Origin of the sequence: Aeromicrobium camelliae (genome assembly GCF_003850045.1) — a bacterium.
GTDB classification, from domain to species: domain Bacteria; phylum Actinomycetota; class Actinomycetes; order Propionibacteriales; family Nocardioidaceae; genus Aeromicrobium; species Aeromicrobium camelliae.
Genome location: NZ_RQJX01000007.1, coordinates 1 through 57,671 on the forward strand (window position 1 = coordinate 1; position 57,671 = coordinate 57,671).

50 protein-coding genes and 1 pseudogene (1 of these 51 running past the window's edge) are annotated in these 57,671 nt (G+C 69.6%); 32 read left to right on the forward strand and 19 right to left on the reverse strand.

Translation table 11 applies throughout. The features are described 5' to 3' along the window. The first annotated feature begins 328 nt into the window (after positions 1-328). The 3 genes and pseudogenes from guaA (at position 329) to EHW97_RS15955 (ending at position 3,360) form a co-directional block, all read left to right on the forward strand. A complete protein-coding gene (guaA, locus tag EHW97_RS06705) occupies positions 329-1,894 on the forward strand; it encodes a glutamine-hydrolyzing GMP synthase (protein WP_124236398.1) in 1,566 nt (521 codons plus the stop codon). A 53-nt stretch (positions 1,895-1,947) separates the two neighbouring features. Then, positions 1,948-2,709 (forward strand): annotated as a pseudogene (locus EHW97_RS15950) (gamma-glutamyltransferase); the annotation flags it as partial. Beyond that, positions 2,704-3,360: a gamma-glutamyltransferase gene (locus tag EHW97_RS15955; RefSeq protein WP_243696337.1), complete on the forward strand. Its 657-nt coding sequence runs from the start codon at positions 2,704-2,706 to the stop codon at positions 3,358-3,360. The pseudogene EHW97_RS15950 and the gene EHW97_RS15955, both read left to right, overlap by 6 nt. 4 nt (positions 3,361-3,364) lie before the next feature. Here the strand turns inward: EHW97_RS15955 and EHW97_RS06715 are convergent, their stop codons facing one another. Together EHW97_RS06715 and EHW97_RS06720 are read right to left on the reverse strand one after the other, a co-directional pair. After that, positions 3,365-3,568 (reverse strand): PspC domain-containing protein, encoded by a 204-nt coding sequence (locus EHW97_RS06715; protein WP_124236399.1) that lies wholly within the window; start codon positions 3,566-3,568, stop codon positions 3,365-3,367. A gap of 178 nt (positions 3,569-3,746) precedes the next feature. Further along, positions 3,747-5,009, reverse strand: a complete 1,263-nt coding sequence (locus tag EHW97_RS06720; RefSeq protein ID WP_166367419.1) for a PspC domain-containing protein — start codon at positions 5,007-5,009, stop codon at positions 3,747-3,749. Positions 5,010-5,141: 132 nt separating this feature from the next. Between EHW97_RS06720 and EHW97_RS06725 the strand changes: the two genes are divergently transcribed. Beyond that, positions 5,142-6,389, forward strand: a complete 1,248-nt coding sequence (locus EHW97_RS06725) for an ATP-binding protein (RefSeq protein WP_124236401.1) — start codon at positions 5,142-5,144, stop codon at positions 6,387-6,389. Then, positions 6,386-7,027, forward strand: a complete 642-nt coding sequence (locus EHW97_RS06730; protein ID WP_124236402.1) for a response regulator — start codon at positions 6,386-6,388, stop codon at positions 7,025-7,027. The genes EHW97_RS06725 and EHW97_RS06730 overlap by 4 nt, the downstream gene beginning before the upstream one ends. 12 nt (positions 7,028-7,039) lie before the next feature. Here EHW97_RS06730 and EHW97_RS06735 read toward each other — a convergent pair whose 3' ends face one another. Beyond that, positions 7,040-7,390 (reverse strand): GntR family transcriptional regulator, encoded by a 351-nt coding sequence (locus EHW97_RS06735; protein WP_124236403.1) that lies wholly within the window; start codon positions 7,388-7,390, stop codon positions 7,040-7,042. 63 nt (positions 7,391-7,453) lie between these two features. On the opposite strand from EHW97_RS06735, the gene pcrA reads away from it, so the two are divergent. Next, positions 7,454-9,784: a DNA helicase PcrA gene (pcrA, locus tag EHW97_RS06740; RefSeq protein WP_124236404.1), complete on the forward strand. Its 2,331-nt coding sequence runs from the start codon at positions 7,454-7,456 to the stop codon at positions 9,782-9,784. A 76-nt stretch (positions 9,785-9,860) separates the two neighbouring features. After that, the gene (locus EHW97_RS06745) at positions 9,861-11,078 is read left to right on the forward strand and encodes an MFS transporter (protein ID WP_243696328.1); all 1,218 of its coding nucleotides are present in this window, start codon (positions 9,861-9,863) and stop codon (positions 11,076-11,078) included. Here the strand turns inward: EHW97_RS06745 and EHW97_RS06750 are convergent. The 5 genes from EHW97_RS06750 to EHW97_RS06770 all read right to left on the reverse strand — a co-directional run bounded on the left by EHW97_RS06750 (position 11,068) and on the right by EHW97_RS06770 (position 15,839). Next, positions 11,068-11,916 carry an esterase/lipase family protein gene (locus EHW97_RS06750; RefSeq protein ID WP_124236405.1) on the reverse strand — a complete coding sequence of 283 codons (849 nt, stop codon included), beginning with the start codon at positions 11,914-11,916 and terminating at the stop codon, positions 11,068-11,070. The two genes, EHW97_RS06745 and EHW97_RS06750, sit on opposite strands and share 11 nt — an antisense overlap. Positions 11,917-12,156: 240 nt before the next feature. Further along, the gene (locus tag EHW97_RS06755; protein ID WP_124236406.1) at positions 12,157-13,125 is read right to left on the reverse strand and encodes a sulfate/molybdate ABC transporter ATP-binding protein; all 969 of its coding nucleotides are present in this window, start codon (positions 13,123-13,125) and stop codon (positions 12,157-12,159) included. Then, positions 13,125-13,955: a sulfate ABC transporter permease gene (locus EHW97_RS06760; RefSeq protein WP_124236407.1), complete on the reverse strand. Its 831-nt coding sequence runs from the start codon at positions 13,953-13,955 to the stop codon at positions 13,125-13,127. Before EHW97_RS06760 ends, EHW97_RS06755 begins: the two co-directional genes overlap by 1 nt. Further along, on the reverse strand, positions 13,948-14,796 hold the full coding sequence (gene cysT / locus EHW97_RS06765) for a sulfate ABC transporter permease subunit CysT (protein WP_124236408.1): 849 nt from the start codon (positions 14,794-14,796) through the stop codon (positions 13,948-13,950). Before cysT ends, EHW97_RS06760 begins: the two co-directional genes overlap by 8 nt. After that, entirely contained in the window at positions 14,793-15,839 is a 1,047-nt protein-coding gene (locus EHW97_RS06770; protein WP_124236409.1) for a sulfate ABC transporter substrate-binding protein, read from the reverse strand. The genes cysT and EHW97_RS06770 overlap by 4 nt, the downstream gene beginning before the upstream one ends. A 162-nt stretch (positions 15,840-16,001) precedes the next feature. On the opposite strand from EHW97_RS06770, the gene EHW97_RS06775 reads away from it, so the two are divergent. Further along, complete coding sequence (locus EHW97_RS06775; protein WP_124236410.1) at positions 16,002-18,218, forward strand: NADP-dependent isocitrate dehydrogenase; 2,217 nt, start codon at positions 16,002-16,004, stop codon at positions 18,216-18,218. Positions 18,219-18,565: 347 nt separating this feature from the next. Beyond that, entirely contained in the window at positions 18,566-19,393 is an 828-nt protein-coding gene (locus EHW97_RS06780) for a hypothetical protein (protein ID WP_124236411.1), read from the forward strand. Here the strand turns inward: EHW97_RS06780 and EHW97_RS06785 are convergent. Genes EHW97_RS06785 through galK form a run of 4 tightly spaced genes read right to left on the reverse strand, consistent with a single transcriptional unit; the run spans position 19,390 to position 23,956 of the window. Continuing rightward, positions 19,390-20,868, reverse strand: coding sequence for a DHA2 family efflux MFS transporter permease subunit (locus EHW97_RS06785; protein ID WP_341770283.1), 1,479 nt, complete (start codon positions 20,866-20,868; stop codon positions 19,390-19,392). The two genes, EHW97_RS06780 and EHW97_RS06785, sit on opposite strands and share 4 nt — an antisense overlap. Positions 20,869-20,911: 43 nt before the next feature. Then, positions 20,912-22,018: a GNAT family N-acetyltransferase gene (locus EHW97_RS06790; RefSeq protein WP_124236412.1), complete on the reverse strand. Its 1,107-nt coding sequence runs from the start codon at positions 22,016-22,018 to the stop codon at positions 20,912-20,914. After that, positions 22,015-22,860, reverse strand: coding sequence for a prephenate dehydratase (locus tag EHW97_RS06795; RefSeq protein ID WP_124236413.1), 846 nt, complete (start codon positions 22,858-22,860; stop codon positions 22,015-22,017). The genes EHW97_RS06790 and EHW97_RS06795 overlap by 4 nt, the downstream gene beginning before the upstream one ends. A 4-nt stretch (positions 22,861-22,864) precedes the next feature. Beyond that, positions 22,865-23,956 carry a galactokinase gene (gene galK, locus EHW97_RS06800; RefSeq protein WP_124236414.1) on the reverse strand — a complete coding sequence of 364 codons (1,092 nt, stop codon included), beginning with the start codon at positions 23,954-23,956 and terminating at the stop codon, positions 22,865-22,867. Between the two features lie 49 nt (positions 23,957-24,005). Between galK and trpS the strand changes: the two genes are divergently transcribed. Next, the gene (trpS, locus tag EHW97_RS06805) at positions 24,006-25,019 is read left to right on the forward strand and encodes a tryptophan--tRNA ligase (RefSeq protein ID WP_124236415.1); all 1,014 of its coding nucleotides are present in this window, start codon (positions 24,006-24,008) and stop codon (positions 25,017-25,019) included. Continuing rightward, positions 25,019-25,528, forward strand: coding sequence for a 2'-5' RNA ligase family protein (locus tag EHW97_RS06810; RefSeq protein WP_124236416.1), 510 nt, complete (start codon positions 25,019-25,021; stop codon positions 25,526-25,528). The genes trpS and EHW97_RS06810 overlap by 1 nt, the downstream gene beginning before the upstream one ends. 4 nt (positions 25,529-25,532) lie before the next feature. Here EHW97_RS06810 and EHW97_RS06815 read toward each other — a convergent pair whose 3' ends face one another. Beyond that, positions 25,533-26,417 (reverse strand): LysR family transcriptional regulator, encoded by an 885-nt coding sequence (locus tag EHW97_RS06815; protein WP_124236417.1) that lies wholly within the window; start codon positions 26,415-26,417, stop codon positions 25,533-25,535. An 86-nt stretch (positions 26,418-26,503) separates the two neighbouring features. On the opposite strand from EHW97_RS06815, the gene EHW97_RS06820 reads away from it, so the two are divergent. The 4 genes from EHW97_RS06820 (at position 26,504) to EHW97_RS06835 (ending at position 31,003) form a co-directional block, all read left to right on the forward strand. After that, positions 26,504-27,226, forward strand: a complete 723-nt coding sequence (locus tag EHW97_RS06820; RefSeq protein WP_124236418.1) for a succinate dehydrogenase cytochrome b subunit — start codon at positions 26,504-26,506, stop codon at positions 27,224-27,226. An 11-nt stretch (positions 27,227-27,237) separates the two neighbouring features. Next, a complete protein-coding gene (locus EHW97_RS06825; RefSeq protein WP_124236419.1) occupies positions 27,238-29,187 on the forward strand; it encodes a fumarate reductase/succinate dehydrogenase flavoprotein subunit in 1,950 nt (649 codons plus the stop codon). Beyond that, positions 29,184-29,924, forward strand: a complete 741-nt coding sequence (locus EHW97_RS06830; protein ID WP_124236420.1) for a succinate dehydrogenase/fumarate reductase iron-sulfur subunit — start codon at positions 29,184-29,186, stop codon at positions 29,922-29,924. Before EHW97_RS06825 ends, EHW97_RS06830 begins: the two co-directional genes overlap by 4 nt. 101 nt (positions 29,925-30,025) lie before the next feature. After that, the gene (locus EHW97_RS06835) at positions 30,026-31,003 is read left to right on the forward strand and encodes a hypothetical protein (RefSeq protein WP_124236421.1); all 978 of its coding nucleotides are present in this window, start codon (positions 30,026-30,028) and stop codon (positions 31,001-31,003) included. Between the two features lie 13 nt (positions 31,004-31,016). On the opposite strand, the gene mqo is transcribed toward EHW97_RS06835, so the two are convergent. After that, positions 31,017-32,558, reverse strand: coding sequence for a malate dehydrogenase (quinone) (mqo, locus tag EHW97_RS06840; RefSeq protein WP_124236422.1), 1,542 nt, complete (start codon positions 32,556-32,558; stop codon positions 31,017-31,019). A gap of 160 nt (positions 32,559-32,718) precedes the next feature. Between mqo and EHW97_RS06845 the strand changes: the two genes are divergently transcribed. Next, complete coding sequence (locus tag EHW97_RS06845) at positions 32,719-33,882, forward strand: acyl-CoA dehydrogenase family protein (protein WP_124236423.1); 1,164 nt, start codon at positions 32,719-32,721, stop codon at positions 33,880-33,882. A 22-nt stretch (positions 33,883-33,904) separates the two neighbouring features. On the opposite strand, the gene EHW97_RS06850 is transcribed toward EHW97_RS06845, so the two are convergent. Continuing rightward, the gene (locus tag EHW97_RS06850; protein ID WP_124236424.1) at positions 33,905-34,972 is read right to left on the reverse strand and encodes an LCP family protein; all 1,068 of its coding nucleotides are present in this window, start codon (positions 34,970-34,972) and stop codon (positions 33,905-33,907) included. A gap of 132 nt (positions 34,973-35,104) precedes the next feature. On the opposite strand from EHW97_RS06850, the gene EHW97_RS06855 reads away from it, so the two are divergent. Then, entirely contained in the window at positions 35,105-36,538 is a 1,434-nt protein-coding gene (locus EHW97_RS06855) for an LCP family protein (protein ID WP_124236425.1), read from the forward strand. A gap of 148 nt (positions 36,539-36,686) precedes the next feature. Beyond that, complete coding sequence (locus EHW97_RS06860; protein ID WP_124236426.1) at positions 36,687-38,054, forward strand: LCP family protein; 1,368 nt, start codon at positions 36,687-36,689, stop codon at positions 38,052-38,054. Positions 38,055-38,122: 68 nt separating this feature from the next. On the opposite strand, the gene EHW97_RS06865 is transcribed toward EHW97_RS06860, so the two are convergent. Beyond that, positions 38,123-38,779, reverse strand: coding sequence for a TIGR03089 family protein (locus EHW97_RS06865; protein ID WP_243696338.1), 657 nt, complete (start codon positions 38,777-38,779; stop codon positions 38,123-38,125). A 106-nt stretch (positions 38,780-38,885) separates the two neighbouring features. On the opposite strand from EHW97_RS06865, the gene EHW97_RS06870 reads away from it, so the two are divergent. Genes EHW97_RS06870 through EHW97_RS06880 form a run of 3 tightly spaced genes read left to right on the forward strand, consistent with a single transcriptional unit; the run spans position 38,886 to position 43,273 of the window. Next, positions 38,886-39,137 carry a WhiB family transcriptional regulator gene (locus EHW97_RS06870; RefSeq protein WP_124236428.1) on the forward strand — a complete coding sequence of 84 codons (252 nt, stop codon included), beginning with the start codon at positions 38,886-38,888 and terminating at the stop codon, positions 39,135-39,137. 42 nt (positions 39,138-39,179) lie between these two features. Next, positions 39,180-41,939 (forward strand): glycosyltransferase, encoded by a 2,760-nt coding sequence (locus tag EHW97_RS06875; protein ID WP_124236429.1) that lies wholly within the window; start codon positions 39,180-39,182, stop codon positions 41,937-41,939. Further along, positions 41,939-43,273 (forward strand): DUF5719 family protein, encoded by a 1,335-nt coding sequence (locus EHW97_RS06880; RefSeq protein WP_124236430.1) that lies wholly within the window; start codon positions 41,939-41,941, stop codon positions 43,271-43,273. The genes EHW97_RS06875 and EHW97_RS06880 overlap by 1 nt, the downstream gene beginning before the upstream one ends. Before the next feature lie 661 nt (positions 43,274-43,934). Here the strand turns inward: EHW97_RS06880 and EHW97_RS15720 are convergent. Then, the gene (locus tag EHW97_RS15720; protein ID WP_243696329.1) at positions 43,935-44,384 is read right to left on the reverse strand and encodes a metallopeptidase family protein; all 450 of its coding nucleotides are present in this window, start codon (positions 44,382-44,384) and stop codon (positions 43,935-43,937) included. A gap of 48 nt (positions 44,385-44,432) precedes the next feature. Between EHW97_RS15720 and EHW97_RS15725 the strand changes: the two genes are divergently transcribed. From EHW97_RS15725 to ettA, 6 genes are read left to right on the forward strand one after another with little or no spacing between them, the layout of a single operon-like run. After that, positions 44,433-44,777, forward strand: coding sequence for a DUF3499 domain-containing protein (locus tag EHW97_RS15725; RefSeq protein WP_243696330.1), 345 nt, complete (start codon positions 44,433-44,435; stop codon positions 44,775-44,777). After that, positions 44,774-46,129 (forward strand): phosphomannomutase/phosphoglucomutase, encoded by a 1,356-nt coding sequence (locus tag EHW97_RS06890; RefSeq protein WP_243696331.1) that lies wholly within the window; start codon positions 44,774-44,776, stop codon positions 46,127-46,129. Before EHW97_RS15725 ends, EHW97_RS06890 begins: the two co-directional genes overlap by 4 nt. Positions 46,130-46,182: 53 nt before the next feature. Next, on the forward strand, positions 46,183-46,377 hold the full coding sequence (locus EHW97_RS06895; RefSeq protein ID WP_124236432.1) for a Trm112 family protein: 195 nt from the start codon (positions 46,183-46,185) through the stop codon (positions 46,375-46,377). A 54-nt stretch (positions 46,378-46,431) separates the two neighbouring features. Then, a complete protein-coding gene (locus tag EHW97_RS06900) occupies positions 46,432-48,174 on the forward strand; it encodes a dynamin family protein (RefSeq protein ID WP_124236433.1) in 1,743 nt (580 codons plus the stop codon). Beyond that, the gene (locus EHW97_RS06905; RefSeq protein ID WP_124236434.1) at positions 48,171-49,730 is read left to right on the forward strand and encodes a GTPase; all 1,560 of its coding nucleotides are present in this window, start codon (positions 48,171-48,173) and stop codon (positions 49,728-49,730) included. Before EHW97_RS06900 ends, EHW97_RS06905 begins: the two co-directional genes overlap by 4 nt. Before the next feature lie 32 nt (positions 49,731-49,762). Next, entirely contained in the window at positions 49,763-51,445 is a 1,683-nt protein-coding gene (ettA, locus tag EHW97_RS06910; protein WP_124236435.1) for an energy-dependent translational throttle protein EttA, read from the forward strand. A 114-nt stretch (positions 51,446-51,559) separates the two neighbouring features. Here ettA and EHW97_RS06915 read toward each other — a convergent pair whose 3' ends face one another. Beyond that, a complete protein-coding gene (locus tag EHW97_RS06915) occupies positions 51,560-52,057 on the reverse strand; it encodes a MarR family winged helix-turn-helix transcriptional regulator (RefSeq protein WP_124236436.1) in 498 nt (165 codons plus the stop codon). A 101-nt stretch (positions 52,058-52,158) separates the two neighbouring features. On the opposite strand from EHW97_RS06915, the gene EHW97_RS06920 reads away from it, so the two are divergent. Continuing rightward, a complete protein-coding gene (locus EHW97_RS06920; RefSeq protein ID WP_124236437.1) occupies positions 52,159-52,716 on the forward strand; it encodes a YceI family protein in 558 nt (185 codons plus the stop codon). A gap of 67 nt (positions 52,717-52,783) precedes the next feature. Here EHW97_RS06920 and EHW97_RS06925 read toward each other — a convergent pair whose 3' ends face one another. After that, positions 52,784-53,386, reverse strand: a complete 603-nt coding sequence (locus EHW97_RS06925) for a TetR/AcrR family transcriptional regulator (protein ID WP_124236438.1) — start codon at positions 53,384-53,386, stop codon at positions 52,784-52,786. A gap of 70 nt (positions 53,387-53,456) precedes the next feature. On the opposite strand from EHW97_RS06925, the gene EHW97_RS06930 reads away from it, so the two are divergent. From EHW97_RS06930 to EHW97_RS06945, 4 genes are all read left to right on the forward strand, one after another. Beyond that, positions 53,457-54,602 carry an acyl-CoA dehydrogenase family protein gene (locus EHW97_RS06930; RefSeq protein WP_124236439.1) on the forward strand — a complete coding sequence of 382 codons (1,146 nt, stop codon included), beginning with the start codon at positions 53,457-53,459 and terminating at the stop codon, positions 54,600-54,602. A 30-nt stretch (positions 54,603-54,632) separates the two neighbouring features. Then, a complete protein-coding gene (locus EHW97_RS06935; RefSeq protein ID WP_124236440.1) occupies positions 54,633-55,859 on the forward strand; it encodes an acetyl-CoA C-acetyltransferase in 1,227 nt (408 codons plus the stop codon). A gap of 16 nt (positions 55,860-55,875) precedes the next feature. Further along, positions 55,876-56,625 carry an SDR family oxidoreductase gene (locus EHW97_RS06940; protein WP_124236441.1) on the forward strand — a complete coding sequence of 250 codons (750 nt, stop codon included), beginning with the start codon at positions 55,876-55,878 and terminating at the stop codon, positions 56,623-56,625. Between the two features lie 77 nt (positions 56,626-56,702). Next, positions 56,703-57,671: the 5' portion of a PhoX family protein gene (locus tag EHW97_RS06945; RefSeq protein WP_124236442.1), read on the forward strand. Its footprint extends 1,062 nt past the window's final position; the window shows 969 of its 2,031 coding nt (coding positions 1-969); the start codon lies at positions 56,703-56,705; its stop codon lies off the right edge, out of view.

The following is a 57,671-nucleotide window of genomic DNA, read 5'->3' on the forward strand; positions in this document are numbered from 1 at the left end:
GCAGTCCGGCCATGAAGGCCACCTGCGCGTCCGGGGTGCTCTCGATCATGTTCCTAATCTAGAGAAGGCCACCGACACTTTCGCGACCGTGTGCACAGCGCCCACGTGGTCTCGCTCCGTGGCGGCTACGCCCTCACTGCCACGGCCCCATTGCTGCTCGCAGAGCTCGCCGCTACTCGACCACCTCAACCGGTCATAGGTGGTCGAGTGGGCCGGAGCTCTGCGGAGGGTAGCGGAGCGAGACCTCGTCGGGTCGATTGCCGTGGGACTGCCCACATCTCTGTGGTCCGGGGGTGGGGGAGGAAGGGGTCGACTCTAGAATCGAACAGTGAGCCTCGACCATGACCTCGTCCTCGTCGTCGACTTCGGTGCCCAGTACGCCCAGCTGATTGCGCGGCGCGTGCGTGAGGCGAAGGTGTACTCCGAGATCGTGCCGCACACGATGCCGCTGGGGGAGATGCTCGCCAAGGAACCGAAGGCGATCATCCTGTCCGGAGGCCCGTCATCGGTCTACGAACCCGGCGCACCGCAGCTCGACCCCCAGATCGTCGACGCGGACGTTCCCGTGTTCGGCATCTGCTACGGCTTCATGGCCATGGCGCAGGCCCTCGGCGGGCAGGTCGCCCGCACGGGACAGCGCGAATACGGCCGCACGCGCGTCAACGTGCTCGACCGCGGCACCCTGCTGCAGGGACTGCCCGAGGAGCTCGTCTCCTGGATGTCGCACGGCGACGAGGTCGTCGCCGCGCCGGAGGGATTCCGGGTCAACGCCAAGTCGCCGCGTGCCACGGTCGCGGCCTTCGAGGACACCGGCCGCCGGCTCGCCGGCGTGCAGTGGCACCCCGAGGTGCTGCACTCCGAACACGGACAACAGATCCTCGAGCGGTTCCTCGTCGACATCGCGGGCTGCCGCCAGACGTGGACGAGCGTCAACATCGTCGACGAGCAGGTCGAGAAGATCCGCGCCGAGGTGGGCGACGCGCGCGTCATCTGCGGCCTGTCCGGCGGCGTCGACTCCGCCGTCGCCGCGGCGCTCGTGCAGCGGGCGATCGGCGACCAGCTGACCTGTGTGTTCGTCGATCACGGACTCCTGCGCGAAGGTGAGGCGGAGCAGGTCGAACAGGACTTCGTCGCCGCGACCGGCGTCGACCTCAAGGTCGTGGACGCGGCCGACCGCTTCCTCGGCCACCTCGCCGGCGTCTCGGACCCCGAGGAGAAGCGCAAGATCATCGGACGCGAGTTCATCCGCGTGTTCGAGCAGGCCGAGCGGGAGGTCGTCGAGGCCGCACCCGAAGGCCAGCCCGTGCGCTTCCTCGTCCAGGGCACGCTGTACCCCGACGTCGTCGAGTCCGGCGGCGGTGAAGGTGCGGCCAACATCAAGAGTCACCACAACGTCGGCGGCCTTCCCGAAGATCTCGAGTTCGGTCTCATCGAGCCGCTGCGAACCCTGTTCAAGGACGAGGTCCGCGAGGTCGGCCGCCAACTCGGCCTGCCGCCGGGCATCGTCAACCGCCATCCCTTCCCCGGCCCCGGCCTCGCGATCCGCATCGTGGGCGCGGTCGACGCGGACCGCCTGCGCATCCTGCGCGCGGCCGACGCGATCGTGCGTGAGGAGACGACCGCTGCCGGCCTCGACGCCGAGATCTGGCAGTTCCCAGTCGTGCTGCTCGCCGACGTGCGGTCGGTGGGCGTGCAGGGTGACGGCCGCACGTACGGCCACCCGATCGTGCTGCGCCCGGTCACGAGCGAGGACGCCATGACCGCGGACTGGGGTCGCCTGCCGTACGACGTCCTCGAGCAGATCTCCACCCGCATCACCAACGAGGTGGATGAGGTGAACCGGGTCGTGCTCGACGTCACGAGCAAGCCGCCGGGAACCATCGAGTGGGAGTGACCCGCCGGGTTGCCGTCGCCGCTCCCAACGCCGCCGCGGCCGATGCCGCCGCAGTGACGGCCGAATCGGGCGGCAACGCCGTCGACGCCGCGATCGCCGCCAGCCTCGTGACGATGGTCAACGAGGTCGGCCTCGTGTCGCTCAGCTCCGGCGGCTTCGTCACGGTGCAACCGGCCGACGGCTCCGACCCGGTGACCGTCGACGGCTGGATGGACATGCCCGGTCGCAGGTCGACGGAACAGTCCCCGATGGAGCCGGGGCAGGGCACCTGGGACGTGGAGACCGAGTACGGCGGCGGCGTCACCATCACCATCGGTCCCGGTGCGGTGGCGACGCACGGGGCAGTCGCGGCGTTCGAAGAGACACACTGACGCTGGGGCACCCTGCCGTGGCGCGAACTCGTCGCCCCCTCGATCGAGGTGGCCCGTGACGGCTTCCGGCTGGGTTCGGCGTCTCGCTACTACCTGCAGTACGTCCGCGACAGCATCTTCGGCTGGGACGACGCGAGTCGAGCGGCGCTGTACGACCCGGTGACCGGGCTGCGCGACGGCTCGCTCGTCGTCCCCGATCTCGCCGACACCCTGACCCACCTCGCGGACGCCGGTCCGCGCACGATGTATGACGGGGATCTGGCCCGGGCCATCAGCGACGACGTGCTCGATCGCGGCGGTCTGCTGAGCCGCGCCGACCTCGCCGCGTACGAGGCGGTGGTCCGCCCCTCGCTGCGGGCCGAGGTAGGGCCGTGGGCGCTCGGGACCAACCCGCCGCCCGCGGTCGGGGGAGCGGTGGTGGCCGCGATGCTGCGGCTCATGGGCGGGCGGGGGCTCGACGACCGCGAGCACCTCGTCGCGGTGCAGCGGCGCGTGCTCGGTGAACGGCTGCGGGTGTTCGACCGCAGCGAGGACCTCGCGCGGGACGCCGCCGCCTTCCTCGACCTCGTGGACCGCGAGGGCCTGGCCGTGCTGGAGTCCGGTTCCACGGCTCACATCTCCGCCACCGACACGGACGGCAACGCCTGCGCGATCACGGTCTCCTCGGGCTACGGCTCCGGGATGATCGCCCGCGGCACGGGCATCTGGCTGAACAACTGTCTGGGCGAGCAGGAGCTGAACCCGCGCGGCCTCCACGGTCTGGAGCCGGGAACCCGTCTGCTGTCCAACATGGCCCCGACGGTCGGTCACGATCGGCAGGGGGCCTCACTCGCGATCGGCTCCCCTGGTGCGGACCGGATCACGACCGCGATCGCGCAGGTCGTGACCGGTTTCCTCTCGGGGCTCGACCTCCAGGCCGCGATCGATCATCCGCGGGTCCACCTGCACCGTGCGGGGTGTCCCGACGAGGAGCTCAAGGTCGAGCAGGAGCCCTCGATGTACTTCGGGGGAGTGGGAGCCACCCTGCGCGATCACGAGGGCCGGCTCCACGCAGCCGCCGATCCGCGTCGCGAAGGCGCGACGCGGATCGTGTGACGGCTCAGTAGGTGATGGTCTCCTCCGGCAGGAGGACCCAGGCGGCGATGTAGGCGATGAGGCCGGTGCCGGTGCTGACCAGCGTCAGCAGGACGACGAGGAGCCGGACGATGTTGACGTCCCACCCCGTGTACGCCGCGAGTCCTCCGCAGACGCCGCCGAGCCACTTGTCGCTGCGGCTGCGCTGGAGCTTCTTCTTGTCGTTCATTTCCTACTCCTGAAGGTTGCCGCCACACCGAGGAGTCCGAGCACGATGAGCGTGATCGGGCCGGCGAGGCGTAGTTCATCTCGGGTCAACAGGCCACTGTCCGCTGCGAACCATCCTGCCGCGATCAGCAGGAACAGCACTCCGGAGAGGAACGGCAGTAGGCGGAAAGGGTGCGTTGTCATGCTCGGACCACCTCGATAACTCCGACGGTGCTGGTGATGTCGATCGTGAAGGCGTCGTCGCTGTCGGATGGCACCTCGACGCGTGCGTCCCACCCTTCGTCATGCCGGGCGAAGACGCTGACCTGGCCGCCCCAGCGGATGCGTGCGTCCACGTTGACGTCCAGTTCCTCCGGCACGACGACCCGGACGACGCCAGCGCCGTGGGTGATCTGCACCGATTTGCCGGCGAGATCGTCCAGGTCGCGGACCTCGGTGAGGTCGTAGCGCAGTTGTCCTGCGCCGACCTCGAGCGTGCGGGTCGCCTGCTCGGCGTTCACGGGGACGAACCGATGGTCTCCGGCTCGAGCGGAGGGGAGTGCCGAGGTCACGGCGAGCGCGAGGGCGAGGATGAGGCCGAAGGGGATCAACAGGCCCGCGTCACCGACCACGCTGCCGACGAGGAGGCCGAGAGCCGTGATCACCAGGGCGACCAGGACGTACACCGGGGCGGCGACCGGCTCGGTCTGCAGCGACCAGATCCACAGCGCGCCCCAGGCGATGAACGTCAGGGAGAGCGTGCCGAGGAACAGCGCGGGGGACCACGTGCGGCGAGGGGTCTGCGGGGGCGGCGGGGAAGCGCCCGCCGACGGCTCGCCCGGTCCCTGGCCCGGCGGCGGTCCGGCGGGCGGGTCATACCGGACGGGGAGCGTCTGGTCGATGGTCACGGTGTCGTCCTCTCTGAACGGAGCGGGATCGGGGCCCGCGGCGGGCGGGCCGGGCGTCGGGGGCGGAGGCGGCGGAACCTGCGCCCGAGCGTCACGGCGGCCTTTGACCAGCCAGTACAGGAACGCGATCGGAACGCCGATCCAGATGGCGATCCAGACGGCCGCCCAACTCCAGTCGCTGAAGCCCCAGGCGCTGTCGCCCAGGACGGCCGCCGCCGCGAGCGCAGCGGCGGCGATGAGACCGATGGTGCGCACCTGCTCGTCGTTCTCGCCGAGGCCGAACGCCTCGCCGACGATGCTGCGGTCCTTGCCCTCGTCGGGAAGGAGGAGCCAGGCCGCGGCATAGAGGATGAAGCCGGCGAGACCGATGAACGCCAGGACGACGAAGCCGACGCGCACGATGACCGGGTCGATGTTCCACCATCGGCCGACGGCGGTCGAGACGCCCGCGATCATCCGGTCGTCGTGAGGCCGACGGACGGACGCGAAGTCCTGGAGCCGCCGTGACGAGGCGGGATCGCCTCCCGGCTGGCCGGTGGTCTGCTGATCGTTCATAGCTCCATCCTCATCGGCGAGCGGTCTGCAGACCATCGGGTGTTCCCCTGAGCTTCCCCGGGGTCCGCTCGGGGTGTCCTGGGGGCTGGTCCTGCTGGCGTGCGTCACCGCGCACGTGTGACGATCGTTCTCGTGACCACGACCGTCCCCGCCTACCGCCGCGCGTCCCGGCCGGCGGATCGCCGCGTGGTGGGCGGCGTCGCGGCCGGGCTCGCGGACCATCTCGCCGTCCCCGTGGTCTGGGTGCGGATCGGGTTCATCGTCGCGACGTGGTTCAACGGCGCCGGCATCCTGGCGTACCTGCTGCTCTGGCGTTTCCTGCCGTTGGCCACCCCCGACGATGCGCCGGGCGTCGAGTCGGCGACTCGCGCCGGGTTGCGGGGCAGCGACCGGCTCGGTCGCCGCGAGATCGCCCAGACGGTGGCCATCGGCGCGGTCGGCCTCGGTGTCTTCACGCTGCTGTCGGTGGTGGGCCGCGGCCCTTCATCCCATGTGCTGGTGCCCGTCCTCGTGGGCGTGGTCGGCATCGCGCTCGTGTGGCGGCAACTCGATGACGCGGCCTGGAACTCGTGGCTGCGGCAGACCTCGGGCCCCGGTCACGTCGGCCGGATCGCCGCCGGTGTGGCGCTCGTGGGTCTCGCTGCGATCTTCGTGATGTCGGAGGGCCGCGGCTGGAGCGCGACGCTCGACCTCGTCGCTGCGGTCGCCGTCGCGATGATCGGCCTCGTGCTGATCCTCGGCCCGTGGATCTCGAGCCTGTGGCACGACCTCGGCGAGGAGCGGCGTCAGCGCATCCGCTCCCAAGAACGAGCCGACATGGCCGCGCATCTGCACGACTCGGTCCTCCAGACCCTCGCGCTGCTGCAGAAGAACGCTCACGATCCGGCAGCCGTGGCGACGCTCGCCCGCCGTCAGGAGCGCGAACTGCGCGACTGGCTCTACGGCGACGAGGCGCCGGCCGGGTCGACGCTCGTCGCGGGCCTTCGCGCCGAGGCCGGCGACGTCGAGACGGCGCACCAGGTCCCCGTCGAGCTGGTGGCCGTCGGGGACGCCCCCATGTCCTCCGATGTCGCCGCCCTCGTGCGTGCCGCGCGTGAAGCGATGGTGAACGCAGCGAAGCACGCTGGAGTCGGTCGGATCGACGTGTACTCCGAAGTCGCCGGGGCGAGTGCGGAGGTCTTCGTGCGCGACCGCGGCGTGGGCTTCGACCCCGACCAGATCCCCGACGACCGGCAAGGGATCCGCGGCTCGATGGTCGAGCGGATGCGCCGCCACGGCGGTGACACCCGGATCAAGTCCACGCCCGGCGAGGGCACGGAGGTCGTGCTGACGATGCCGCTGCGCGAAACGACCACTCAGGAAGAGAGCCGAGAAGCATGAGCGAGTTGAGGGTCGTGGTCGTCGACGACCACGCGATGTTCCGCAGCGGCGTGCGCGCCGAACTCGAGCGGCTCGGCACGGGCCGCGTCCAGATCGTGGGGGAAGCCGACGACGTGCCGTCCGCCGTGCAGGTCATCGGAGAGCAGCGGCCCGACGTCGTCCTGCTCGACGTTCACATGCCGGGTGGGGGAGGGCCGGAGGTCGTCCGGCAGCTGCCGGCCACCACGTACCTCGCGCTCTCGGTCAGCGACGCCGCCGAGGACGTCATCGGAGTGATCCGAGCCGGAGCTCGCGGCTACGTCACCAAGAACATCTCGGCGGCCGAGCTCATCGACGCGATCGAGCGGGTCGCCGGCGGTGACGCCGTGTTCTCGCCGCGGCTCGCGGGCTTCGTCCTCGACGCGTTCGCCGGGACGATCGACGTGGCGCAGGTCGACGAGGACCTCGATCGACTCACGGAGCGCGAGCGGGAGGTCATGCGGCTCATCGCGCGTGGCTACGCCTACAAGGAAGTGGCCAAGGAGCTGTTCATCTCGATCAAGACCGTCGAGACGCATGTGTCCAACGTGCTGCGCAAGCTGCAGTTGTCGAGCCGCCATGAGCTCACCCGGTGGGCCAACGACCGACGGCTCATCTGATCGGCGCCGGGCCTACCAGTGCCGCTCGACGAGGTGGACGGCCTCGCTGCGGCGCAGGCCGAGACGCTGGGCGGTCTTGACGAAGTCGGCGGCCGCGGCGGCCGCGTCGGCGTGGTCGTCGTCCTGCGGGGTGGAGACGAACGAGCCTCGACGCCCCTCGGTGCGGATCACGCCCATGGACTCCAGCTCCCGGTAGGCGCGAGCGACCGTGTTGACGGCGAGGCCCATGTCAGTGGCCAGCGCGCGCACCGTCGGCAGCCGCTCGCCGGGTGACAACTCGCCGGCGGCGACGGCCGCGGCGATCTGCTGACGCAACTGCTCGAACGGTGGAGCGGAAGCATCGGCGTTGATCGTCCATTCCATGGCTCCATTGTGTCGCTTCGGTGGTAACACTGCCTGTCGTCGGAGGCGACTAGGCTGGACGGGATGTCTCTTCCGTTTCCCGTGCCCTCGTCCCCGTCGTCGCCGCGAGCGGGCGGCGAGCGGTCCGCACCGCTCTCGGACCGCCTGCTCGAAGGTCTCAACGACGCCCAGCGCGAGGCAGTCAGCCACGTCGGCGGACCGCTTCTCGTGGTCGCCGGTGCCGGATCGGGCAAGACGCGGGTGCTGACGCGCCGCATCGCCTGGCTCATCGCCGCGCGGGGAGCACATCCCGGCTCCATCCTCGCCATCACCTTCACCAACAAGGCCGCCGCCGAGATGCGCGAGCGCGTGGCCGACCTCGTGGGCGGTCGCGCCCGCATGATGTGGGTGTCCACGTTCCACTCGGCATGCGTGCGCATCCTGCGGCGCGAGGCCAACCGATTCGGCTACACGTCGTCGTTCACCATCTACGACGCCGCTGACGCTCGTCGACTCATGACGCTCGTGTGCCGCGATCTGGACCTCGACCCCAAGAAGGTCAACCCGCGCGGCGTGCTGCACCACGTCTCCAACCTCAAGAACGAGCTCGTCGACCATGAGGAGGCCGCCCGCCGCGCGGCCACGCCCACGGAGCAGACGTACGCCGAGTGCTACGCGCTGTACCAGCAGCGGCTCAAGGCGGCCAACGCCATGGACTTCGACGACCTCATCATGAACACCGTCCACCTGCTCCAGGCCTGGCCGGACGTGCGCGAGGCCTACCGGCGCCGCTTCCGCCACGTGCTCGTCGACGAGTACCAGGACACCAACCACGCGCAGTACGCCCTCATCCGCGAGCTGTGCGACGCCGAGTCCGACCTCATGGTCGTCGGCGACTCCGACCAGTCCATCTACGCCTTCCGCGGCGCCAGCATCCGCAACATCCTCGAGTTCGAGAGCGACTTCCCGCAGGCCCGTACGGTGCTGCTGGAGCAGAACTACCGCTCCACGCAGACGATCCTGTCGGCGGCCAACGCCCTCATCAGCCGCAACGAGGGACGCAAGGACAAGAAGCTGTGGTCCGCCGAGGGCGACGGTGAACTCGTGGTCGGCTACGTCGCCGACGACGAGCGCGACGAGGCCCAGTTCGTGGCCGACGAGATCGACCGGCTCGGCGACGACGGCGCGGCCCAGCCCAAGGACGTCGCGGTCTTCTACCGCACCAACGCGCAGTCACGGGTGTTCGAGGAAGTGTTCATCCGGGTCGGCTTGCCGTATCGCGTCGTCGGCGGAGTGCGCTTCTACGAGCGCAAGGAGATCCGCGACGCGCTCGCCTACATCCGGGTGCTCGTCAACCCGCGGGACGACGTCTCTCTGCGCCGCATTCTCAATGAGCCCAAGCGCGGCATCGGCGACCGCGCCGAGACGGCGCTCGAGCAGTTCGCGTCGCGCAACGGTCTCAGCTTCTGGGAAGCGATGACCCGCTGTGCGGAGATCGGCGAACTCGCCACGCGCTCCCGCTCGGCGATCAGCGGATTCACCGAGGTCATGGCCGGACTCATGGAGCTCGCAGCGTCCGGAGCCCCGGCCGACGCCGTGCTCGAGGCGGCGCTCACCCGCTCGGGCTACCTCACGGTGCTGGAGGAGAGCCGGGACCCGCAGGACGAGACCCGCGTCGAGAACCTCGCCGAACTCGTGGCGGTGGCGCGCGAGTTCGTCGCCGGTGCCGCCACGCTGACCGAGGACGACGAGGTCGGCGGCACCGAGGAGGGCGACCTGACTCCCGGCTCGCTCGCGGCCTTCCTCGAGCAGGTGGCGCTGGTCGCCGACGCCGACGCGATCCCCGATGAGGGCGAAGGCGTCGTCACGTTGATGACGCTGCATACGGCCAAGGGGCTGGAGTTCCCGGTCGTGTTCCTCACCGGCATGGAGGACGGCGTCTTCCCTCACATGCGCTCGATGGGCGACGCCAAAGAACTCGAAGAGGAACGTCGGCTCGCCTACGTCGGCATCACCCGCGCCCGCGAGCGGCTGTACCTCACGCGGGCCACGGTGCGTTCGGCATGGGGAGCGCCGTCGTACAACCCGGCGTCGCGGTTCCTCGACGAGATCCCCGACCACCTCGTCGACTGGCGGCGCATGGGCACCGCACCGACCCAGTGGACGCCGAGCACGCCGTCGGCCACCGCGCGTCGTGAGTCCTTCCGCTCCTCGACGGTGGCGGCCAAATCCCGCCGCGCCACCCGCGACATCGTCGCGCTGCAGCCAGGCGACCGGGTCACCCACGACAGCTTCGGTATGGGCACCGTCGTGGCGCTCGAAGGGTCCGGCCAGAACTCCGTGGCGAGCGTCGACTTCGGGTCCGCCGGCGTCAAGCGGCTCCTGCTGCGGTACGCGCCCCTCGAGAAGATCTGAGTCGTCGCCCCAGGGGTGACAGGGTTCACGCACGGTCACCGGAACAGAAGCGGGACGGGCCTCGTTGTCGACTTCCGTGACCACTTCGACCGTGACGCCGTCTGCTCCTGTCCGCACGCAGCCGCAGCGGCCCACCCATGTCTGGTGGGCGATCGTCGCGCTCGCCCTCGGCGGGTTCGCCATCGGCACGACCGAGTTCGTCACCATGGGACTGCTGCCCGACATCGCTGCGAGCATCGACCGCTCGATCCCCACCACCGGCCACGTCATCACGGCCTACGCCTTCGGTGTCGTGGTGGGTGCGCCGCTCATCGTGTCGCTCGGCGCCAAGCTCCCCAAGCGGGAACTCGCCATCGTCCTCGTCCTCGGGCTCGCGGTCGGCAACGGCCTGACCGCGCTCGCCTCGGGTTACGTGCCGGTCATGGTGTCGCGCTTCATCGCCGGCCTGCCGCACGGAGCCTACTTCGGCGTCGCGTCGCTGCTCGCCGCCGCGATGGTGCCGCCGTCGATGAAGGGCCGCGCGGTCAGCCGGGTCATGATGGGCCTCTCCGTCGGGACCGTGGCCGGCGTGCCCCTGAGCGCGTGGCTCGGGCAAGAACTCGGCTGGCGCGCCGCGTACGCGCTCGTCGTCGTGCTCGCGATCGCCACGGCCGTGATGATCCGGGCCTTCGTCGCCCGGGTCCCGGGCACCCCGGACGCGACGATCGGCCGCGAACTCGCTGCCCTGCGTCGGCCGCAAGTGTTGCTGGCCGTCGCCGCCGGCATGATCGGCTTCGGCGGGGTGTTCGCGATGTACAGCTACGTCGCTCCCATCGTCACCGACGTCTCCGAGCTCTCTCGTGCGACGATCCCGTGGGTGTTGTTCGCCTTCGGCATCGGCTCGGTCGCGGGCACCTGGCTGGGTGGCGTCCTCGCCGACTGGAACAACGTGCGGCAACTCGTCGCCGGGTTCCTCGTGAGTGTCGCCGCCCTCATCGCCTTCTACTTCGTGGCGACCTCGGGCCCGGCCATGATCGCGCTCGTGTTCCTCGTCGGGGCGCTGGGCAGCGTGCTGGCGATCGGACTGCAGCTGCGGCTCATGCACGCGGCAGGCGACGCGCAGATGCTCGGAGCGGCGCTCAACCACTCCTCGCTCAACGTCGCCAACGGCCTGGGCGCGTGGCTCGGCGGACTCGTGATCGCCGCCGGGTACGGCTACGCCGCGCCGAGCCTCGTCGGCGCCGGTCTCGCCGCGGCGGGACTGGCCATCGTGCTGGTCGCGGTCGCCGCCGAGCGGCGTCAGCTCACCCGATGAGCTGGGTGTTGCCGGTGATCGGAGCCTGCGGGTAGCAGCGGACCCGGCGCTCGTCGTCGGGGTCCAGCTTGTTCAGCACGATCTGCGCGACGTTCTTCGAGAACGGAAGGCTCACGTGCTCGGACTGGTCGATGGCGCAGACGTCTTGGATGACGATGTTGTCGACGTCGGCGCCGGGCCCGGCCGTGATCTGTCCGCGTTGCCATGGCGTCACGACCTGGTCCCGCCGGGTCACGATCGTCGTGTAGGACATGCCGGGGATCGTCTCGCCCCCGCCGTTCACCTGCTGATAGAAGGGCGCCTGGGGAGCGGGACTCTGATCGGCCTGCTGAGCGGCCGCCGGCAGCTCGACCAGGTACAGCACGCCCATGGCAGCGCCGAACAGCCGCACCAGTTTGCCCAACTCGGTGATGCCCGAGAGGGTCGTCGGGTGGCTGGAGGGCGCCAGGCCGATCACCTGGTTGACCTTCTCCGGGGCGATGAGGTTGGCGTAGTAGCGGGAGATCGCCCCGCCCTGCGAGTGTCCGACGAGATCGACCTGAGTGGCGCCGGTGCTCGCGAGCACTCGGTCGACGAACGGCCCGATCTCCTCGGCGTTCTCGATCAGGTCGCCGGTGCCGTTGAGGAACGCGATACCCGTGGAGTTGCCGTAATTGAGTGCGTACACGCAGTAGCCCCGTTCGGCGAGGATCGGTGCGAGCCCGTTCCAGTTCGCGTACGCGTTCTCGAACGTGCCATGCACGAGGACGACCGCGCCGGGGGTGCGCGGCGCTGGGACGACACCCCCAATCGTTCGCCCCGAGGGGATCGCGTTCCGGGTGGGAGATCGATCGCGCATACGCGGCGGGGAACGAGGAGTCCTCGCCCCACGGGGCGAAGCGGATCGGGTGCGGCACCGGGTTCGGGGCCGCCGCAGTGGCCGGCGTGGCGACGAGCGTGAGCAGGACGGACACGGTCGCGATGACCGCGGCAGACAGACGTGTCGACATGATTCTCCCCGATGTGACGTAGCTCACGAAGCGAGCCAGGGCCACTGTAACCGGGAGTTGCGCCCGATGTCGAGAGTCGATCGTCCGGTTCAGGCGCTGACGACCGACTGGGCGCCGACCGCCGGACGCAGCCACACGTGATCACCGGGATGCAGGCCCAGGGCGTGCGCCTCCGTGCGCGTCACGCTCACCTGCACGGGGGCGTAGCGCGCGTCGGTCGGCGTCACCTCGAGCCGGATCTCGAAACCGACGCGGGTCCAGCGGGTGATCGGCCCGTCGACCACCGCCGCCTGCTCCACCCGGGAGATCTCGATGTCGTGGGGGCGGATGAGGCGGTCTCCGAGCGTCGTCACGGGGCCGAGGAAGCTCAGCACGAAGTCGCTCGCGGGCTTGTCGTAGAGGTCGTCGGGGGTGCCCACCTGCTCGATCCGGCCGTCGTTGATCACCACGATGGTGTCCGCGACCTCCAGCGCCTCCTCCTGGTCGTGCGTGACGAACACCGTGGTCACGTGGACCTCGTCATGGAGCCGCCTTAGCCAGTCGCGCAGCTCCTTGCGGACCTTGGCGTCGAGGGCGCCGAACGGCTCGTCGAGGAGCAGGACGCTCGGCTCGATCGCCAAGGCGCGGGCTAGCGCCATCCGCTGCCGTTGGCCGCCGGACAGCTGCGCCGGGAGCCGGTGGGCGAACTGCTCGAGGTGGACGAGTTCGAGCAGTTCCTCGACCCGGCGGGCGATCTCGGCCTTGGGCCGTTTGCGGATCTCCAGGCCGAAGGCGACGTTCTTGGCGACGCTCATGTGCTTGAACGCCGCGTAGTGCTGGAAGACGAACCCCACGTTGCGGCGCTGAGCCGGCACGTTCGTGGTGTCCTGGCCCTCGATCTCGATGGTGCCGCTGTCAGCAGTCTCCAATCCCGCGATGATGCGCAGCAGCGTGGACTTGCCTCCGCCGCTGGGCCCGAGCAGAGCCGTCAGGCCGCCGCTCGGGATGCTGAGGTCGATGTCGCTGAGCGCGACGAAGTCACCGAACGACTTGTTGACGCCGACGATCTCGATACCCATCAGGCCTTCTCCTCCTTGGGGCGCAGCACGGTGACGACGACCAGTGCGGCAACAGCGATGAGAGTCAGCAGGAAGCTCGTGGCGTACGCCGCTCCCCGCTCGAACTCGAGGTACTTCTCCTCCACGAGGAGCGTCGCGGTCTGGGTCTGCTGGCTGATGTTGCCCGAGACGATCTTCACCGCGCCGAACTCGCCGAGCGAGCGTGCGAGACTCAGCACGACGCCGTACACGAGTGCCCAGCGGATCGAGGGCAGCGTGATGCGGCGGAACGTCTGCCAGCCGCCGGCCCCGAGCGAACGCGCCGCCTGCTCCTGCTCGGTGCCGATCTCCTGCAGAACGGGGACCACCTCGCGGATCACGAGGGGGAGACTGACGAAGGCCGTCGCCATGATGATGCCGGGTACCGAGAAGACGACTTGGAGATTGATCGCGTCGAGGACGGGCGCGAAGTAGCCATCGCGCGGTCCGTACGCCAACAGCAGGGCGAGACCGATCACGACCGGCGACACGGACAACGGCAGGTCGAGCAGCGTGTTGAGCAGCCCCTTGCCGGCGAAGTCGTACCGCACGATCAGCAGGGACATTCCGACGCCGAACACCGTGTTGATGACGACCGCCCAGAAGGCGACGACCACGGTCATCTGCAGCGCAAAGACCACGGCCGGGTCCTGCAGCGTCGACGCGAGGTGGTTGCCGTCCCCGAACGTCCGCGTGACGACCAGCGAGACCGGCCACGCCACGAGGAAGAACAGGTAGACGAGCACGAGCCCGCGGCGCACGTAGGTGGCGGCAGTGCGGCGCGGCCCGCGCCCGGTCGCGTGACTAGCCATGCCGCGCCACCCTCCGCGAGATCAGGTTGAGCGTGACGATCGCGGCGAGGGCCACGGCCAGCAGGATGACGGCCACCGCGGATGCCGCCGCCGGGTTGTCGTTCTCGACGTACGTGAAGATGCGCACGGAGGCCACCTCGGACTCGAACGGCAAGTTGCCCGAGAGCAGGACGAGCGAGCCGTACTCGCTGATGCCGCGCGCGAACGAGAGCGTCGCGCCCGAAGCGATCGAGGGGGCGAGGCTGGGCAGGATGATGCGCCGCCACGTGGTGAACGTGCTCGCGCCGAGCGACGCCGCCGCCTCCTCCACCTCGGGCTCGAGTTCCATGAGGACCGGCTGCACCGCGCGCACGACGAACGGCAACGTGACGAACAGCAGGGCGAGGAACACCGAGTGCGAGGTGTTGGAGACGTCGACTCCCAGCGGACTCTCCGGCCCGTACAGGCTCAGCAGTACCAGGCCGGCCACGATCGTCGGCAGCGCGAAGGGGATGTCGATGATGGTCTCCAGCGCCCGCTTGCCCCAGAACTGGTCCCGCACGAGCACCCAGGCGATGAGAGTGCCCATGACGACGTTGACCAGAGTCACGAGCAGTGCCTGGCGGACCGTCAGGCCGATCGCGGAGGCGGTCTGAGGGTTGCCAAGGGTCTCGACGAACACGCCCCAGCCACCGCCGGCCGCTTGGAAGGAGATGAGAGCGAGGGGGATCAGCACCAGGATGCTGAACCACGTGACCCCGACGCCCAGACCGATCGCGGCCGGACGGGTGAGCGTGGAGGCGCTCCTTCGGGGACGACGCCTCCGCGTCGTCCCCGAAGGCGACGTGAGCAGGTCGGTCACGACTGCAGTCCCGCGGCCGCCTGAAGGCGCGTGATGATGCCGTCGCTCTCGTCGAAGAACTTGCTGTTCACGGCCTCCCAACCGCCGAGGTCGTCATCGATCGTGAAGAGCGTCTCGACCTCGGGGAAGGGGTTCGCGGGGTCCATCGCGCCCTCGACCTCGCCGAGCTTCACTCCGTCGACTGTGCGCAACGGCCGGAATCCCTTCGCGACGTACGCCTCCTGGCCCTCCGGTGTGAGGACGAAGTCCAAGAACGCCTTGGCGGCGGGATCGGCGTCCTTGAGGACGGCCGCCGGGTTCTCGATGAGCAGGGTGTCGCGCGGCACGACGTACTCGATCGGCTCGCCGTTCTGTCGCGCGAGGATGGCCTCGTTCTCGTAGGAGATGAGGACGTCGCCCGTCCCGCTCTGGAACGCTTGCGTCGCGTCGCGGCCGCTGCCGGGGAACGCCTTGACGTTCGCGAGGACCGCGGCGAGGAACGTCTCGGCGTCCGCTTCGCTTCCACCCTTGCCGATGACGTGCTGCCACGCGCCGAGAATGTTCCAGCGCGCGGCCCCGGACGATCCCGGGTTCGGGGTGACGATGCCGACGTCCTCGCGGGCGAGGTCCTCCCACCCCTGGATGTTCTTCGGGTTGCCTTCGCGCACTACGAGCACGACGACGGAGTCGGTCACGATGCCCTTGTTCGGTCCGTCGTCCCAGGACTCGTCGACGAGACCGGCGTCCACGAGCCGCGTCACGTCGGGCGTCACCGAGAAGTGGACGTAGTCGGCGTCGAGTCCCGACGCGACGGCGCGGCTCTGGTCGCCGGAGGCGCCGTACGACTCCTGCCACGTGACACCTGCGCCGTCCGGTGTCTCAGCGAAGGCCTGCTGAGCGGCGTTGTTGCCGGCCTTCGGCACCGCGAAGCCCACGAGCGACAGCGAAGGGCCGTCGCTGTCGCCGCTGCCGGCGCCGGACGGCGCACAGGCGGCGGTCGCGGTGAGCGCGGCGGCCAGGGCGAGTGCGGCCGCGAGCGGGCGGCGCCGGGTCCAGCGAGTCATGGGTGTGCCTTTCGAGTCGGGGAGAACGCGACCAACGTACGGGCCTCGACCGCCGGTGAGACGGTGTTCCATCTACCGGACGCGGGGCCTCATTCCCCCGCGCGCGTGGTATCCGCGACGGCACCGCGCGACCGGCCCGGAAGGCGCGGTAGGTTGGGCCCCGTGAGCGAATCGACGATCATCTACACGCACACGGACGAGGCGCCGGCCCTGGCGACGCACAGCTTCCTGCCGGTCATCCAGGCCTACGCGGCCACGGCGGGAGTCGATGTCGAAACCCGTGACATCTCGCTGGCGGGCCGCATCATCGCCGCCTTCTCGGACCGGCTGCCGGCCGAACAGCGCATCGATGACGCGCTCGCCGAGCTGGGTGAGCTGGCCAAGCGTCCTGAGGCCAACATCATCAAGCTGCCGAACATCTCGGCCTCGATCCCGCAGCTGAAGGCGGCGATCGCCGAGCTGCAGTCGCAGGGCTATGAGCTGCCGAACTACCCGGACGAGCCCAAGACCGATGAGGAGCGCGACATCCGCGCCCGTTACGACAAGGTCAAGGGCAGCGCGGTCAACCCCGTCCTTCGTGAGGGCAACTCGGACCGCCGCGCACCGGCCTCGGTCAAGAACTACGCGCGCAAGCACCCCCACTCGATGGGTGCGTGGAGCGCCGACTCCAAGACGAACGTCGCGACGATGGGCGACCGGGACTTCAAGTCCAACGAGCAGTCCGTGGTCATCGAGAACGACGACACGCTGCGCATCGAGCTCGTCACCGCCGACGGCGAGACCACCGTGCTGCGCGAGTCCGTGCCCGTGCTGGCCGGCGAGGTCGTCGACGCCACCTACATGGACGTCGCCGCGCTGCGGTCCTTCCTCCGCGACGCCATCGCGCGGGCCAAGAACGACGGCGTGCTGTTCAGCATCCATCTCAAGGCCACGATGATGAAGGTCTCCGACCCGATCATCTTCGGCCACGTCGTCAAGGCCTTCCTCGAGCCGGTCTTCGCCCAGTACGGCGAGCAGCTCGCGGAGGCCGGGCTCAGCCCCAACGACGGCCTCGGTGCGATCCTCTCGGGTCTCGACGCGCTCTCGGACGGGGACGAGATCAAGGCGGCGATCGATGCCGCGCTCGCCGACGGTCCCGCGCTCGCGATGGTCGACTCCGACCGCGGCATCACGAACCTGCACGTCCCGAGCGACGTCATCGTCGACGCCTCGATGCCGGCGATGATCCGGACGTCCGGCCACATGTGGGGTCCAGACGGCCAGGAGCACGACACGATCGCCACGATCCCCGACAGCTCGTACGCGTCGGTCTACCAGACCGTCATCGACGACTGCCGCGCCAACGGTGCCTTCGACCCGGCCACGATGGGCAGCGTGCCCAACGTCGGTCTCATGGCGCAGAAGGCCGAGGAATACGGCAGCCACGACAAGACCTTCGAGATCCCGGCCGACGGCACGGTGCGCGTCGTCAACTCCGCCGGTGACGTGCTGATGGAGCACAGCGTCAAGGCGGGCGACATCTGGCGCGCCTGCCAGACCAAGGACGTGCCGATCCGCGACTGGGTCAAGCTCGCCGTCTCCCGCGCTCGCGCCACGGGCGACCCGGCGGTGTTCTGGCTCGACGAGTCGCGCGCCCACGACGCCAACCTCATCGCCAAGGTCAAGCAGTACCTCCCCGAGCACGACACCGAGGGCCTGCAGATCGAGATCATGGCGCCGGCCGAGGCCACGCAGTTCTCGCTCGATCGCATCCGCAAGGGCGAGAACACGATCTCGGTCACCGGCAACGTCCTGCGCGACTACCTGACCGACCTGTTCCCGATCCTCGAGCTGGGCACGAGCGCCAAGATGCTGTCGATCGTCCCGCTGATCGCCGGCGGCGGCCTGTTCGAGACCGGTGCCGGTGGTTCCGCTCCCAAGCACGTGCAGCAGCTCGTCAAGGAGAACCACCTGCGCTGGGACAGCCTCGGTGAGTTCCTCGCCCTCGCGTCGAGCTTCGAGCACCTCGCGCAGACGACGGGCAATGCGCGGGCGCAGGTCCTCGCCGACACCCTCGACCGGGCGACCGGCACGTTCCTCGACGAGAACAAGTCGCCCAGCCGCAAGGTCGGTGAGATCGACAACCGCGGCAGCCACTTCTACCTCGCGCTCTACTGGGCCGAGGAGCTCGCGAAGCAGACCGAGGACGCCGAGCTCGCCGAGGCCTTCGGTCAGTTCGCCGCCTCGCTGCGCGAGAAGGAGGACCAGATCAACGCCGAGCTGCTCGGCGTCCAGGGCCAGCCCGTCGACCTCGGCGGCTACTACCAGCCCGACGTGGAGAAGGCGACGGCCGTCATGCGGCCCAGCCCCACCCTCAACGAGGCCCTCGCCTCCCTGTAGGCCCTCCGGCCCGAGATGTGGTCGGTTTTGTGTCACTTGAGCCTGCTCTTGTGACACGAAACCGACCACATCTTGTTTTTCCACGCCCTTGCGTTCCGGATGATGAGAATCCACATCTCGCTCGAGCGGCCTGGTGCTCGGGCTGAACACCGGTCGACGCTGGCGACGTGCCGCAAGCTCGAGATCTGCCCGCCGAATTGGGGCGAGGACCGTTCACCCGACGCCACGCCCTGGCCTTAGGACTCACCGACACCCAGCTACGAGGGCGAAGATTCCGGCAGCTGTTTCGAGGCGTCTACGTCGTACGCGCCCAGGCTCTTTCGCTGCTCGTCTGGACTCAAGCTGCCTTGCTCATCGCGCCCGCCGGAGCAGTAGTCAGCCACCACACCGCTCTCGCGCTCTGGGGACTCCAGCTTCCGGGCTGCCATCCGATCCACCTGTCGACCAATCAGCGTCTCCGTCTGCGGGTTCCCGGCATCGCGTGGCACCGGCGCAAACACCAGATCGGTTGCCGCGAGGTCGCAGGCGTCGTCGTCACGGGACCGGAACGAACGATCGTCGACCTCGCCACGAAGCTGCCCTGGCACTGGTACGTAGTCGTTGCTGAGTGGTTCATCGGCCAGGGGCTCACCACGCTCGAACGCTTGGACGAGTACCTCCGCGACCATCACCTCGACGGGGTTCAGCGCGGCCGCCGGCTCATGCGCTGGGTCAGGGAGCGGGTGGAGTCGCCACTGGAGTCGCTCGTGCGCCTCATGATCCTCACTGCGCGGTTGCCGGAGCCGTCGTGCAACGTTGAGGTCTTCGATGCCGAAGGACGATTCGTGGCGAGAGTGGACTTGGCCTATCGCGCATGGCGGGTTGCCATCGAGTACGACGGGCGATGGCACGAGAGATCCGATGCGCAACGCCGACGAGACCGCGATCGACGCGAGCACCTCGAACGTCTGGGGTGGACGATGGTCGTCATCTACGACCGCGACCTCGACCAACCGCAGACCATTCCATTGCGTGTCTTCGAAGCGCTGCGCGACCAGGGCTACCTCGGCCCGGCGCCGGTGATGTCCACGATGTGGTTCCGCTGGTTCTCCCGAGCCCGTTTGTGGTCGATTCCGTGTCATTCCGAGCCCCTTCCGTGGCACGAAAGTGACCACATCTCGCGCCGGAGGGGCTAGGGGCGGGTGGGGCGGGTGAAGAGCTGGACGAGGACGAGGCCGACGAGGAAGGCGGCGGCGGGAACGAGGACGGCTTCGGACATCGCGGTCGCGAAGGGGGCGAACGCCTCCGGCGGGAGAGCGGCCGCGCCGGCGCCCTCGGCGCCGGCGCCGGAGGCCTGCGGGAGATGCGTGGCGAGCCGGCTCTCGATGGCGGCGGCGATCGCCGCGCTGCCGAGCACCGCGCCCACCTGACGCGTCGCGTTGTACACCCCTGAGCCGGCGCCCGCCGACGACATCGGCAGATTGCGGGTCGCGGTCGCGGCGAGCGGCGACCAGAGGAAGGCGTTGCCGAACCCGATGAGCGCCATGACGAGCAGCAGCCCCCACACCGGGCTGTCAGGCGTCAGGAATCGGCTCATCAGCACCAGCCCGACCGCCGACGCGCCGAAGCCGACGGAGGTCAGGAGCCGCGGCGCCACGCGGTCGGTGAATCGGCCGACGATCGGTGCCATCACGCCCGTGACCACCGCCATCGGGATCAGCAGCATGCCGGACTCGGTGGGTGTCCACCCGCGCACGGACTGTGCCCACAGCATGAACGGAAACGACATCGCCGTGACGGAGAACGACACGGTGGAGATGGCCGCGTTGGACACCGAGAAGTTGCGGTCGCGAAACAGCGCGAGCGGGACGAGCGGCTCGCGGCGGATGCGCGACTGCCACCAGAGGAACACCGCACCGACCACAAGTCCGGCGCCGATCAGCAACGGCACGGAGACGACACCGGTGATGGTGCCCCAGTCGTAACGCTCGCCCTCCTGGATGCCGAAGACGATGAGGAACATGGCGGCCGCGCTCAGCCCGACCCCCAGCCAGTCGAACGAGTGCGTGTGCGTCTCCAGCTGCGGCACGAGCTTCCAGGCCAGGACGAACCCGATGACGCCCACCGGCACGTTGACGAAGAAGATCCACTCCCAGCCCGCCGCATCGACCAGCACGCCGCCGAGCACCGGTCCGACGAGCGTCGCGACCCCGGCCGTCGCGCCCCACAGCGCCATGGCGCGACCACGGCTGTGCGGCGGGAAGGTGCGCGTGATGACCGACATCGTCTGCGGCGTCATGAGCGAGGCGCCCAGACCCTGGAACACGCGCGCGACGATGAGCAGCTCGACCGTCGTCGTCAGGGCGCACCACAACGAGGCGAGCGTGAAGATCGACAGCCCGGTCAGGTACACGCGCTTGGGTCCGAGCCGGTCACCCAGGCGGCCGGTGATGAGCAGCGGCACCGCGTACGCGAGCAGATAGGCGCTCGTGACCCAGATGACGGTGTTGTAGTCGGTGTCGAGGGCGTCGCGGATCGCCGGCGTCGCGACCGACACGATGGTCGAGTCGACCAGGATCATGAAGAAGCCGATGACCATCGCCCAGAGAGCGGGCCAGGGGCTCGCCGGGGCGACGGACGGGATCGTGTCCGAGGGCGAGCAGGCAGTCACTCTCGCCAGTGTGCCACTGCGCGCGGACAGCGCGCGGGGAGCGTCAGCGCAGCAGTTCGTAGCCGACGAGGTCGTCGTAGCTGCCGTCGCCGAGCCGTTCGGCCGCGCGCTGAGTGCCGAATGCGGCGAACCCTGCGGCCGATGCCACCCGTCGGCTCGCGGTGTTGCCCGCAGCGGCGTAACAGGTGAGCCGGCGCCGGTCCAACCCCTGCGGATCGAACGCGTACTCCACGGCGGCCTGCACGGCAGCCGTCATCAGCCCACGCCCGCGCGCGTCCGGATGCAGCCAGTAGCCGATCTCTCCGGCGTCGTCCCACGGATTGCCGCGCAGGTCCATGACCGAGACGTTGCCGAGCAGGTCGTCGGTCTCCGGGTCGGCCACCACCCACACGCAGGATTGGCCGGTCGCCGCCTTCCACACCGCGTTGGCGATCGTCGAGCGGGCGTCCGCCAACGTGTACGGCTTCGCGATGCCGTCGAGCCAGTGCCGCAGCAGCGGGTCGGCGAACGCCTCGACCAACCGCTCGGCGTCGCTCTCGCGATACGGCCGCAGCCGCACCGGCCCGGCGTCGACCTCGGCGCTGGTCCAGCGGGTGCGCGGTACCGGCGGGTCACCGAAGCGGCGAGAACCGGTCCACGCGTCGATGATGCGGCCGCGCTCATGAAGGAGGCCGGGCTGCGTGCCGTGGAGGGTGAACCCGCACGCGTGGGCGACACGTAGTGAGGCCTCGTTGCCGACGTGGGCGTTCCAGTGCACGATTTCCTTGCCGCCCTCGGTGAAGGCGTACTCGACGGCGAGGTCGACCGCGCGCCGCATCAGGCCACGGCCCCGTGCCCACGGGTGCAGTGCGAAACCGATGTCGGTGACCGGCCCGTCACCGCGGATATCGACGTTGCCCGCGTATCGGCCCTCGGCCTCGATCGCCCAGAACATGCCCTTGCCGGCGTTCCAGCCCTCCGGGATGACCTCGAGCGCGAAGCGCTCGCTGTCCTCACGCGCGTTGGGCACCGGGATCGCCGTCCAACGGCGCATCTGTGGATCGTTGGCCATCTGGCACATCGGGTCGACGTCGTCGGGTGTGTGGGCACGCAGCGTCACGACGCCGTCGGTGAGGACCGGGACGTTGAACGGGAACAGGAGGGCGCTCACGCGGACGCGGAACGGAACGGGTCGGCAGGGTAGACGCCCATGATCTTGACCTCGGTGGTGAAGAAGCCGAGTTCCTCCAGCGCCCGGGCGAGGGCCGGGTCCTCCGGATGTCCCTCGACTTCGGCGAGGAACTGGGTGGCGATGAACTCGCCGCCGACCATGTAGCTCTCCAGCTTGGTCATGTTGATGCCGTTCGTCGCGAATCCGCCCAGCGCCTTGTAGAGCGCCGCGGGAAGGTTGCGGACGTTGAACATGAACGTCGTGACGACGGGCCCGCTGCCCAGGGGAGCGCGCCGCGGCTCGGGGGAGAGGACGATGAAGCGCGTCGTGTTGTGGGCCTCGTCCTCGACGTCGTGCGCGAGGACCTGCAGGCCGTAGATCTCGGCGGCGAGCGGCGGCGCGATGGCCGCCTGCGTGACGTCGCCGGCCTCGTGGATCTCGCGGGCCGCGCCTGCGGTGTCGCCGGCGATGACGGGCGTCCAGCCGTGCATGCGGATGATCCGGCGGCACTGGCCGAGCGCGTGCACGTGGCTGTGCACCGTCTTGATGGAGTCGAGCGTGGTGCCGGGCGTGGCCATGAGCGCGAACTGGATGCGCAGGAAGTGCTCGGCGACGATGTGCAGGTTCGTCGTCGGCAGGAAGTGGTGGATGTCCGCGACGCGGCCGGCGAGGGAGTTGTCGATCGGGATCATCGCGAGCTCGGCGCCGTCGGCCTCGACCAGCGCGAAGGCGTCCTCGAACGACGCGCAGGCGATGGCCTCGGCGTCCGGGTAGTTCTGCTTGATGACCAGGTGCGAGTTCGCGCCCGGTTCACCCTGATAGGCGATGCGTACCGTGCTCACGGTCCTAGCGTCTCACGCGGTGTGCGCCGGCCGTGGGCGTGACGACGAAGACGTCGGGAGCGGCCCAGTCCAGAGCAGCGAAGCGGGCGGCGACGCGCGAGCGCAGGCCGTCGACGGCCTCGGCCGGGAGCAGGGCGATCGCGCTGCCACCGAAACCGCCCCCGGTCATCCGGGCACCGAGCGCACCGGACTCCAGCGCCGACTCCACGGCCACGTCCAGCTCGGGGCTGCTGACCTGGTAGTCGTCGCGCAGCGACTCGTGCGAGGCGGTCAGCATCGTGCCGAACTGCGTCCACTCGCCTGCGTTCAGCGCCTTGACGGCGCCACGGACCCGCACGCTCTCGGTGACCACATGCCGCGTGCGGCGTTTGAGGACGTCGTCCTCGAGCTTCAGCACCGCGTCGACCTGCGCCTGGGCGAGCAGCGAGAGGCCCAGCTGTTCGGCGGCCCGGGTGCACTCGTCGCGGCGCGCGCCGTACTCGCCCGAGGCGAGCTCGTGGTGGGCGTGCGTGTCGATGACGGCGACGGCGAGTCCGGCGGCGGGCCACGTCGCCGGCACCGCCGTGAGCGACGGCTCATCGGCCGCGAAGTCGATGTGCAGCGCGTGGTCGGCCTCGCAGCAGAGCACTGCGAGCTGATCCATGAGGCCGACCGGCGCGCCGACGAAGTCGGACTCGGCCCGCTGGCCGATCCGGGCCAGCTCGACGCGGGAACGGCCGGTCCCGGCGAGTTCGTCCAGCGCGGCGGCGATGCCGCAGGTGAGAGCGGCCGACGAGGACAGACCCGCCCCGGTGGGCAGCGTCGACTCGACCACGATGTCGGCGCCGGGCACCGCGATGCCGGCCTCGCGACTCGCCCACACGGCAGCGGCCACGTAGGACGACCAGTCGGTGACGTCGCCGGGGGCGACGCTCGCGGCGAACGAGGCGCGGCGCCCGCCGCTCCAGACGTTGACGGCGCCGTCGTCGCGAACGCGGATCTTGATCGAGAGCGCCCGGTCGATCGCGATCGGGAGCACAGCCCCGCCGTTGTAGTCCAGGTGTTCGCCGATGAGGTTGACCCGACCCGGCACCCGCCACTCACGTACCTCGTTCACCCTCCGAGCCTACGCAGGCGCGTTCATCGACGGCTGGCAGAATGCACACATGCCCGCATCTGGACGACCCCGCGTGCTGTCCGGCGCCCAGCCGACCGCCGACTCGTACCATCTCGGCAACTACATCGGGGCGTTCCGGCAGTGGGTGGCGCTGCAGGACGAGTTCGAGGCGTTCTACTTCATTCCCGACATGCACGCCATCACCGTCGACTACGACCCGGTCCAGCTCCGCGAGCGCACGTACGTGGCCGCGGCGCAGCTCATCGCGGCCGGCGTCGACCCCGAGCGCAGCGCACTGTTCGTCCAGAGCCACGTCCCCGAGCACGCGCAGCTGGCATGGGTGCTCAACGGGATCACCGGGTTCGGCGAGGCCAGCCGCATGACGCAGTTCAAGGACAAGAGCGCCAAGACCGGCGCGGAGTCGGCGAGCGTCGGCCTCTTCACCTATCCGATCCTCATGGCTGCGGACATCCTCATCTACCAGGCCGACCGCGTCCCGGTGGGCGAGGACCAGCGCCAGCACGTCGAGCTCACCCGCAACCTCGCGCAGCGCTTCAACCACCGCTTCGGTGAGACCTTCACGGTGCCCGAGCCGCACATCGTCAAGGACGTCGCCAAGATCTACGACCTGCAGGACCCCTCCGGAAAGATGAGCAAGTCCTTCTCGAGCCCCACCGGCGTCGTGAACCTCATGGACGACCCGAAGAAGGCCGCCAAGAAGATCCGCTCGGCGGTCACCGATTCGGGGACCGACATCCGGTTCGACCCGGAGCAGAAGCCCGGCATCTCCAACCTGCTGACGATCTACTCGGCGCTCACGGACCGCTCGGTCGACGACATCGTCGGCGAATACGCGGGACAGCAGTACGGGCATCTCAAGGTCGCGTTGGCCGACATCGTGGCCGACCTCGTCGCGGATTTCGGCGACCGCACTCGTGAACTGCTCGGCGACCGCGCCGAGCTCGACCGGCTCCTCGCGCTCGGCGCCGAACGCGCTCGCGCGGTCGCGGCGCCGACGCTCGAGCTGGTGTACGAACGGTCGGGCTTCGTCAAGGCGAAGTGATGCGCACCATCGGCGTCGCGATCGCCGTCCCCGAACCGTTCGGCGAGCAGCTGCGCGCCAAGCGGCTCTCGTACGGCGACGTCATGGCCGAGACCGTGCCGAGTCACGTCACCTTGGTGCCGCCCACCGAGGTGGACGACGCACAGCTCGGCCGGCTGGTCGAGGCGCTCACCCAGGTGGCGGCCATCATCCCGTCGTTCCGGATGACTCTCAAGGGCACAGGGACGTTCCGCCCGGTCTCGCCGGTCGTGTTCGTGGCCGTGTCCGAAGGCATCTCGGTGACGGAGCTGCTCGCGCAGGCCATCCGTCACGCGGTGGATCTCCCCGAGCCCCAGTTCCCGTTCCACCCGCACGTGACCGTCGCGCACCACCTCGACGACGAAGCGCTCGACCGCGCGTTCGACGACCTGAGCGACTTCCGCTGCTCGTTCGAGGTCTCGCAGTTCAGCCTCTACTTCCACGACGAGGTGCAGGGCTGGATGCCGGAGCGGTCCTTCCGACTCAGCTGACCGGTCAGTGCTCGGCGCCGAGACTGTCGAGCAGCAGTTCGCGGAACGCGCGCGCCGCGAGCGGCAACGAGCCCGCGTCGCGGTGGGCCACGGCCACCTCGCGTGTGAGCGGCGGGTCCTCGATCCACGAGCGGTGCAGATCGCCGCGGCTGGACATGACGATCTCGGGGACCACCGCATGGCCCAGCCCCGCCTCGACGAAGCGCAGAACGGCGCCCATCTCGCCGCCCTCCACCGCGAACCGGGGCTCGAAGCCGGCGCGAGCACAGGCCCGGACGGTGACGTCGCGCAGGTCGTAGCCCTCGCGGAACATCACGAGCGGCAGGTCGCACAGGTCGGCCACGCGGATGCTCTCGGGCCGGGGGTCGTCCGGCGGGCTCGCGAGGACCAGCCGTTCGCGGAACACCAGGTGCGTCTCGATGTCGGGGGAGCGGGTGGCCAAGGGAACGATGAGCACGGCGATGTCGAGACGACCGGCGAGGAGCTGGTCGGTCAGCACGCGCGAGCCGGCTTCGTGGATCTCCAGTTCGATTTCGGGGTAGTCGCGCCGAAAGTCGCGCAGCACGTCGGGCAGGAGACCGTCGATGACCGACGGGGTGGCGCCGAGGCGTACACGGCCCCGGCGCAAGTGGGCGACCTCGTGCACCGAGCGCTCGGCGTTGGCGACGTCGATGACGATGCGGCGGGCGTGGGGCAGCAGCGCCTCACCCGCCGGGGTCAGGTCGACTCCCGACCGCGTGCGGACGAACAACGGGGTGCCGAGCGAGTTCTCGAGTGACCGGATCTGCTTGGACAGTGTGGGCTGCGACACGCCCGTGACGTCCGCGGCCCGCGTGAAGTGCCGCGCCTCGGCCACGGCGACGAAGTAGGTGAGCTGCTGCAACTGCACCCACCCAGTCTGCCATGCCCATTCTCTATGAAAGTCGGCCTTACTTGGACTTAGCCAGAATGGAAGATTCGCTTTAGTGTGGGCAGGTGGCCAGTACCCCAGTGATCAAGAAGCGCGTCCCGGCCTCGCGGTCGACGGTCGCGACGAAGTACGCCATGGCGGTATCGGGGCTCATCATGGTGAGCTACCTGATCCTGCACATGTACGGCAACCTCAAGGTGTTCGCCGGCCAGCAGAAGTTCGACGAATACTCGCACCACATCCGCACCTTCGGTGAGCCGATCCTCCCGTACGAGGGTCTGCTGTGGATCATCCGCGTCGCGCTCGTCGCGTCGATCGTCGTCCACACGTGGGCCGCGATCACGCTGTGGCGCCGCAACCGCGCCGCCAGCGGTTACCAGGGCGGCAAGCGGTACCACACCTCCAAGGGCGCCCGCGGATTCCAGCGCAGCTACGCGTCGTTCACGCTCCGGTGGGGCGGCATCATCATCATCCTGTTCGTGGTCTACCACCTGCTGCACCTGACGGCCAACGTCGTGGCGCCCGGCGGTGCCTCCGACAGCCCGTACGAGCGGGTCGTCAACGGCTTCGAGATCTGGTGGGTGACGGTGTCCTACACCATCGCGGTGCTCGCGGTCGGCCTGCACCTGTGGCACGGCATCTGGAGCGCTTTGACCACCCTCGGCCAGAACTACAGCTCGACGCGGCTGCGCTCGCGCCTGACGCCGCTGTCGTGGTTCGTCTCGGCCGTCATCACCATCGGATTCCTGCTTCCCCCGTGGGCGATCCTGCTCGGGATCACCGGCTGAAGGGCTCACTCATGACTGAACAGATGATCGGCGACTACCACGTCGTCGGCAACGAGATCCACGACACCGCGGCTCCGTCCGGGCCGATCGAGAAGCGCTGGGACGAGCGCAAGTTTTCCGCCAAGCTCGTCAACCCGGCCAACCGCCGCAAGCTCCACGTCATCATCGTCGGCACCGGATTGGCGGGCGCTTCGGCAGCCGCAACGCTCGGCGAGGCCGGCTACAACGTGACGACGTTCTGCTACCAGGACAGCCCGCGCCGCGCCCACTCGATCGCGGCCCAGGGCGGCATCAACGCGGCGAAGAACTACCGCAACGACGGCGACAGCATCTACCGGCTGTTCTACGACACCGTCAAGGGCGGCGACTTCCGCGCCCGCGAGTCGAACGTCTACCGCCTCGCGCAGGTGTCGGTGAACATCATCGACCAGTGCGTCGCGCAGGGCGTCCCGTTCGCCCGCGAGTACGGCGGCCTGCTGGACAACCGCTCCTTCGGTGGTGTCCAGGTGTCGCGCACGTTCTACGCCCGCGGTCAGACGGGTCAGCAGCTGCTGATCGGCGCGTACCAGGCGCTGGAGCGTCAGATCGCGGCCGGCACCGTCACGATGAACACCCGTCACGAGATGCTCGAGCTCATCATGGTCGACGGCCGGGCCCGCGGCGTCATCGTCCGCGACCTCGTGACCGGTGAGATCGAGACGCACACCGCCGACGCGGTCGTGCTCGCCACCGGCGGCTACGGCAACGTGTTCTTCCTGTCGACCAACGCGATGGGCTCCAACGTCACCGCCACGTGGCGCGCCCACCGCAAGGGCGCGTACTTCGCCAACCCGTGCTTCACGCAGATCCACCCGACCTGCATCCCGGTGTCGGGCGAGTACCAGTCCAAGCTCACGCTGATGAGCGAGTCGCTGCGTAACGACGGGCGCATCTGGGTGCCCAAGAAGGCCGGTGACACTCGCCCGGCCAGCGAGATCCCCGAGGACGAGCGCGACTACTACCTCGAGCGCATCTACCCCTCGTTCGGCAACCTGGTGCCCCGCGACATCGCCTCGCGCGCCGCGAAGTACCAGTGCGACGCGGGCAAGGGCGTGGGCCCCGGCGGTCTGGGCGTGTACCTGGACTTCGCGGACGCCATCGAGCGCATGGGTCGCGATGCGGTCGAGGCCAAGTACGGCAACCTCTTCGACATGTACGCGCGGATCACCGGCGAGGATCCCTACTCCGAGCCGATGCGCATCTACCCCGCCGTGCACTACACGATGGGTGGCCTCTGGGTCGATTACGATCTCCAGAGCAACCTCACGGGCCTGTTCGTGGCCGGCGAGGCGAACTTCTCCGACCACGGCGCCAACCGACTCGGTGCGTCGGCGCTCATGCAGGGTCTCGCGGACGGCTACTTCGTCCTGCCCTACACGATCGCCAACTACCTGGCGGACGGTCCCTTCGAGAAGATCGCCGACGACCACCCCGCCGTGGTCGAGGCGCGTGAGGCCGTCGAGGAGCGCATCAACACGTTCCTCAGCATCAACGGCACGCGCACCGTGGACTCCTTCCACAAGGAGCTCGGCCAGATCATGTGGGACTACTGCGGCATGGAGCGCACGGAGGAAGGCCTCATGAAGGCCATCCAGTTGATCCGCGATCTCAAGGCCGAGTTCTGGACCAACGTGAAGGTCACGGGAGAGAACGAAGAACTCAACCAGACGCTCGAGCGGGCCGGCCGCGTGGCCGACTTCTTCGAGCTCGGTGAGCTCATGTGCATCGACGCGCTCGACCGCCGCGAATCCTGCGGCGGCCACTTCCGCGCCGAGAGCCAGACCGAGGACGGTGAAGCGCTGCGCGACGACGCCAACTTCGCGTACGTCTCCGCATGGGAGTACAGCGACGACAAGCCGATCCTGCACAAGGAACCGCTCGAGTACGAATACGTCGAGATGAAGGCCAGGAGCTACAAGTGAAGATCACCGTTCGAATCTGGCGTCAGAAGAACGCCGAGGCCAAGGGCACGATGGTCTCGTACGAACTCGACGAGGTCGACGAGAACATGTCGTTCCTCGAGATGCTCGACGTGCTCAACGAGAAGCTCACGCTCGAGGGCGAGGAGCCGGTCGCGTTCGACTCCGACTGTCGCGAGGGCATCTGCGGGTCGTGCGGCGTCGTGATCAACGGCGAGGCGCACGGGCCGGAGGTCACGACGACCTGCCAGCTGCACATGCGCACGTTCAAGGACGGCGACGTCCTCGACATCGAGCCGTGGCGAGCGGGCGCCTTCCCGGTCATCAAGGACCTCGTCGTCGACCGTGGCGCGTTCGACCGCATCATCGCGGCCGGCGGCTACATCACCGCGCCGACCGGCTCGGCCCCCGAGGCCAACAGCACCCCGGTGCCGAAGGAGGACGCGGACCGCGCCTTCGAGGCCGCCACGTGCATCAGCTGCGGCGCCTGCGTCGCGGCCTGCCCCAACGGGTCGGCGATGCTGTTCACCGCGGCCAAGGTCGCTCACCTCGGTCTGCTGCCGCAGGGCCAGCCCGAGCGCGACTCGCGCGTCATCAACATGATCGAGCAGCACGACGCCGAAGGCTTCGGCAGCTGCACGAACATCGGTGAGTGCACGGCGGCCTGCCCCAAGGGCATCCCGCTGGACGTCATCTCGCGGCTCAACCGCGACCTCATGGGTGCGCTCGCCAAGCCCTGATCGCGTCCTCGCGAAGGAGCCCCCGCCGGTCGTCCGGCGGGGGCTCCTTCGCGTTCGCACACCGGTGGTGGCGGCGCCCGTCGCTGTGCCAGGGTGACCTCATGCGTATCGCCGGACTCACCCTCGCTTCGGTCGTAGCGCTCGGCCTCGCCGCGTGCGGGACCGAACCGCACGACCCGGTTCCGCCCGCAGCGGCGGCCTCGCCGGCCGTCCCCGAGGTGCCGCTGCCCGAGGGCTGGCGGTGGGAGTCCTACCGCGGTGTCCAGCTCGCCGTTCCCGGCGACTGGGGCTGGACCTCCGGCTCACAGCGGCTCGGACAGTGGTGCCTGGGATTCGACGGTGCCGCGCCGGCGGTGGGCCGCCCGGGCCCGGCGACGGAGGTGGGCTGCTTCGGCGAGGGGAGTCCGTCGCCGGAGACGCTCGTCGCGAACACCGGCGAGGTCGTGGCGTTCGAGTCAGCGGCGCGCGGCGCTGCCGCCGGGGCCACCGGTGGCGACCGCGAGGTGGTCACCATCGGCGACGCGCACGTCATCATTCAGACTGCCGATCCGGCCCTCCGCGAGCGCATCGCCGCGACCGTGCATGCGGCCGAGGTCGACGCGGCGGGTTGCGCGGCCGCTCACCCGGCGGCGCGCGACGCATCGTGGCGCCCGGCGGGCGCGGGGAGGTTGCCGGCCCCCTCGGAGGTCGAGGACGTCAGCGTGTGCCGCTACGGGATCGTCGACGCCGATGGTTCGGGCGCGACGCTCCTCGGTTCGCAGCTGCTGTCCGGGCCTGCCGCGCAGCAGCTGGTCGAGGCGATCGCCCAGGCGCCCGAGGGAAGCGGTCCCAACGCGCCGGAGCAGTGTCTCCACGGCGATCCGGCGGAGGTCATCGTGCTCCACGTGCGGGCCGACGGGGTGTCGCGCGAGGTCGCGCTTCACTACTCCGACTGCATCGACAACGGTTTCGACGACGGCACGCAGCTCCGCGAGCTCACGAAGGACGCGGCGACGGCGATCTTCGTCGGCCCGCTGCAGCCGATGAGCTGGGGCGGCCACCTGTCGGAGGTGTTCGCCGACCTTCCCGCACCGCAATGAGGAACGTTCGGGCTCAGCGCTGCGCGGCCTGCTCGTCCTGCGAGGTGAGCTTGAGCGTGCGGTCCGTCCAGGAACGCAGGTCGGCCAGCAGGCTCGGGTTCTCCGAGAGGGAGACGCCGTAGGACGGCACCATCTCCTTGAGCTTGGGCTTCCAGGCCTCGAGCTGCGAGCCGAAGCAGCGCTCGAGGACCTCGAGCATCGCGGCGACCGAGGTGGAGGCGCCGGGCGACGCGCCGAGCAGGCCGGCGATCGAGCCGTCGCTCGCGCTGATGATCGACGTGCCGAACTCGAGGCTGCCGCCACGGCCCTTCTTGCGCACGACCTGGACGCGCTGGCCCGCCGTGATGAGCTCCCAGTCCTCCGACTGCGCGGTGGGCGCGAACGCGTGCAGGTCCTCGATGCGGCTGCGCTGCGACTTGAGCACCTCGAGGACGAGGTACTTGACCAGCGGCATCGACGTCATGCCGACGCCGAGCATCGGCATGACGTTGTTGAAGCGGATCGACCGGGCGAGGTCGGTCAGCGAACCGTTCTTGAGGAACTTGGGCGACCAGCCGGCGTAGGGGCCGAACAGCAGGCTCTGCTGGCCGTCGATGACGCGGGTGTCGAGGTGCGGGACCGACATGGGGGGCGCACCGACGGGCGCGAGGCCGTAGACCTTCGCGCGGTGCTGCGAGGCGATGTCGGTGTTGAGGCACCGGACGAACTGACCGCTCACGGGGAAGCCCGCGAAGCCCTTGATCTCCTCGATGCCGGCCTTCTGCAGCAGGTGCAGGGCGCCGCCGCCGGCGCCGACGAAGACGAAGCGCGCCCGCACGGTGCTCACCGAGCCGGTGCGCAGGTCCTTGACCTTCGCGGCCCAGGTGCCGTCGGTGTCGCGGCTGAGGTTCTTGACCTGGCGGCCGTACTGGACGTCCGCGCCGCGCTGCTCGAGGTCGCTGAGCAGCTGACGGGTCAGTGCGCCGAAGTCGACGTCGGTGCCGCGCTCGCTCCAGTTGAGGGCGACCGTCTCGTTCTCGTCGCGGCCGTCGGCCATCAGCGGCAGGCGACGTGCGAACTCGTCGCGGTCGTCGATGTACTCGATGCCCTCGAACAGCGGGTTGGCGGCGAGGGCGTCGTAGCGGGCCCGCAGGTACTCGGCGTTCTCCTCGCCGCGCACGAAGCTGACGTGCGGGATGGGGTTGATGAACGTCGACGGGTCGCCCAGCTGGCCGTTCTCCACCGCGTACGACCACAGCTGACGCGAGAGCTGGAACTGCTCGTTGATCTTGAGCGCCTTGGACACGTCGACGGAACCGTCGGGCAGGCGCGGCGTGTAGTTGAGCTCGCACAGCGCGGAGTGACCCGTGCCCGCGTTGTTCCACGGATCGCTGCTCTCGCGGGCGGGGCCGTCGAGGCGCTCCAGGAGCGTGACGGACCAGTCCGGCTCCAGCGACTTGATCAGCGATCCGAGGGTCGCGCTCATGATGCCCGCGCCGATCAGCAGGACGTCAGTCGTCTGGCGTGCGGGCTGCTGGGTGCTGCGGGGTTCCGGGAGGTTGGCTTGGGTGGACAAGCGAGAATCACTCCTGCGTCACAGTGGGTGACCCACGGGTGGTGGGCCATCTGCCATTCTCGCCCGGCGACACGCCGGACCCCACCGGGAGAGGGCGTGATCTTCGCCTCATTACCGGCCGGTCGGCCGAGGAGAAGCTCGGACGTCCTAGGATCGAGCGGTGACCGATTTCTATGCACTGAGCGAAGAGCACCAGGCGATCCGCGAGACCGTGCGGGCACTCGCCGAGGCGAAGATCGCGCCGTACGCCGCCGCGGTCGACGAGGAGGCCCGCTACCCCCGTGAGGCCCACGCCGCCCTCGTCGCGGGCGGCTTCCACGCCCCGCACGTTCCCGAGGAGTACGGCGGACCCGGCGCGGACGCCCTCGCCACCGTGCTGGTCATCGAGGAGGTCGCGCGCGCGTGCGTGTCCAGCTCGCTCATCCCGGCGGTCAACAAGCTCGGGTCGCTGCCGGTGCAGATCGGCGGCAACGAGGAGCTCAAGCAGAAGTACCTGGGGAAGCTCGCCGCCGGCGACGGCGGCTTCTCGTACTGCCTGTCCGAGCCCGAAGCGGGCTCCGACGCCGCCAACCAGAAGACGCGGGCGGTGCGCGACGGCGACCACTGGGTCATCAACGGCACCAAGCGCTGGATCACCAACGCCGGCGAATCCGAGTACTACACCGTGCTGACGATGACCGACCCGCAGAAGCGCAGCAAGGGCATCACGGCCTTCGTCGTGGAGAAGTCCGACGAGGGCGTCTCCTTCGGTGCACCGGAGCGCAAGCTCGGCATCAAGGGTTCGCCGACCCGCGAGGTGTACTTCGACAACGTACGCATCCCCGAGGACCGCATGATCGGTCAGGAGGGGGAGGGGTTCGCCATCGCGATGAAGACCCTCGACCACACCCGCGTCACGATCGCCGCCCAGGCCGTCGGCGTCGCCCAGGGCGCGCTGGACTACGCGCTCGGATACGTCCAGGAGCGTCAGCAGTTCGGCAAGCCGATCAGCGACTTCCAGGGTCTGCAGTTCATGATCGCCGACATGGGCATGAAGATCGAGGCCGCCCGCCAGCTCACCTACGCGGCGGCCGGCCGCTCCGAGCGCGGCGACAAGGACCTCACCTTCTTCGGAGCGGCGGCGAAGGCGTTCGCCTCGGACGTCGCGATGCAGGTGACGACGGACGCCGTGCAGCTGCTGGGCGGCTACGGCTTCACGCGCGACTACCCGGTCGAGCGGATGATGCGCGACGCCAAGATCACCCAGATCTACGAGGGCACCAACCAGGTGCAGCGCATCGTCATGGCCCGCCAGTTGCTGGCGGGCATCCAGTCCGAACTCTGAGCGCCCGCCGACGGCCTCCTGATCAGGACGGCGGGAGGCCGTTGGGGGTGCACAGGTCGCCGAGTTGATCGGTCGTGTCGTTCGCGAGGTGCTCGAAGAACGCGGGGGCGCGCGTGGAGTCCCAGTTGACCTGCATGTCGGCGATGGGCACGGTGCAGTTGAGTCCGTTACCGCCCATCGCGCCCGAGAGCGACCACGCGAACCGCACGAACGAGAACAGCGAGACGTCGTCGCCGACCGCGAGCGACTCGCCGGTCTGCACGGCCGCCCCGTAGTAGCGGACGGGGTTGAGCACCGTCCACGGTGAGCGCGCCTTCGCACCGATCGCACCGATCACCTCGCGCTGCGCTTCTCCGCGGGCGATGTCACCGGCGGCGTAGGACTTGCGGTTCCGCGAGTAGGCGAGCGCGGTGTCGCCGTCCACCGTCTGGCACCCGGCCTGGACGTCCAGCCCGGAGTCGGCGTCCTGCAGGGCCTCCTTCGGGCAGATCTCGATGCCGCCGAGGGCGTCGACGACGTCGACGAGGCCGGTGAAGCCGATCTCGACGTAACCGTCGATCTGCAGCCCCGTGTTCTGCTCGATCGTCTGGACGAGCAGCGGGGGTCCCCCGTACGCGTACGCCGCGTTGATCTTGGTCCGGCCGTAGCCGGGGATGTCGACCTGCGAGTCGCGGGGCAGCGACGTGAGCACGCTGGGACCGCTGCCGGTGTGCAGCAGCAGGATCGAGTCCGTGCGGCCTCGGCCCGTGTCGTCGGGCCGGGCGTCCGATCCCACGATGACGAAGGTGCGGCCGGGCTGACGCGACGGCCGGTCACCCTCGGGGGTCGCATCGACCTTGGTGACCTGACCCCACGCGATGAACGGCACGGCCACGAGGAACGCGATCCACGCGACCAGGATCAGCCACAGATACCGCGCCTTGCCACGTCGTTTGCGCGGGCCCGACGGGGCCTCAGCGCGGCTGCCTGGCGGCGGGAGCTGCGGGGGCGGGAGGTCGTTCGACGGACGGGACGGCCGAGGCGGGGACGAGCGCGTGCGGCGCTCGTCCTCGTAGAGCCAATCGAAGTCGTCGCGACCGTCGGGGGACATGCGATGAAGGTACCCGAGGGCGGGGAACGCCGGAGAAAACGGTGACGCGGTCGGCGCGTCACGATGACGGCTGCGAGCGCTGCCTCGATACTGAGACGGACCTACGGACCCTTCCCCACCGTAAGGACAACGATGTCGAACGTGCGCTACAGCGTCATGGGAGGCAGTTACGGCGATCCCGCCGGCGCCTCCGCCCGTATCCAGTTCCGTCGCGCCCTCACGCTGGCGCTGATGACCCTCGTCATGCCCGGTTCCGCCCAGCTGGTGCACGGCAACCGGGCGGTGGGCCGCATCGCGGTGCGCGTGTGGCTGGGCGTCCTCGGACTCATCGCGCTGCTCGTGCTGGTGTCCCTCACCTCGCGTTCGATGCTGTTCGAGATCGGCACGAACGGCACAGTGCTCACGCTGGGACGCTGGCTGCTCATCGCGGGTGCCGTGGCCTGGGCCGCGCTGCTCGTCGACGCCTGGCGCCTCGGGCGCCCGCGCGAGATGCGCCGCGGTCACTTCGCGCTGTCCGCAGGCCTCAACGGCGTGCTGTGTTTCGCCGTGGCCGGTGCGATGTTCTTCGCCGCGCACGCGGTCTCGGTCATGGATGGTTTCGCGGGGGCGGTGTTCGCCTCGACCTCGTCCAGCGGGCCGCACGAAGGGCGCTACAACATCCTGCTCCTCGGTTCCGACTCCGGCGACGACCGCGAGGGGATGCGCCCGGACTCGATCAACGTCGCCAGCATCGACGCCGACACGGGTCGCGCCGTGCTCATCGGCCTTCCCCGCAACCTCGAGGACGTGCCGTTCCCCGAGGGATCGGTCATGGACAAGGAGTTCCCCGACGGCTTCGACTGCGAGGGCTGCTACCTCAATGCGGTCAACACCTGGGCGGAGGACCACGCGGACCTGTTCGGCGAGGAGGACCCGGGCATCGACGCGACGATGGACGCCGTCGAGGAGATCACCGGCCTCAAACTCAACTACTACGCCCTGGTCGACATGGCGGGCTTCGAGCACCTCATCGACGCAGTGGGTGGCGTCACCGTCAACGTGCGCGAGCGCACCGCCATCGACGGCATCGGCAGCCCGATCAGCGGGTACATCGAGCCCGGGGAGCGCACACTGAGTGGATACGAGGCGCTCTGGTACGCCCGTAGCCGGGTCGAGAACGACGACTGGTCCCGGATGGGCCGCCAGAAGTGCGTCCTCAACGCCATGGTGCAGCAGCTGAGCCCGCAGAAGGTCGTCATGAACATGCAGAAGATCGCCGACTCCAGCCAGGCGATGATCCACACCAACATCCCGCGTCAGGACCTCAACGTGTTCATGGACCTGGCGCTCAAGACCCGCAACGAACCGGTCTCGTCCGTCTCGCTCGTCCCGCCGGAGATCTACACCGGCAATCCCGACTACGACAAGGTCCGCCGGATGGTCAGCGACGCGATCGCGGTCGCCGAGGGGCGTCCCGAGGCGACGGCGGTCATGGTGTCGTCGAGCCTGGGCATGGCCGATCCGAACCCTGCGGTGAAGGATCCGCGCAAGGCCAACCACGCCGAGAATCTCGACGAGACCTGCTGACGTCCGACGAAGCAGGCGTGACGTGTCGTCGACAGTGGACCCCGCGAACGGCGCGGGGGAGAGGAGCAGGGCTCTGGGCGAGGAAGACCGCCCGTCCGGAAGGCGCCGGCTTTCACCGGCTCGCGCGCTGCGGCGCGCCCTGTCCCTCATGGTCGCGACGATCGTGTGGCCGGGCAGCGCCCAGTTCCTCGCCGGCCGCCGACGGCTCGGGCTCGCCGTCATGTCGCTCTGGGCCGTCGCGGTCCTCGCCGCCCTCGTCGTCCTGCTGTGGTTCCGCCCTGATCGCGAGACGATCTTCGGCTGGGTGACCGACTCGGAGACGCTCTACGTGGCCCGCCTCGTCGTCATCGCCGTCGCACTCCTGTGGCTCGCACTGTTCGTCGACGCGTGGCGGCTGGCCACCCTCCCCGGGCTCGACCGGCCTCGCTGGCTCCTGGTGGCCGTGCTCAACATGACGGTGATCGCGCTGGTCAGCGGGATGCTGACGATCGGCTGGAGCACCGTGTCGGCCTCGCGACAGGTCGTCAACGAGGTGTTCGCGGCCACCGAGACCGCACCACCGCTGCAGGGCCGCTACAACATCCTGCTGATCGGTGCCGACTCCGGAGACGGGCGTGAGGGCTTGCGACCGGACTCCCTCAACGTGCTGAGCATCGACGCGACGACCGCCGACACGGTCATGGTCTCGCTGCCGCGCAACCTGCAGAACGTCCCCTTCCCGGAGGACTCGCCCATGCACACGGTGTACCCGTACGGGTTCAACTGCGGCAGCGAGTGCCTGCTCAACGCCGTCCACACCGCCGGTCAGGAGCGTGCCGATCTCTACCCCGGCAGCGACGACCCCGGACTCGACGCCACGATCGACGCGGTGGAGGGCGCGACCGGTCTGTCGGTCAACTACTACGTCATGATCAACATGCAGGGATTCGCGTCCCTCGTCGACGCGGTCGGCGGGGTCACGGTCACCGTTCCCACGCCGATCGCGATGTTCGGCGAGACCGACTGGCGCCGCGACGAGTACATCCCCGAGGGTCGTCAGAAGCTGGACGGCAACGAGGCTCTCTGGTTCGCCCGCAGCCGCATCCAATCCGACGACTTCACGCGCATGGCGCGGCAGAAGTGCCTCATGGTCGCCATGCTCGATCAGCTCAGCCCGCAGACGGTGCTGCTCAACGCCGGTCAGATCGCCGATTCCAGCTCCCAGATGCTGAGTACCAACCTCCCGGCGTCGGAACTGGCCGCGTTCGCCGACCTCGCGCTCAAGGCGCGCAACCAGCAGATCGCGACGCTGTCGATCGTGCCGCCGGCGTACAACACGGCCGATCCGGACTTCGCCGCCATCCACGCCGACATCGCCGCCCTCGTGGCGGGTTCAGGCCAGGCAGCCCCGAGCACACCCCCGCCGGCGGCGCCCGCCCCGACGACGGCACCCACTCAGGCCGCACCCGAGCAGCCCGCCGACCCGACCGAGACCCCGGACGCCAACCTCACCGACGACCTCGCCGCCGCCTGCTGAACCCAGATTTGCGCTCCATTCGCGCACCAGCGGGGTGCGCGGTCGACGAATGAGGCGCAAATCTGGGTTCAGGCCGGATAAATCGTGGCGTGCTCCTGGTCAGCGAGCCGGTCGAGGTCCGCGTCGGTGGCGTGGGCGGCGATGACGAGAGAGCCGCCGCCCAGGCATGCCGCGACGAGCAGCCGTGCCTCGGCCACGAGATCGAGTCCGGCGACGAGCAACCGGCCGGCGTCCGGCGCGGTGCCGCGCAGCTCGGCGTGCGTGAGTCGCGTCCCCGCGACGTCGAGTGCGAGATCGCCCGGTTCAGGCGGATCGATGGAGAGCAGCACGTCGGGCTGGGGCGGCACGACCGCGGCGATGTCGGTGAAGCCTTCGGGTGCGTCGGCGAAGCGGCCCCCGAGTGGGCGTAGAGAGGCGGCGAGGCGGATCGGCTCGTCGGCCTGGAGTTCAGGTCCGCTGAGGCCCACCTCGGCGTCCTCGTCGGCGACGACGCACCGTGCCGTCCAGGCGGCGACGAGCCACACGGTCCGCAGCCAGTGCGGCGGCAGCCCGAGGCGAAGACGCGTGCCGGGTTCGACCTCCAGCTCCTCGGTGAGGAAGTTCGTGGTCTTGGCGACCCAGTTGGCCAGGGTGATGCCGCTGAGCTCCACACGTTCGCCCGTGTCGAGGTCGTAGAACGTCACGAGCGGCTGGGGAGTGAGAGGGACGAGGTCGGCCAGAGTCATCACGCACCCGACCGTAGCGGTCGCACCTGTGGACGACACGCCGAGGTGATCCACAAATTTGCTTTTCAGCTTGACGTTTGGCAGCGCCACGGCTGTAATTTCATGTATGTCATTCGAAGGTTGGCCGCAGACCAGCGATCCGGAGCTGATGTGGCAAGAGCGTGCTCTGTGCGCTCAGACCGACCCGGAGTCGTTCTTCCCCGAGAAGGGTGGCTCCACCCGCGAAGCCAAGCGCGTCTGCACGACGTGCGAGGTGCGCACCGAATGCCTGGAGTACGCGCTCGCGCACGATGAGCGCTTCGGCATCTGGGGCGGTCTGTCCGAACGCGAACGCCGCAAGCTCAAGAAGCGCGCTTGACCACTCGGGCGCTGCTGCACCTCGTCCACTAGCCTCAAGCGAGTGGACGAGGAGGAGCAGCTGCCCGCATGGCGATCGGCGCCGCCGTCGGTGCTCGCGGTCATCGTGAGCCGCCGCGGTGAACGCTGGTTGCCCCAGACCCTGGCGTCGTTGGCACGCCTCGATCACCTCCCGACCCGCTGGATCGCCGTGGACGTCGAGTCCGACGACGACACGCGGACCCTGCTCAGTGACGCCCTCGGCGCCCAGCACGTCATCTCCTCGGGCTCACCCGACGCCGGTTTCGGCGAAAGCGTGCGTCGTGCCGTCGAAGCCGCGCCGCGCACGGACTGGATCTGGCTGCTCCATGACGACGCGATCGCCGATCCGGGTGCTCTGACCGCCCTGCTGGACGAGGCCACGAGCGCGGACGACATCGCGGTCGTCGGACCCAAGATCCGCGAATGGCCCTCATTGCGGCGCCTCCTCGAGGTCGGCCGGACGATCACCGGCACCGCTGCGCTCGAGACCGGCCTCGAGCCGGGCGAGCCCGACGCCGGTCAGCACGACTGGCCGCGCGACGTCCTCGCCGTCTCCACCGCGGGCATGCTGGTGCGCCGCGACGTGTGGGACGAGCTCGGAGGCCTGGATCCCGCGTTGCCCCTGTTCTTCGACGACATCGACTTCGGCTGGCGCGTCGCCCGAGCCGGCTACCGAACGCGGACCGCACCCGCAGCGGTGCTGTTCCACGCCGAGGCCGCCAGCCGCAGGACGCGTCGGCGCCGTCCGGCCGCCGGCGAGCGCCGCCGCGCTGCCGTCTACACCATGCTCGCGAACGCGACGGGACCGCGGTTCTGGTGGCGGTCGGTGCGCCTGTTCGTCGGCACCATCCTGCGCATGCTCGGGTTCCTCATCGTCAAGGACACCCGCGCCGCGTCCGGTGAACTCGCCGCGCTGCGGGAGGTCTTCGCCAAACCCGGCCTCATGCGCCGCGCGCGGGCGCAGCGCGCGCAGACGGCGCGCGCGTCGAGCCGCGATATCGCGCACCTGTTCCCGTCGGCGTGGCTGCCCTATCAGCACGGCTGGGACGTCCTCGTGGAGAGCATCCGGGCCGCCGTGCGACCCGAGGCCGTGCAGACGCTGGGCCGGCGCTCGTCGACGCTCGACCTGATCGACGAGGAGATCGTCGTCGAGGACGGCGACCCCTGGTGGCGGCGCTACCCCTGGGCGACCACGGTCCTGGTGCTGACCGTCCTCGCGCTGCTCGCCGGACGGGGGCTCTGGACCGGAGCGGTCGCCTCGCCCGTTCTGCCACCGTCTCCGGACTCGGTGACCGACTGGTGGCGTGACCTGTTCACGCGCGCCACCGACGCCACGGGTCTCGGCTCGGCCGGCTGGCCCGCTCCGTATCTGCCGGTGCTCGCCACCGTGGGACTCCTCGTGGCGTTCGCTCCCGGACTGCTCAGCTGGGCCCTCATCGTCTTCGCCGTCCCGCTCGCCGCCCTCACCGCGCACCGGTTCGGACGGACGATCACCGACCGGCGAGCAGCCCGCATCGTCTGGGCTGTCGGGTACGGCCTGCTCACCGCCGCCTCGGGGGCCGTGGCTCAAGGCCGGCTGGGCACGGTGGTCGCGCTCATCCTCGCCCCGGTGCTCGCCAACGCCATCGCGCAGGTCATCGTGCTGCCCTCGTGGACGCGGGCGGCGCAGGTCGGCCTGTGGCTGGCCGTCGTCTCCGCGTTCGCGCCCGCGGCGTTCCTCATCGCCGTCCTGGCGATCGCGGGCCTTCTCGTCGTGGCGCGGCTTCGTCCGCCGCGCGAACTCCTCGTGGGTGTCGCGGCAGCGGCTCTGGTCGCCGGCCCGGCCTGGTGGCGACGCGTCATCGACCCCGCCGACTGGTGGTGGGAGGCCGGTATCTCGCGCGGCGTGAAGGCATCGGTACTGGAGCTCGTGAGCGGTTCCGGCGGCGGCCCCGGCAGCGCACCCTGGGCGCTTGCGGCCGGTGTCCTCGTGCTCGGTCTGCTCGCCCTGGTGCCGCGGGCGACCCGCTTCGAGGTCTCATTGGCGTGGTGGATCGCGTTGAGCGGTCTGCTCGTCGCCGCGATCGGTTCCTTCGTGCCCGCGGTCGCAGGTCCTGCCGGAACCTCGGCGTGGTCCGGCCTCGGGGCGGCGATCTGGCTGGCCGGTCTCGGTACCGCGGCGCTGCTCGCGGTCGGCGAGGTCGCACGCTGGGGTCGCAAGGCCGTCATCGCCGGCATCGTCGTGGCCGTGATCTTCCCGCTCGGCGTCGGTGCCTGGTGGGTCGTGCGCGGCACAGCCGACCCGCTGAGCGGGGCGGTAACGCCCACCATCCCGGCGTATCTCGCCGACCAAGGACGCACGACCCTCGTGATCGACGGGTCGCTCGCCGACGGCGTCACCATCGACGTGGTTCAAGGCGCCGGACCGCACCTGGGCCAGGAGGCGGTCAAGCCTTCGCCGGAACGACGCGATCGCTTCGCTTCGACCGTCACGAGCCTGCTCGCGACGTCGTCGGCCAAGGACGTCGAGGAGCTGTCCCGCTTCGGCATCGACGCGATCTACCTGCCCGACGCCGACGCCTCCATCGCTCAGGGGATCAGCGCCGCGCCGGGCCTTCTGCCCGCCGGAAGCGATCGGCCCGGCTCGCGCGTCTGGACACTCGATGCCGAGGTGGCAGCGGAGGCCCCGGAGGCCGCGGCGTGGCGTCCCTACGCGGTCGGCGGATGGCTTGCCGCCTGGGCGGCGCTCGCCATCGCCGCGGTGCCGGGCCGCCGCAGCCCCGACGAGGAGGAGACCCCCTGATGCCTGCGCTCGCTCCTCGGTTCGGTTTTCCCGTCCTCGCGGCGGTCCTAGTCGTACTCGTCGCCGTGCTGCCGGGCATCTCGGCGCCGCAACCTGAACCCACCCGTGCGGACGTCGACCAGACGTCCTACACCTGCCCGTCGTGGGAGGGGCTCACCGTCACGGCCGGCCAGGTGGCGCCCGGCGACGAGGCCCAGGCAGTGGCGCTGCCCGACGGCGCCGAGGTCCCCGAACTCGCCGACGCCTCGATCTGGCGGAACGCGGCGCCGCGCGGCGAGGCGATCTCGGTGACGCAGACCGGCGAGGGAAGCGGAGCTGTCGGCTTCCTCGCCGGCACCGCGACCGGACGCGGTGAGGGGCTCGCGGTGGCCGCGTGTCCGCGCATCGTCGACGATGCCTGGTTCAACGGCCTCGGTGCCGTCGAAGGGCATGACGCCGAACTCGTCCTGGTCAACCCCGGCGACGACGAAGCGGTCGTCGAGTTGCGCGCCTGGTCCCCGGTGGGTGAGGTCGAGGTGCCCGACGGAGACGCGCTGACCCTCGCTGCGGGGGAGACGCGGCGGCTCGCCGGCTCCGATCTGGCCGCCGGCGAGGCGCTGTTGACCGTCCGGGTCGCCCGCCAGCGCGGCGTGGTTGTGGCGGCGGCCCTGGAGTCGGGATCGGGCCCGGTGCGTGGCAGCGACGTCCAGACCGCTGGCCCGGCCCCCAGTCGCGCGACCGTCATGTCGGGCCTGCCCGCCGGCGTCGAGCGGCGGTTGATCCTCACCAACCCCGGCAACGAGACCGCGAACGTCGAAGTATCGATCGTCAGTGCCGACAGCGGCACCTTCGTGGCCGAGGGACTCGACGACGTCACCGTCGAACCCGGCTCCGTGCGCGAGGTGGGCCTGCCCGGCGAGGCGCCCGCCGGGGCGGCGGTTCAGCTCAGGTCCTCGCAGCCGATCACGGGCATCGTGCGTTCCCAGAGCCCCGACGACGTCGCCGACAGCGGCGGACTGGCGCCGCTGCGGTCCGGGCCCGCCGTGATGCCGGTGGTGGGGGACACGCAGCTCACCGTGGTGGCTCCCGATGCCGACCTGAAGGCGCAGATCGAGGTGTTCGACGCGCAGATGGAGTCGTTGGGAACGCGCGAGCTTCCGGTGTCTCAGGGTTCGAGCGCCTCCCTTGCGATCGGCGAGGTCGCTGAGGGCGGCGCGTACGCCGTGGTTCAGGCCGAGGGCGGCTACGCGGCGGCTCGGTACGTGAACGGACCGGGCATCGCCTCGCTGCCACTCACCGTCGCTCCCGTGGACGCCGTGGCCCCGGCGGTCTCGTGGGGCGGACGCTGGCACTGACACACGCCTGGCGGTCGACCCGCCATAGGTGGTCGAGTAGGGAGGCCGGCCGCGGCCGACAAATGGAGCCGTGGCAATGAGGGCGTAGCCGCCACGGAGCGAGATCACATGACTGAAGTTCGTCGGTGGTCGAGTAGCCGCGAGGAACGAGCGGCGTATCGAGACCACACGACGCGATGCGCTCTATTCCCGCAGCATCGTTTCGCCCACGCGCCACGCCCATCCTTCGCCCAGGGGTAGGGGTTCGGCGTGTGAGGTCGGGCCGTCCGGGAGTGGTTCTCGGTGGTCGAGGTCGCAGTCGGCGGCTCTTGTTGCTTCCATCGCGGCTATGCCCCTTATGCGATGGCTCCATGCCGGGGTATCGGCAGGTGCCGTCACGGAACCGGATCGCGTAGCGGACGGCGGTACTCCGCCAGAGCACGCTCGCGCCGCAACGCGGCCACGAAGCCGACCCGCGCGTCAGAACTGCTCTCGATCATGTCTCCAACCTAGAGAAGGCCACCGGCACTTCCGAGACCTTGTTCACACCCCCGAGTCGGTCTCGATTCGCCCGCTCGTTCCTCGCGCGCTACTCGACCACCTATGCCCGGGTCTGGTGGTCGAGCGACGGAGCGAGACCACGTCGCGCGACGCGGTGTCGCTGGCACTGACACACGCCTGATCAGGGGCGCGGGTCGATGTCCTCAGGGGGAAGTTCCCAGGCTTCGGAGAGCCGCAGCAGCACGATGTCCCACACGTTCTCCTCGAGTTCGGCCCCGGATCGCGAGCGCGTCGTGATGGGGAGCCGGTAGAGCACGAGCCGATGGCCGGGCGCGCTGCCCAAGGGGTGGATGCTGCTGGCCGGCACCTCGTCGGCCCAGCCCTCGGGAAGCAGCGGCGCCTCCTCGACGGCGACCTCCACCGGGGGAGCGCTCCGCGGCCCCCGCTCGATGATCGCTCGCATGACGTCGGCGACGAGGTGGTCGAACGCGGCTCTGCGGCTGCGGTCGGCGCGGATCCGCCGAGGCGAGAGCGGACCGGGAAGCGACATCGGACCCCGGGCACCGCGACCGCGCCGGTCGCGCGAGCGGCCCGGCCGAGGGCCGTGCACGTGGCCCCCGAAGACGTCCATGCGGTGAGCCTATCTCGCGCTGTCGGGCGTGCCGGTTACCCTCGTCGGGTGGGACAGAGACGTTGCACGCGCACAGGGTGCGCGCAGCCGGCCATCGCGACCCTGACCTACGACTACGGCGATTCGGTCGCCGTCCTCGGACCGCTGGCGACGTACGCGGAGCCGCATTCCTACGATCTGTGCACCGAGCACGCGAGCCGGCTGTCGGCACCGCAGGGGTGGCAGGTGCTCCGGCTCGCCACGCAGTCCAGTGAGCCGCCGCCGCCGTCGGTCGACGACCTCGTCGCCCTCGCCGAGGCAGTCCGTGAGGTCGGCCGCCGGCCGGTCGAACCGGACGAGGACACCGCCGAGGGTCGTCCGTCGCTTCGGCTCGTGAGGCCCGATACGCCGTGATCGACGCGCGTCTGTCCGACATCGTCAAGGCCTACGACGTCCGCGGCCTCGCGCCGCAGGACCTCACGCCGCAGGTCGCCCGCGCGCTCGGGGCAGCGTTCGCCGACGAGGTCGGCATCAGCGGCGGCCGGGGTTCGGCGGTCATCGGCCACGACATGCGGTCCACCTCGCCCCTTCTCGTGGCCGCCCTAAGTGAGGGCATCCGTTCCCAGCGAGCCGACGTCGTCGACATCGGACTCGCCTCCACCGATGAGCTCTACGCCGCCTCGGGCCGGCTGGACATGCCCGGCGTCATGGTGACCGCGAGCCACAATCCGGCCGAGTACAACGGTCTCAAGATGTGCCGGGCGGGGGCGCGCCCCATCGGCTTCCACACCGGCCTGTCGGCCATCGCCGAAGCGGCGTCGGTGCGCCTGGACACGCCGCCGGCCGAACCGGTCGGACGGGTCACGGCGCGCGACTTCCTCGAGGAGTACGCCGCGCTCCTGCATCGTCTCGCTCCCGTCAGGGGTCGGCGGCTCACGGTCGTCGTCGATGCCGGCAACGGGATGGCCGGACACACGGTGCCCGCGGTCTTCGCGACGCTCGACGTCGATCTCGTGCCGCTCTACTTCGAGCTCGACGGCACCTTCCCGAACCACGAGGCCAACCCGCTGGACCCCCGCACGCTGGTCGACCTCCAGTCCGCGGTCCGCGAGCACGGGGCCGATCTGGGCCTTGCCTTCGACGGCGATGCGGACCGCTGCTTCGTCATCGACGAGCAGGGCGAGATCGTCTCGCCGTCGGCCATCACGGCATTGATCGCCTCGCGCTACCTGGCCGAGCAGGCGGGCGCCACGGTCCTCTACAACGCCATCTGCTCCAGGGTCGTCCCGGAGGTCGTGGCCGAGCACGGCGGTACCGCCGTCCGCACCCCGGTGGGACATTCGCTCATCAAGGCCGAGATGGCGCGCACTGGGGCGGTGTTCGGCGGCGAGCACTCCGGTCACTTCTACTTCCGCGACTTCTACCTCGCCGACTCGGGCATGCTCGCCGCGCTGCACGTCCTCGGTGCGTTGGCCGAGACCGACGTCCCCGCCTCGCGCCTGATCGGGGCGCTCGAGCGGTACGCCGCGTCCGGCGAGATCAACAGCACGGTCGATGACCAAGCTGCGGTGCTCGACCTCCTGCGTCGCGAGTATGCGTCGTTCGAGCTCGACGAACTCGACGGCCTGACGGTCACCGCCGACACCTGGTGGTTCAACGTGCGGGCGTCCAACACCGAGCCGCTCCTGCGGCTCAACGTGGAGGCCGACGACCGTCCCACGATGGAGCGCGTCCGCGACGAGGTCCTCGCCCGGATCCGAGAATGACGCGGCCCGGGGGAGTCCCACACGAGGACGGGCTCACGGCCTAGGCTGGAGACATGAACCTCGACCCCGCGCTCTTGGAGATCCTCGTCTGCCCGCAGTGTCGTTCGGCGCTGTTCGTAGACGCCGATGCGGGCGAGCTCATCTGCAATGCCTGTGCCCTGGCATACCCGGTCCGCGACGACATTCCGGTGATGCTCGTGGACGAGGCACGTCCGCTCGGCGACGCGGCTGCGACCACCCCCGCGTGAGGCCGGCTCGGATAGTCTTGACACGTAGTTACCGATCAGTGCGCAGGAGTTGAGGTGGCCAGCAGCGACCCCGGGGTTCAGGAACTGCTGACCGCGACGCAGGACCTTCTCGCCGCGGTCCGTACTGCGCCGCTGCGCCTGCAGACGCCGCGTCTGGAGCATGCGCGGGCGATCCAGCGCGAGGTCACCGACCAACTGTCGGACTTCGTCATCCCGCGGCTCACTCAGCTCGACGCGCCGATGCTCGTGGTCGTCGGCGGGTCGACCGGCGCCGGCAAGTCGACGCTGGTCAACTCGATCGTCGGCCGGCACGTCAGCGACACCGGCGTGCTGCGCCCCACCACCCGCACTCCCGTGCTCGTTCATCATCCCGACGACGCCGCCTGGTTCGCCTCGAACCGCGTGCTGCCGGACCTCAAACGCACCGGGGAGAACCCCCACGAGGTGTATGCGCTGCGTCAGGTCAGCAGCCCCACCATCCCGGCCGGGCTGGCGATCCTGGACGCCCCCGACATCGACTCGATCGACGTCGGCAACCGCGAGCTCGCTGAGCAGTTGCTGGCTGCGGCGGATCTCTGGTTGTTCGTCACCTCCGCGGCCCGTTACGCCGACCACGTCCCGTGGGACTACCTGCGTCGCGCGGCCGAGCGCAGCGCCTCGGTCGCGGTCGTCCTCGACCGCACACCCGCCGACGCCGTCGAGGACGTGCGGCGGCACCTGGCTCGCATGATGACGGCCCGGGGGCTCTCCGACTCGCCGCTGTTCACGGTGCGCGAGTCCTCCGTCAACCGCCGCGGCATGCTGCCGTTCGACGAGGTCGGGCAGATCGTGCTCTGGTTGCAGGAGCTGGCGGCGGACGTCGTCGGACGGCGCACGATCGTCGCCGCGACGCTGCACGGCGCGATCCGCCACGACGTCTTCCGTTCGCGCGACCTCGCCGACGAGATCGAGGAGCAGGCGGAGGCGGCCGAGGCGCTCGTCCACGACGTCGACACCATCTACCGACGTGCCGTCGAGGAAGTGGCCAGCGCCGCCACGGACGGCACCGTGCTGCGCGGCGAGGTCCTCGCCCGCTGGCAGGCCTTCGTCGGCACCGGCGAGGTGCTGCGCCGGCTCGAGCAGACCGTCGGCTCCTGGCGCGACCGCGTCGCCGCCCGAGCGGTCCGTCAAGTCGATCCCCAGACGGTCGGCTCCGCCATCGGCCAGGGACTTCATCTGTTGCTCGTGGAACAGGCCGAGCGTGCGGCGGAGGAAACCGCCCGTGCCTGGGAGTCCGAGCCCGCCGGGCGCGCGCTCCTCGACGAGCATCGCGGGCTCGACCGCGCCTCCCGCGAGTTAGCGGCGCGCGCCGAGCGACTCGCCCGGGAGTGGCAGGAGTTCGTGCAGGGGTTGGTGGCCGAGGAGGGCGAGGGCAAGAAGGCGCGCGCCACGGCCGTGTCCACCGGGGTGAACGCCACGGGCATCGCCCTCATGGTCGCGGTGTTCGCCGGGACCGGAGGCATCACCGGAGCCGAGGTCGGCATCGCCGGCGGAACCGCCGTGGTCGCCCAGAAGCTCTTGCAGGCCGTGTTCGGCGATCAGGCCGTCCGCGACCTCGCCGACCGCGCCGCCGCGGACCTCAGCGCGCGGTTCGAGGCCCTGTTCGCAGAGGAAGCCGATCGATTCCGTCGCCTCGTGCCCGAGCCCAAGTCCGTGCGCGCCGCGCAACGCGACCTGCGTAAGGTGGCCAACCGAGCCGACGTCGTGCGGCTCGCAACCGACATCCGACGACCCACGATCCAGCAGGAGGGCGTGTGACGAGCCCCTTGGACGACCGGCTCGCTGCGCTCGAAGCGGCCGTGGCCTCGGCCGAAGGCCGGCTGCGCGATGACCACCTCGAGGGTGCCCGCACGGCCCTCTCGCGCGCCTCGGTGCGGCTGCGCAAGTCGGCTGCGCACACGATCGTCGCGCTCGGCGGCGCCACCGGCTCAGGCAAGTCGTCGCTGTTCAACGCGTTGAGCGGCATCGACCTCGCGGGCGTGGGCGTCAAGCGCCCCACCACGTCCTGGACGCTCGCGTGCACATGGGGACCCGACGACGCCTCCGAGCTGCTGGGCTGGATCGGCATCCCGCCGCGCCATCAGCTCACCCGCCAGGGGCCGCTGGACGACACCGAGGGCACCGACTCCTCGCTCGACGGTCTGGTGCTGCTCGACATGCCCGACCACGACTCGGTGGTCGAGGCGCACCAGCTCGAGGTCGACCGCGTGGTGGAGTTCGCCGACCTGTTCGTGTGGGTGCTCGATCCGCAGAAGTACGCGGACGCCGCCATCCACGAGCGGTACCTGCAACCACTGTCGCAGCACCGCGAGACGACGATCGTGGTGATGAACCAGATCGACCGGTTGGCGACGGAGGCGGATCGCCAGACCGCGCTCACCGACCTGCGCCGCATCCTCGACCGCGAGGGCCTGACCGGCGTGCCGATCATCGCCACATCGGCGCGCTCCGGGCGCGGGTTGGACGACCTGCGCGCGGAGATCTCACGCCGGACCGTCGCCAAGGACGCCGCGGTCACGCGCCTGACCGCCGAAGTGCGCACCGCCGCACGGGAGCTGGCAGAGATCGGCGGGACCTCTGAACCTCGCGGACTCACATCCGAGGATCGTGAGCAGCTGATCACGGCCCTCGAAGCCGGCACGGGGTCGGCGCAGATCGCGCAGTCGGTCGAATTCGCCACGGCCACCGCCGGCACGGCCGCCACCGACTGGCCGCCGTTCGGACTCATCGCCCGGGGACGCCGCCGTCGAGCCGACCAGGAGCTCGACTCCACACCGTCGCGTACTGCCGTCGAACACGCCCGCGCCGAGCTGGCCATCCGCGAGGCCGCCGAGTCCGCGATCGAGGGGACCGCACCGGCGTGGCGGGCCTCGATGCTCCGCGCGGCCGGCGGCAGTGGCGCGGTGGCCAACCGCGTCGATGCCGAGGTGCGCGCGATCGACCTCCGCGATCAGGGCTCCCCCGCGTGGTGGAGCGTGGTCGGCGTGTTGCAGTGGGTGCTCTTCGCAGCCATGCTCCTGGGCGTCGGGTGGTTGCTGCTCGCGGCCGTCGGGGTCGTGGGGGCGGGTCCGTCGTTGCTCGGTGTGCCCGCGGCTCTGTGGCTCGCGGCGCTCGGCGGGATCGGCGGCGTGGCGCTCACCTGGATGGCGCGGGCACTCGTCCGTGCCGCCGCACGCCGCCGTGCCGAGGACGTGGTCCAGCGCATCCGCGAGACGGTGGGCCGGGTCGTCGACGACGAGATCCTCGGCCGCATCGAGCGCGAGCTGCGCGCCTACGACACCTTCCGCAGCTCGGTGCGCGACGCCGCTGCGTGATCGTCGTGTGTGGTCGATAGGCTGGAACGACCATGGCTGACTACATCTTCACTCTGCGCAACGTCCGCAAGGCCCATGGCGACAAGGTCGTCCTGGACAACGTGACGTTGTCGTTCCTGCACGGTGCCAAGATCGGCGTCGTCGGTCCCAACGGCACCGGCAAGTCGTCGCTGTTCAAGCTCATGGCCGGTCTCGACCAGCCCAACAACGGCGACCTCATCAAGGATCCCGAGGCCAGCGTCGGCATTCTGCTGCAGGAGCCCCCGCTGTCGGAGGGCAAGACGGTGCTGGAGAACGTCGAGGAAGCCGTGGCCGGCATCAAGGCCAAGCTCGATCGGTTCAACCAGATCAGCGAGGAACTCGCGAGCCCGGACGCCGACTACGACGCGCTGCTCGCCGAGATGGGCGATCTGCAGACCGACCTGGACCATGCGAACGCCTGGGACCTCGACTCGCGGTTGCAGCAGGCGATGGACGCGTTGCGCTGCCCGCCGCCGGACGAGTTGGTCGACCACCTCTCAGGCGGTGAGCGCCGACGCGTGGCGCTCTGCAAGCTGCTGCTGGAGCAGCCCGACATGCTGCTGCTCGACGAGCCCACCAACCACCTGGACGCCGAGTCCGTGCACTGGCTCGAGGGGCACCTCAAGAGCTACCCGGGCGCCGTCCTGGCGATCACCCACGACCGGTACTTCCTCGACAACGTCGCCGAGTGGATTCTCGAGCTCGACCGCGGCAAGACCCACCCGTACGAGGGCAACTACTCCACGTACCTGGAGACCAAGAAGCAGCGCCTCCAGATCGAGGGCAAGAAGGACGCCAAGCGCGCGCGGATCCTCGAGAAGGAACTGGAGTGGGTGCGCTCCAACCCGAAGGCCCGCCAGGCCAAGAACCAGGCGCGTCTCAAGCGGTACGAGGAACTGGCCGCCGAGGCCGAGCGCGCCCGCAAGCTCGACTTCGAGGAGATCAACATCCCCGCCGGTCCTCGGCTCGGCGATGTCGTGCTCAACGCGACCGATCTGCACAAGTCCTTCGGCGACCGCGAACTGTTCGGCGGCCTGACCTTCTCGCTCCCGCGCGCCGGCATCGTCGGCGTGGTGGGTCCGAACGGTGTCGGCAAGTCGACGCTGTTCCGGATGATCGTCGGCCAGGAGCAGCCCGACTCGGGGTCGCTCGAGGTCGGACAGACCGTCAAGATCTCCTACGTCGACCAGAGCCGCGGCGGCATCGACCCCAACAAGAACGTGTGGGAGGTCGTGTCCGACGGCCTCGACCACATCAAGGTCGGCAACTTCGAGGTTCCGAGCCGGGCGTATGTCGCGTCGTTCGGTTTCAAGGGCCCGGACCAGCAGAAGCGCGCCGGCGTGCTCTCCGGCGGTGAGCGCAACCGTCTGAACCTCGCGCTCACGCTGAAGATGGGCGGCAACCTGCTGCTGCTCGACGAGCCCACCAACGACCTCGACGTCGAGACACTGCAGTCGCTCGAGGACGCGCTGCTGGAGTTCCCCGGCTGCGCCGTCGTCGTGAGCCACGACCGCTGGTTCCTCGACCGCGTCGCCACGCACATCCTGGCGTGGGAAGGCACGGACGAGAAGCCCGACAACTGGTTCTGGTTCGAGGGCAACTTCGCCGACTACGAGAAGAACAAGGTCGCCCGTCTCGGCGAGGAGGCTGCACGTCCTCACGCCGTCACGCACCGCCGTCTGACCCGCGACTGACGTCCGGCTGGCGGTTTACCAGGTGACGTAGATTTCTTGTCACTTCTCCGGGTGAACTCACAGGGAGAAGTGAAGAAAACCCACATCACCTGGTAATCCGCGCCCCGGCTGGGGTCAGAAGGAGCGGCCGCCGAGCTGCTCGGTGATGCGGTTCATGATGCGGCCGAGCGCTTCGAACTCCGCGGCGCTGGCGTTGGCGACGAGATAGTCGTGCACGCCGCGCACATGCGTGTGGGCGGCCTCCGCGAGGACGGCGAACCCGTGGTCGGTGAGCACCGCCGTCACCCCGCGACCGTCCGTGCTGCACTGCCCCCGCGTCACCATCCGTGCCTTCTCGAGCCGCGCGATCGTGTGCGTGATGCGGCTGCGTGAGTGCGCGACCTGCGCGGCGAGCTCGGCCATGCGGATCGAGCGGTCCGGAGCTTCGGAGAGCCGGACGAGGATCTCGTACTCCGACATGGACAGACCGTGCGCCTGCCGCAGATCGCGGTCGAGCTGGTCCATGAGCACTGTCGAGCCGCCCAGAAACGCACGCCAGACGTGCTGCTGCTCGGTCGAGAGCCAGGGCGTGTCATTGACTTCGGCGAGCTCGAGGGACGGTCGATCGTTCATGTGAGCCAGTTTACGCGTTCGGGGACTTGATTGAAAGTTCAACCATCGGCTAGAGTGATCAATGTCAGCGCGATGCGACACAGACTTTTCGAGGAGACACCATGACGAACGTGACTGCCGGCACCTGGAAGCTGGACCCGACGCACACCGAGATCGGGTTCCAGGTCCGCCACATCATGAGCAAGGTTCGCGGCAAGTTCGAGACCTTCGACGGCACCATCGTGACCCGTCCGAACGTGACCGACTCGAGCGTCGAGGTCTCGGTCGACCTCAGCTCGATCAACACCGGTACGGCCGACCGCGACGCTCACCTGCGTTCGGCGGACTTCTTCGACGTCGAGTCCCACCCGTCGATGACCTTCACCAGCACCGGCGTGCGCCAGGAGAGCGACGACGAGTTCGTCGTGACCGGCGACCTCACGATCCGCGGCGTCACCAAGCCCATCGAGCTCGAGGTCGAGTTCCTCGGCGAGGGCGGCGACCCGTGGGGCGGCACCCGCGTGGGCGTGGAGGCCAAGGGTGAGATCAGCCGCAAGGAGTTCGGCATCGACTTCAACATCCCCCTCGAGGGCGACAAGGTCATGATCGGCGACAAGATCAAGCTGCAGATCGTGGCCGAGGCTGTCCTGCAGACCGAGGACGCCAACGCGAACGCCTGACGTTCCCCCAGATCCGAAAGCCCCCGCCATTCCCCCGAGGCGGGGGCTTTCGCCTGTCCGAGAAGGGTCAGTGCCGCACGACCATGCGGGCGGCGAGGTCGCTGTGCAGGGTTGCGAGGTCGTCCGGCGTGATCGAGCCGCCCGGCGTGTACCACCGCACGAGGTCGATGCTGAGGGAGAGCACCGCGAGCGCCGTGCCCTTGATGTCCACGACGTCGAAGTCGCCGTCCGCGACGCCCGCCTCGAGCGCGCGCTGCATCTGCCGTTCGATGTCGCGCCGATAACCCGCGATCTCCTGCCGGTGCTCCGGGGTCAGCGCGTCGAACTCGTACTGGACGATGCGCCCCACGCGGCTGTTGACCGCGTGCCAGCGGCTGAAGGCCGCGACCATCGAGCGGACACGCTCGAGCGGCGTCGTCCCCTCGGCGTCCGCGTCCCGGATGATCCTGAGCGCGTCGAGATGGCCGCGGCGGCTCACCTCGAACAGCAGGTCCTCCTTCGTCGCGTGGTGCACGTAGACGGCGGCCGGACTCATGCCGGCGCGGGACGCGATGTCGCGCGTGGTGGTGGCAGCGAAGCCCTTCTGGGCGAACGCCTCCACCGCCGCATCGATGAGCCGTTCGCGAGTGGCGGCGGAGCGAGCGCGTGCCGAGGGGGCCTCCGTGGTCATGGTGGACATGATGGAACATCGGTGGCATGCTAAGCAAGCGCTTAGTCACCACTGACCCCCAGGAAGACCGATGCAGCGAACCATCTACACCGACGATCACGAGGCGTTCCGCGAGTCCTGCGCCGCGTTCCTGGAGAAGCGGGTCCGCCCGCACCTCGAGGAGCACCTGACCGAGAAGGGCCTTCCGCGCGACTTCTGGAAGGCCGCCGGCGCCGAGGGGTTCCTCGGCCTCGAGATCCCTGAGGAGTTCGGCGGAGCCGATGCCCAGGACTACCGGTTCAACGCCGTGTGGGCCGAGGAGCTCAGCAAGGTCAATGCCTCGCTGTCCTCGTGCGTGGGCATCCACGCCGACATCACCGTGCCGTACATCGTCGACCTCGGCACCGAGGAGCAGAAGCAGCGCTGGCTGCCCGGCTGCGCCAGCGGCGACATCGTCACCGCGATCGGAATGACCGAGCCCTCGGGCGGCTCCGACCTCGCCGCCCTGAAGACCACGGCGGTGCGTGACGGTGACACGTGGGTCATCAACGGCTCGAAGACGTTCATCACCAACGGGTTCTCCGCCGACCTCATCGTCACCGCCGTGCGGACCGATCCCTCCAAGGGCGCCCGCGGCATCACGCTGTTCGGCATCGAGGCCACCGATCCCGGCTTCAGCCGCGGCCGCAAGCTCGACAAGGTCGGGCAGGAGGAGTCCGACACCGCCGAGCTGTTCTTCGAGGACGTCCGGCTCGGTGACGACCGCGTCATCGGTGAGCTCGGCGGCGGTTTCATCGCCATGATGCAGAAGCTCCCGCAGGAGCGGCTCGGTGCCGCCGTGTCGAACATCGCGCACGCCAAGCAGATCCTCGCCGAGACCATCCAGTACTGCCACGACCGCAAGGCCTTCGGTCAGTCCATCGGCTCGCTGCAGCACAACAAGTTCCTGCTGGCCGAGCTCGTCACCAAGATCGAGGTCGCCGAGGCGTTCGTGGATCAGGCGGTGCTCGCCCACAGCAACGGCCAGCTCACCGCGATCGACGCCGCCAAGGCCAAGTGGTGGAGCGCGGAGATCCAGAACGACGTGCTCGACCACTGCGTCCAGCTGCACGGCGGCTATGGATTCATGAACGAGTACCGGGTCGCCCGCGCCTGGCGGGATGCCCGCGTGACCAAGATCTGGGCCGGTTCCAACGAGATCATGAAGGAACTCATCGGCCGCGACCTGGGCTTCTGACCCTCATCGACCACCGAAAGCGACAGACTCATGCCTGAAGCCGTCATCGTTTCCACCGCGCGCTCGCCGATCGGTCGCGCGTTCAAGGGCTCGCTCACGCAGATGCGCGCCGACGACCTCACCGTGCAGATGGTGCAGGCCGCGCTCGCCAAGGTCCCCGAGCTCGATCCGGCCGACCTCAACGACCTCATCCTCGGCTGCGGCCTGCCCGGCGGAGAGCAGGGCTGGAACATGGGCCGCAACGTGGCCGTGCTCGCCGGCTACGACCACCTTCCCGGCACCACCATCACGCGCTACTGCTCGTCGAGCCTGCAGACCACGCGGATGGCCTTCCACGCCATCAGGTCCGGCGAGGGTGACGCCTACATCTCCGCCGGCGTGGAGGTCGTGAGCCACTTCGACAAGGGCACCAGCGACAGCATCCCGGGGCAGGACATCACCAACCCGAAGTTCGCCGAGGCGATGCGCCGTACGGACGACCGCAGCCAGGGCGAGGCGCCCGCGTGGACCGATCCGCGTGAGGACGGACAGCTGCCAGACGTGTACATCGCGATGGGCCAGACCGCCGAGAACGTGCAGCAGGTCCTGGGCATGAGCCGCGAGGAGCAGGACCGTTTCGCCGTGCGCAGCCAGAACCTCACCGAGCAGCGCATCGCCGAGGGCTTCTGGGAGCGCGAGATCACCCCGGTCACGCTGCCCGACGGCACGCAGGTCACCGCCGACGACGGTCCGCGCCCCGGCGTGACGTACGAGGCGATCAGCCAGCTCAAGCCGGTGTTCCGTCCCGACGGCACCGTCACGGCCGGTAACGCCTGCCCGCTCAACGACGGCGCGGCAGCGCTGGTCGTCATGAGCGACACCAAGGCCAAGGAGCTCGGCCTCACGCCGCTCGCGCGCATCGTCTCCACCGGCGTCACGGGGCTCTCCCCGGAGATCATGGGCCTCGGCCCGGTCACCGCGATCCCGCAGGCGCTCAAGAACGCCGGCATGTCGATCTCGGATATCGACCTGTTCGAGATCAACGAGGCGTTCGCCGTGCAGGCGCTCGGCTCGGCTCAGCAGTTGAACATCGACGTCGACAAGCTCAACGTCAACGGCGGCGCGATCGCTGTCGGTCACCCGTTCGGCATGACCGGCGCGCGCATCACCGCGACGCTCATCAACTCGCTGCAGTGGCACGACAAGCAGTTCGGTGTCGAGTCCATGTGCGTCGGCGGCGGCATGGGCATGGCCATGGTCATCGAGCGGCTCAGCTGAGAACGGGGGAGTGGATATGACCAGGTTCAGCGGAAAGGTCGCCATCGTCACCGGCGCGAGCCGGGGCATCGGCCTCGGCGTCGCCGAGCGGCTCGTCGCCGACGGCGCGAAGGTCGTCATCACGGCGCGCAAGGAAGACGCCCTCAAGGAGGCCGTGGCCGGTCTCGGCGAGGACAACGCCACCTTCGTCGCGGGTGCGGCCGACGACGCCGAGCACCAGGACGAGGCGATCGCCACCGCGATCGAGCGCTTCGGTCGACTCGACTTCCTCGTCAACAACACCGGCATCAACCCGGTCTACGGACCGATGATCGAGATGGACCTCGCGGCCGCGGAGAAGATCTTCCGGGTCAACGTCCTGTCGGCCGCCGCGTGGGCGCAGAAGGCGTACGCCGCGGCGCTCAAGGACAACGGCGGGGCGATCGTCAACATCGCCTCGATCGCGGGTCTGAAGCCGGCGCCGATGATCGGCATGTACGGCGCCTCCAAGTCCGCCGTCATCCACGTGACGCAGGAACTGGCGCTCGAGCTCGCCCCCTCGATCCGGGTGAACGCGGTCGCTCCTGCCGTCGTCAAGACCCGCTTCGCCGGCGCGCTCTACGAGGGCCGCGAGGAGGAGGTCGCCTCCGCCTACCCGATGAAGCGGCTCGGCTCGCCGGAGGACATCGCGTCGGTCGTCGCGTTCCTGCTGTCCGAGGACGCTGCCTGGGTCACCGGGCAGACCATCACGATCGACGGCGGACTGACCCTCACCGGCGGAGTCTGACCAGCAGTACGCACCCTTCACGCAGCGTTGCCTCGGCGTTCACCTGATCGGGAGGGGCGCTGACTACGGTCGGCGGCATGGCTCGACAACTCCCTCTCGTCTCGCCCTGCTCCTCCGGCCGTCAGGCCCTCACGTGCCGCTACCGCTGCGGTGACGCGTGTGGTCACGACGCGCCCAACACCTCGGCGAACCTCTACTTCGGCGATCTCGTCCGCGAGCAGATCTCGCGGCGCGGGGTGCTGCGCGCGGGCGTCGTGCTGGGCGCCGCCGCAGCGGTGACGTCAGCCGTCGGCAGCGCTCCGGCGGCCGCATCGGCGTCACCGGCGTCGAAGGGCTCGTTCTCGCGGGGGCCCCGCGGACTGGAGTTCGAGCCGGTCGCGCCCAACACGCACGACGCGGTCACCGTCCCGCGCGGCTTCGACCAGCAGGTCGTCATGGCGTGGGGCGACCCGATCTTCCGCGACGCGCCGGCCTTCGACCCGCGGCGCCAGACCGCCGCCGCCCAGCTGCGTCAGTTCGGTTACAACTGCGACTTCCTCGGGCTTCTGCCGCTGCGGGGCGGCGAGTACCTCATGGTGGTCAATCACGAGTACACCGACGAACAGATCATGCACCCGGGCTACGACCCGGAGAACCCGACGCGCGAGCAGGTCGAGATCGGCTGGGCAGCGCATGGGCTGAGTGTCGTGGCCGTCGAGTCTCAGCGGCGCAGCGGTGCGCTGAAGCCCGTCGTCGGGCACCAGCTCAACCGGCGACTGCACACCAACACACCGTTCGAGCTCACCGGGCCCGTCGCGGGCCACCCACTCGTGCGGACGACGGCCGATCCTGAGGGCCGGACCGCGCTCGGGACCCTCAACAACTGCTCGGGCGGGTTGACGCCTTGGGGCACGTGGCTCACGGCGGAGGAGAACTTCAACCAGTACTTCGCCAACGCTGACAGCGTCACCGATCCCGTCACCGCCGCACGGCTCGCGCGCTACGGCGTCTCCGGGACGGAGACCGACCGCAAATGGGAGCGGTTCGACGATCGCTTCGATCTGGCC

Coding starts and splice junctions, on each gene's coding strand:
- EHW97_RS06730 (WP_124236402.1), top strand. CDS start 6,386: ATGAGCGAGTTGAGGGTCGTGGTCGTCGACGACCACGCGATGTTCCGC.
- EHW97_RS15955 (WP_243696337.1), top strand. CDS start 2,704: ATGGGCGGGCGGGGGCTCGACGACCGCGAGCACCTCGTCGCGGTGCAG.
- EHW97_RS15720 (WP_243696329.1), bottom strand. CDS start 44,384: ATGGACGTCTTCGGGGGCCACGTGCACGGCCCTCGGCCGGGCCGCTCG.
- EHW97_RS06940 (WP_124236441.1), top strand. CDS start 55,876: ATGACCAGGTTCAGCGGAAAGGTCGCCATCGTCACCGGCGCGAGCCGG.
- EHW97_RS06880 (WP_124236430.1), top strand. CDS start 41,939: ATGCCTGCGCTCGCTCCTCGGTTCGGTTTTCCCGTCCTCGCGGCGGTC.
- EHW97_RS06715 (WP_124236399.1), bottom strand. CDS start 3,568: ATGAACGACAAGAAGAAGCTCCAGCGCAGCCGCAGCGACAAGTGGCTC.
- EHW97_RS06770 (WP_124236409.1), bottom strand. CDS start 15,839: ATGACTCGCTGGACCCGGCGCCGCCCGCTCGCGGCCGCACTCGCCCTG.
- EHW97_RS06855 (WP_124236425.1), top strand. CDS start 35,105: ATGTCGAACGTGCGCTACAGCGTCATGGGAGGCAGTTACGGCGATCCC.
- EHW97_RS06810 (WP_124236416.1), top strand. CDS start 25,019: ATGCGCACCATCGGCGTCGCGATCGCCGTCCCCGAACCGTTCGGCGAG.
- EHW97_RS06870 (WP_124236428.1), top strand. CDS start 38,886: ATGTCATTCGAAGGTTGGCCGCAGACCAGCGATCCGGAGCTGATGTGG.
- pcrA (WP_124236404.1), top strand. CDS start 7,454: ATGTCTCTTCCGTTTCCCGTGCCCTCGTCCCCGTCGTCGCCGCGAGCG.
- trpS (WP_124236415.1), top strand. CDS start 24,006: ATGCCCGCATCTGGACGACCCCGCGTGCTGTCCGGCGCCCAGCCGACC.
- EHW97_RS06935 (WP_124236440.1), top strand. CDS start 54,633: ATGCCTGAAGCCGTCATCGTTTCCACCGCGCGCTCGCCGATCGGTCGC.
- EHW97_RS06895 (WP_124236432.1), top strand. CDS start 46,183: ATGAACCTCGACCCCGCGCTCTTGGAGATCCTCGTCTGCCCGCAGTGT.
- EHW97_RS06835 (WP_124236421.1), top strand. CDS start 30,026: ATGCGTATCGCCGGACTCACCCTCGCTTCGGTCGTAGCGCTCGGCCTC.
- EHW97_RS06925 (WP_124236438.1), bottom strand. CDS start 53,386: ATGACCACGGAGGCCCCCTCGGCACGCGCTCGCTCCGCCGCCACTCGC.
- EHW97_RS06750 (WP_124236405.1), bottom strand. CDS start 11,916: ATGCGCGATCGATCTCCCACCCGGAACGCGATCCCCTCGGGGCGAACG.
- EHW97_RS06755 (WP_124236406.1), bottom strand. CDS start 13,125: ATGGGTATCGAGATCGTCGGCGTCAACAAGTCGTTCGGTGACTTCGTC.
- EHW97_RS06865 (WP_243696338.1), bottom strand. CDS start 38,779: ATGACTCTGGCCGACCTCGTCCCTCTCACTCCCCAGCCGCTCGTGACG.
- EHW97_RS06735 (WP_124236403.1), bottom strand. CDS start 7,390: ATGGAATGGACGATCAACGCCGATGCTTCCGCTCCACCGTTCGAGCAG.
- EHW97_RS06915 (WP_124236436.1), bottom strand. CDS start 52,057: ATGAACGATCGACCGTCCCTCGAGCTCGCCGAAGTCAATGACACGCCC.
- EHW97_RS06720 (WP_166367419.1), bottom strand. CDS start 5,009: ATGAACGATCAGCAGACCACCGGCCAGCCGGGAGGCGATCCCGCCTCG.
- EHW97_RS06850 (WP_124236424.1), bottom strand. CDS start 34,972: ATGTCCCCCGACGGTCGCGACGACTTCGATTGGCTCTACGAGGACGAG.
- EHW97_RS06920 (WP_124236437.1), top strand. CDS start 52,159: ATGACGAACGTGACTGCCGGCACCTGGAAGCTGGACCCGACGCACACC.
- ettA (WP_124236435.1), top strand. CDS start 49,763: ATGGCTGACTACATCTTCACTCTGCGCAACGTCCGCAAGGCCCATGGC.
- EHW97_RS06825 (WP_124236419.1), top strand. CDS start 27,238: ATGACTGAACAGATGATCGGCGACTACCACGTCGTCGGCAACGAGATC.
- EHW97_RS06760 (WP_124236407.1), bottom strand. CDS start 13,955: ATGGCTAGTCACGCGACCGGGCGCGGGCCGCGCCGCACTGCCGCCACC.
- EHW97_RS06860 (WP_124236426.1), top strand. CDS start 36,687: ATGGTCGCGACGATCGTGTGGCCGGGCAGCGCCCAGTTCCTCGCCGGC.
- EHW97_RS06930 (WP_124236439.1), top strand. CDS start 53,457: ATGCAGCGAACCATCTACACCGACGATCACGAGGCGTTCCGCGAGTCC.